A 55,543-nucleotide genomic window follows, 5' to 3' on the forward strand; every position below is an offset into this window, starting at 1 on the left:
CGGCAGCGGCGAGTTTCTGGTAGGCCTGGAGAGCGTCATCCTGGTTACCGGCCTTCGACTGCGCGTCAGCGTCGGCGAGCGCCTTATTGAATGCGTCAGGCGATGCAGAGAGAGTATTTGCCGGGGTGGTACAGCCTGCCATTACGCCGCAAGCGATCACAGCCCCCGTGAGCATCGAAAAGACCCGCTTTTTCATCGTTCTTTCACCGCCGTTTGATTTTTAATTCAAGGAGAGAAGCCAGAGTTTTACTTATCCCCCAGCGCGCGGGTATAGTACAGGCCAATTTTCTATAATTCAACTGGGTTTGAAAAGACAAAGAAAGAAAAAAGGCGGCTAAGTGGAAGTAGTTGAAGCATCAGGTAAGCGTTGGTGCGAAAAATAAGGAATTTTTTCCGGAATACCTGATTGAAGCTGCATTCAGAGAAGCAAAGTTTTCCGCATTTTATTAAAGCGAGCTTCACGGGGATAATGCTCACGCAATGCGCTTAGCATTTCCCGTGACCATGCGTATTTAACGAAGCTGGAGATTCGGGCTTGAGGCCCGCGATAAAAATGACCGCGCGCATTATTCAAATCGCATCGACCATAGCCATGCTTTGCGCCAGCGCCGCCTTGCTGGGCGGATGTGCTGCGGCTGTACCCGCACTCGGCAGCGCAGCGTCGGCTGCCATGCAGATCGTGGGCATCGGCAAACCCGACGTACCAGACGCGCAAAAGCCGCCGCGCAATCTGGGCGTCACGCTGTATGCCGCACGCAACCTCAATGCGGCCACGGACAACAAACCGCTCGCATTAGTGGTGCGCCTCTACGCGCTCAAGGATCCTACTTCGTTCCAGCAGGCGCCGTTCGATACCTTCACCGACCCGGCTAAAGAAAAAACCACACTCGGCGCAGATCTGTTGAGCGTGCGCGAAATTACGCTGATCCCGGGGCAACGCTATAACGCCACGGAAAAAGTCTCGCGTGAAGCGCAGGCTTTCGGTATCGTCGCGCTGTTTCGCGACCCCGCAATGCAACGCTGGAAATTCGCTTTCGATCCGGCGAAATCGGAAAAGTCCGGCATAATGGTTGGACTGCACAACTGCGCCATGACGGTGACAAGCGGCACGGTGATCCCGATCGACGCAGCACAAACGGCGCAGCCGCTCAATCTGCTTTCGTCGGTATCGTGCGGGTAATGACCGGGCCATGATCGCTTTCCAGACGCAATATAAAGCGGGCCAGAAGCAACACAATACAGATGCAATAAAAGCAGGCAGCAAAACCGGACCTCTTCAACCAACAATCCAGTCCGCCGGCAAGCATGGCGAGACCCGATCGACGCATAACGCTGAATCATCATGAGCTATTCCTCGAAAGTGCTTTGGGGGGAAGGTCTGTTTCTCAGGCCTCAGCACTTCCAGCGGCAGGACGCCTATCACGAAGCCCGGCTCTTCGAATCGATCCAGGCGATCCAGCCATATAACTGGGGCGTGCGTTCGATCCGCATCGATCACGACTCGCTCGGCAGCAATATCCTGCGCCTGAGCGAACTGTCGCTGGTGTTTCCCGACGGCACGCTCTATTCCGCTCCACAAGCGGACGATCTGCCGCCGCCGGTCGCGCTCGATGCGCTGCCCGAAGGCATCAACGAATTCACCTTCTATCTCGCGTTGCATCAGGTGCGCGAAAACGGCTCGAATTATGCGAGCGACCGCAATGAGGGTTTTGTCGCGCGCTACGTGAGCGAACAGGCAAACGTGCCCGATCACTATACGGATGCAGCGCTTGCCGACATCACGTTCCTCAAGAACAACGTGAAGCTGGTGGCGCACACCGAACCGCGCGACCAGTTGCTTTCGGTGCCGGTCGTGCGCGTGCGGCGCACGGCGTCCTCGGGTTTCGAGGCCGACGAAAGCTTCGTGCCGCCGAGCCTCGCAATCGAGGCCTCGCCGCTCCTGCATCAGCGCCTGCGCCGCCTGATCGACGCCTTGCAGGCCAAGGTCAACGCGCTCTACGGTTTCCATCGCGAGCCGACCAAGAACATCATCGAATTCCGTTCGGGCGACATCGCATCGTTCTGGCTGCTGCATACGGCCAGCGGCGCGTTCGCGACGCTCGCGCATCTGTATCAGCATTCGGCGCTGCATCCTGAACGGCTTTATCAGGAACTGCTGCGTCTGGCGGGGCAATTGCTGACGTTCTCGAAGAACCACACGCTCGCCGATCTGCCCGCCTATCGTCACGACGATCCGGGCCCGGGTTTCGCGCGTCTGGATGCGATTCTGCGCGACCTGCTGGAAACGGTGATCTCGACGCAGTACTTCGCGATCGCACTGGAAGAAGTGCGTGCCTCGTTCCATATCGGCCGGCTCGATTCCGGCAAGATCGACGACAAGACCACCTTCTATCTGGCCGTATCCGCCGACATGCAAGCCGTCGATCTGGTCGAAGCGGTGCCCGCGCGCTTTAAGGTCGGCGCGCCCGACGACGTGGACAAGCTGGTGCTTTCGGCCATGCCGGGCGTGCGGCTCGTCTACACGCCGCAGGTGCCGCCGGCCATTCCGGTGCGTCCCGGTGCGTGCTATTTCGCGCTGGAGTCGCGCAGCGCGCTCTATGAGCGCATGATCCAGGCGCAGTCGGCAATGGTGTACACGCCCTCGGGCATCAACGATCTCAAACTCGAACTGATTGCGGTGACGTCATGAGCAACGCGCCCTCCCTCTTCGGCGACACGCCGCCGCCGTCCCTCGCCCCGCAGATGCCCGCGAGCGATCCCGCCTATCAGGTGCGCTCGCTGCTCGATCTGCTGTACGACGGCTTCTTCATGCTGTTTCTGTTGAAGAACGGCCGCGAGCCCGGCGAAGCCGCTGAATTCAGCGCGCGCGTGCAGCAGTTCCTGGGCGACTTCGAACGCGGTGCGAAAAAACTCAACGCTTCCGCCGAAGACGTTTACGCCGCGAAGTTCGCGTTCTGCGCGGCCGTGGACGAATCGGTGCTGTCGTCGCAGTTCAAGATCCGCTCGGACTGGGAACGCCGGCCCTTGCAGCTCGCGCTGTTTGGCGAGCAACTGGCGGGCGAGAAGTTCTTCCAGTATCTGGAAGACTGCCGCGCGCGCGGACCGGCGAGGCTGCAGTCGCTCGAAGTGTTTCACATGTGTCTGCTGCTGGGTTTCCAGGGCAAATACATGCTTGAAGGACCGGAAAAGCTCGCCTATCTCACGGCGCGCGTGGGCGACGAAATCTCGCATATCAAGGGCAAACGCGCGCCGTTCGCGCCGCACTGGCCCCTGCCGGATCAGGTCGCGCACCGCCTCAAGCGCGAAGTGCCGCTGTGGAGCATCGGCGCGGTGTTCGCGCTCGTGGGCATACTCGCGTGGACTGGACTCAATACGTGGCTGCGTGACAGCACGCTGCGCTCGCTCGCGCCGTATACGAATATCGTGAAGCTCGGCCCGCAGTCGGCCAATCTCACGATTTCGCTGCCTTGATTGCGCAGTTAATTCACTCAGTTAGTTCGCGCAGTTAGTTCGGCTAGCTAAACGATTGGGTGTGCGTGCCTGCAATACTTCAAGCGCGCTCACCCAGTCACCACACGATCGCGTCCCGTCATCTTCGCGCGATACAGGCTCGCATCCGCCAGTTTGAGCCAGGACGCGTGATCCATCATCGACTCGTCGCATTGCGCAACGCCCACACTCACCGTACACGGGCATTGCCCGCCCGCCTCCTTGTTTTTCTCCCGCACCGTCGCGACGAAACGCTCGGCGACTGAACGCGCTTCGGCAAGCGTCGCGCCCGGCAGCACCACACCGAATTCCTCGCCGCCATAGCGCCCGATACTGTCGCTCACGCGGAAATGCTCGCGCAATAACATTGCGAACGCGCACAGCACGGCGTCGCCGGCCTGATGACCACGCGTATCGTTGACCACCTTGAAGTGATCGAGATCGAACAGCAGCAGCGACGACGCATAGCGCGTCGCGCGGCAACGCTCGAATTCGGCCGCCAGCAGGATTTCCCATTGACGGCGGTTGAGCAGACCGGTGAGACCGTCGGTGCGGCTGAGGCCTTCGAGCGTGCGCGTCTGTTCCGCGAGCTTCTTCGAGATGCGATACGTGCTCCAGCCCAGCGCAATCGGATAGACGATCAGAAACGGCAGACACGCGACGATGGTGGGCATGCGCGTGACAGGCTCGAATGCAAAACCGGGCGCGAGCAGCCCAGCCGCCAGCCCCAGCAGATGCGCGGCCACTCCGCGCAGGAATAGTTTCAGGCCGCCCGCTGCGATGTCGTTCATGCTGAGCATCACGAGGATCAGCACGCTCGGCAGCAGATTGAAGCGCATCGCGACGACCCAGAAGCCGCCCATTGCCGCGTCGATCATCAGATTAAAACGCTCGCCGCGATACGGCACGACGCAGGCATGCGCGGCGCGGCGCGCCACATGTGGCCAGATGAAACCGTGAAAGACCAGCAGCGACCAGAGCACCGCGCCGCGCTCCTGCTGCGCGAACACCGAGGCCACGCAGAAGAACCCAAGCGCGAGCCCCACCATGCGCAGGCGCCAGATGCGTTCGACAAAACGCCTGCCTTTGCCGGCCATGGGGTGCGTACTGGGTTTCATGCTGGGATCGAATCCTGCCGGGGTTGTTCTGGTGCGTCCTGACGCGTTCTGATGTTCAGTCCTGCTCATCTTGCCGCGCGGCCGGCGCATGATGAAGGCGGGAAAGCGGCCATTGTGCCATTGCATGCGCCATGCGTAGCGGCCTTTTCAAAAGGTGTGGCGCGACATATGACAACGCGATGAAACCCCCGCCAGCCGCACGCATTATCCCGTCTTCTTACCAACCGTTACAGAAGCGACGCCATCGTTGCACCTGTATACGCGCTCACTTCCTAGAATTCCTCAGACCGTTGCGCGACAAACCTGCCGAACGGTCGTGCCGGTCATAACGTTTTTCGGACATCGATACCAAACGCGTGGAATATCACGCTAAACAGGAGTTCCTATGATTCGCCTCTCGCTTGCAACGCTTGCCAGTGCCTCCGCGGTTGGTCTCTTCGCGCTCTCGATGAGCGCCCATGCGCAGACCGCTGCGCCGGCAGCCTCCGCACCGGAACTGCACGCCGCCGACAAAACCTTTATCTCGGACGGCACGCAGACCGTCGCGACCCAGCGCGACGCCGCCCGCATTGCCGACTCGCGCTCGACCGACCGCGAAGTGAAGGCCTTCGCGGAACAGCTCGTTGCCGACTATTCGAAGCTTTCGGATTCGATGCGCGCTGCCAGCCCGCGTGGCGTCGACGTGCCGAAGAACGATCCCGACACCGCCGTGATCGACGGCATCAAGAACCTGCGCGGCGCCGATTTCGACAAGGCGTATATCGAACAGGTCGCGCTGGGCGGTCAGCAAAAGACGCTTTCGGCATTTCAGGCGGAAATCGCCTCGGGCCGCGACGCGGACCTCAAGAAGGCCGCCAGCGCCGGTCTGCCTGTGATCCAGGCCGATATCGCCAAGGCAAAGGAACTGGCCCAGCGCAAGCATCTGGCTGGCTAAGCGGCATGAACTGACTGCGGGGCGCGGCGCCTGCAAGGCCCGCGCCCCTTCGCGCTCTACTCTTCGGCTTGTTCCTGCGCGGTGGTCGCCAGACGCTCCATGCGGCGGTCCGGAATCAACCACAGCAGCGCAACGGCGACGAAGAACAGCGCGCCGATATGCGGCCAGTCCAGCGCCGCCAGCACGATTCCCAGCAGATACCCCACCACGGAAGCCTTGCCCTTGAGGTCGCGCCCCAACGCGCGCGCCAGCGGGCTTTGCATGCCGTGATAGTGAACCAGCGTGGCCTGCAGCAAGACGTACGCGATCGCACAGAGCAGCAGATTGAAGCCGTACAGCATGGTAGGCCAGCGCCCGAAATGGTTCTCGCCCATCCAGCCGGTGGTGAACGGCAACAGCGACAGCCAGAACAGCAGATGCAGATTCGCCCACAGCACCGATCCATTCACGCTGCGCGCGGCATGCATCATGTGATGATGGTTGTTCCAGTAAATGCCCACGTACACGAAGCTGAGCACGTAGCTCAGATACGTCGGCCAGAGCGGCGCGAGCGCGGTGAGGTCCTCGCCGTGCGGCACCTTGAGTTCCAGCACCATGATGGTGATGATGATGGCGAGCACGCCATCGCTGAATGCTTCGAGTCGGTTTTTATTCATCGGCTTGGCTGGCTGGACGAGAAAGGCAGCCGAAAGTATGGCCGAAAGCGCGCGCCAATGTCACGTAGCGCCAGATGGCCAGATAGCCGGGCGCACCACAAGGATTGGCATGGAGATAGACCCCCCGCCGCGTCGCGTCAGAGTCTGGGATCTGCCCACACGGCTCTTTCACTGGCTCACCGTCGCGCTGGTCGCGATAGCGTGGCTCTCGCAGCGCATGAACTGGATGCAGTTGCACGTACGCGCGGGCGAGACGCTGCTCGCGCTCGTGCTGTTTCGCCTGCTCTGGGGCTGCTGGGGCAGCGAGACCGCGCGCTTTACGCGTTTTCTCGCCTCGCCGTTGGCGGCGTGGCGGCATTTGCGCCAACTGGCGCGCCGCGAGCCCGACGTCCAGGTCGGCCATAACGCGGCAGGCGGCTGGATGGTGCTGCTCCTGCTCGCACTGCTGCTGGTGGAAACGCTCAGCGGCCTCTACGTCAACAACGACATCGCCGACGAAGGCCCACTTTCTGAAATCGTGCCCGCCGCCCTCGCCAATGCGATCTCGGCCATCCACGCCTATGGCTGGGACGTGCTGGCCGCTGCCGTGGTGCTGCATCTCTGCGCGATCGCCGTGTATGCGCTCGTAAAAGGGCACAACCTCGTCGGGCCGATGGTGACGGGCACCAAGTCCTTGCCCGCCGCGTCGCGTGCGCCACGGCGCGCTTCGCTCTGGCTTGCGGCGCTGCTGATGGGCTGCGCGGCGCTGGCGACCGCCCTGCTCGCCGTGTATCTCTAGGGCTGGCCTAGCCCGCCGGCACCGTGAGGATCGGCGCCTTCGGGTCCTGGTTGGCCTGCGAAAGCGCGATCAGATTCTGCAGCACCGTGAGCGCGTATTTCGAATCGAAATCGTCGTTATCGATCCAGTAAGTCGCGCCGTGATACTCGATGCTTGCGTACGCATCGGCCGGGGCCTTCTTGCCCACGTGCACGACGATGGTAGGCCGCGTTTCGCCGCCCACGAGATGCACGGTCGGCATGGTCGCGCCGCGCGAAACATCGTCCTCGGGCACGGAAATCTGCGCGCCCAGATTGCTCAGAATGCCCATCAACGAGCGCGTCACCATATTGACGGTGTGGCCGTTGGCGCCCGCAGCAGGACCGTAGACCACCTGATATTCGCGCACCACGGGCGACAGATGCAGCAGGCGGCGCACCTCGGCGAGATCGGCGGCCGATTCTGGCGGCGCGCCGTCGGCGCCCAGACTCATCGTCACGTGGCCTTTGGGATCTTTTGGGTCCTGCTTATAGCTGACCGTTAGTTGCCCCGCCAGTTGCAGGCGGCGCAGCGCTCTCAGCAGTTCGAAGAAGCCCGGATTGCCGTCGCTGGTCGGCCCACCCAGCGGCGCGGCGTTCTGCAGGCCACCGATCGACTGCACCGAAAGCCGCAGCAGCAAATCGACGGGCACGCCGCTATCGGCGAGCGGCAGCACCAGTTCGGTCGGCAAGGGGCGGATATAGCCGGTCGCCAGCGCATCGCCCGTGGTCGGCGTGAACGTGAAGGTCGGGTGATTCGAGTACGACGCGCCCACGCTCGCCTGGCCGTAGCTCGTGCCCGCATTGCGCGAGCCGCCTTCGGCCAGCGCGCCGGCGTTGGCCTCGAAGGTGTACGACGCAATGATCTGGCTCACCGCCACGAACGAAGGCGAATCGCCGTAGCGCAGGCCCACGATGGTCGCGAGCATTTCGCGCTTCTTGGCGTCGCCCAGCGCCCGTTCGTAGTCGACCTGATCGGTGCGCAACATATGCGGACCGAACCAGGCGCAGCCGGACGTCATGAGAAGCGGAGAAACAGCAAAGGCGGCGGCGAGCAAACGTCGGCGGGACAGCAGGGGAAATGAAATCATGGCAGGCATGGAGGGAGAGTGCGCACAGCCGTCGGCTGTAGCAAACCCTATGCCCCGCGCGCTGAGCGTGCCCCGTATCGCCTGCCTGGCACAGCGTGCGGCGCATGGCGTAAAATCGGCGCTCCCCTACACTCGACCCGACACACGCGCAGATGGCTACCTACCTCGAATTGCTCGCCGAAAAACGCGCCCTCGACGCGCGCATCGAAGCGGCGCGCGCCGAGGCGGCTCAGGAAGCGCTTGCGACCGCCCGCGCCGCCATCGCCGAATTCGGCTTCACGCCGGAAGATCTGTTTGGCAAGGCCAAGGCAGCGAAAGCAGCCAAAACGGCAAAAGGCCCGCGGCGCAAGCGCGACACTGCAGACGCCGCCGCCAACGCCGCCAATGGCAATTTCGACCTGTTCGGACACTGAACCCGGCACACAAACGCGTCGGTGACGCGATTGACGCCAATAAACAACGGGCCCGCGAACAAATATTGCTCGCGGGCCCGTTGCATTGGAAACCCTGACTTACTGCGCGCCCAGCTTCTTGATGAGCACGTCGAGCTGCGCGAGTTCTTCTTCGTTCAGATCGGTCAGCGGCGCGCGCACCGGGCCCGCGTCGTGGCCCACCAGCTTCGCACCCGCCTTGACGATGCTCACCGCGTAACCCGAGCGGCGGTTGCGGATCTGCAGATACGGCAGGAAGAATTCGTCGATCAGCTTGCCGACCGTTGCGTGGTCATCGGCCGCGATTGCGCGGTAGAAGTCCATCGCCGTCTTCGGAATGAAGTTGAACACCGCCGACGAGTACACCGGCACGCCCAGCGCCTTGTAGGCGGCGGCGTAGACTTCCGCCGTAGGCAGGCCGCCCAGATACGAGAAGCGGTCGCCCAGACGGCGGCGAATCGTCACCATCGCCTCGATCTCGCCCACGCCGTCCTTGAAGCCGATGAGGTTCGGGCAACGGTCGGCGAGCTGTTCGAGCATGTCCGCGCCCAGCTTTGAATTAGCGCGGTTGTAAATAATCACACCCATCTTCGGCACCGCCTTGCAGACCTGCTCGGCGTGCGCGGCGATGCCTTCCTGCGATGCTTCCGTGAGGTAATGCGGCATCAGCAGGATGCCCTGAGCGCCGTTGCGTTCCGCTTCCTGCGCGTATTCGATGGCTACGCGCGTCGCGCCGCCCGCGCCCGCGAGAATCGGCACCTTGCCCTTGCAGGTTTCGGTCGCGGTCTTGATGACCTGCGAGTATTCGCTTTTCGTCAGAGAGAAGAACTCGCCCGTGCCGCCCGCCGCGAACAGCGCGCTCGCGCCATACGGAGCAAGCCATTCGAGGCGCTCGGCGTAGGTGTCGGCGCGGAAATTGCCCTGCGCGTCGAAGTCGGTGACGGGGAACGAAAGCAGTCCTTCGGAGACGATTTGCTTGAGTTCTTGCGGAGTGGTCATGGTGGTGATCCTTTGATCGTTTCGATTGATCGGTCGATGCGGTTGTTCAAATCTCAGCGCACGAGGCACGGACGCTTGTTGTCGAATTTCCAGTCGGGAATCAGGTATTGCATGGCGACGGCGTCGTCGCGCGCGCCCAGTCCATGCTGCTGATACAGCGCATGCGCCTTTTCCAGTTCGTCGAGGTCGATCTCGATGCCAAGGCCCGGCTTCTGCGGCACCTGCACCTTGCCGCCGACGATCTGCAGCGGCTCGCGCGTGAGGCGCTGGCCGTCCTGCCAGATCCAGTGCGTGTCGATCGCGGTGATCTTGCCGGGGGCGGCTGCGGCCACATGCGTGAACATCGCCAACGAAATGTCGAAGTGATTGTTCGAGTGCGAGCCCCACGTGAGGCCCCAGTCGTTGCACATCTGCGCGACGCGCACCGAACCCTGCATGGTCCAGAAATGCGGGTCCGCCAGCGGAATATCGACCGACTGCAGCTGGATCGCGTGGCCCATCTGACGCCAGTCGGTAGCGATCATGTTGGTGGCCGTAGGCAGGCCGGTCGCGCGGCGGAATTCGGCCATCACCTCGCGGCCCGAGTAACCGTTTTCCGCGCCGCACGGGTCTTCCGCGTAGGCCAGCACGTCATGTTTGTCGCGGCACAGGCGGATCGCCTCGGCGAGCGACCACGCGCCGTTCGGGTCCAGCGTCACGCGCGCATCGGGGAAGCGTTCGGCCAGCGCCGTGACTGCTTCCATTTCCGCGTCGCCCGCCAGCACGCCGCCCTTGAGCTTGAAATCGTTGAAGCCGTAACGCGCCTTCGCGGCTTCGGCCAGACGCACGACGGCTTCGGGCGTCATCGCCGCTTCGGTGCGCAGGCGCTCCCAGTCGTCGCGGCCATCGGCGCCGCTCGCGTACGGCAGATCCGTCCTGTTGCGATCGCCGATAAAGAACAGGTAACTCAGCATCTCCACTTCACTGCGCTGCTGCCCTTCGCCCAGCAATGCCGCGACCGGCACGCCCAGATGCTGGCCAAGCAGATCGAGCAACGCGGCTTCAAGCGCGGTGACGGCGTGAATCGTCGTGCGCAGGTCGAAGGTCTGCAGGCCGCGGCCGCCCGAGTCGCGGTCCGCGAACTGCTTGCGCACCGTGTTGAGCACGGCCTGGAGATTGCCGATCGACTGGCCGACCACGAAGGCGCGCGCATCGTCGAGCGTCTTGCGGATCGCCTCGCCGCCCGGCACTTCGCCGATGCCCGTATTGCCCGCGCTATCGCGCAGCAGCACGACATTGCGCGTGAAGAACGGGCCATGCGCGCCGGAGAGATTCATCAGCATGCTGTCGCGGCCCGCGACGGGCACGACGCGCAGTTCGGTCACAACCGGGGTTGTGTTCGGCTTGACGGTCTGTGTGGTCATGAATGCGTTACCTGTTAAAAAGCGGCGCGAGCGGAAAGAGCCGCGCCAGTCGATCAATCGAATCGGTTCAAAGGAGACTCAGGAGGAAGCGGCGACAATCTCCACCCAGTTCGCGCCGTGCCCGCCCGCGCAGCGCGCGGCAAGGGTGAGCGCCCCGCTCTGCGCATCGACGCGATACAGCGAGACATGCGGCGACTTTTCTCCGCACGCCACCGCGAAGCGGCCCGACGGATCGAGCCGGAATCCGCGCGGCTGGGTTTCGGTATCGACAAAGCCCGCGTAGTCGAGCGAGCCGTCGGGCTGCACGGCGTAGGTGAGCAGGCGGCTGGTCGTACGCTCCGACGCATAGACGAAGCGGCCATCGGGCGAGACGTGGATATCGGCGGCCCAGACGAGCTTCGCGAGCACGGCCGGATCGGGCTGCACCGGGTCCGACGAACTGGGCCGCGCAAAGCCGTCGTTCAGATGCGCCAGATCGGCGGCGCGCGGCGATACGTGGCGCAGCGTCAGTTCACCGCTTTGCGCGTCGCGTGCGAGCGCTGCAACGGTCGCGCGGAATTCGCTCAGCACGTAAAGCGTATTGCCGTCCGGCGCCAGGCACAGATGGCGCGGCCCGAAGCCCTGGCCGAGATCGACAGTGCCGATCTCGCGCAGACGCCCCTCGTCTTCCAGCGCGAAGCAGAACACGCGATCGCTGCCCAGCGACGAGGCATAGGCAAAGCGGCCATCGGCGGACACGATCACGGCATGCGCGTTCTGGATGCCTTCGACGGTCTGCAGCGGCGCGCCCAGGCCGTTTTCGATGTCCTGCGTGCGATACAGACACACGCGATGCTCGCCATACGACGCGCCCAGCAGAAAGCGGCCAAGCGGATCGGCGCACAGATACGCGAAGCTCGAATCGAGCGGCGCGCGCCCGAGCGTGGTCAGCGTGCCGTTGCGCGCGTCGATGGCGTAGCGATACAGGTGCAGATCGTTGCCGCGCGTGACTGCGTAGAGATGACGGCGATCCGGCGCAAGCGCCATCGGCATGACGGTCGGCGCGATGGTCGTGCGCGCATGCGGCGTGAGCGTGCCCGCATCGGCATCCAGGTGCAGCACGTCGATCTCGCCGTCATTGGCGTTCGAAACGTAGACGAAGTGGCGGTCTGGCATGAGTGGTGTCCTCGGTGGTCGTGGGCAAAAGCGTCAGTGTGCGCCACGATGGACAGATTCGGCTTCGTCGGTGAACGCGCGCCGCGACGGCTTGTTGCGTGCGAGGAACGACGCAGCGGCCGCAATCAGCGACGTCACACCCAGGCCATACAAGCCGCCCGCGATCGAACCGGTGTGCTGCTGCAGATAACCGAAGGTAGCGGGGGCAAAGAAGCCGCCCAGATTGCCGAGCGAATTGATCAGCGCGATCACGGCGGCCGCGACGCGGGCATCGAGATAGCCCTGCGGCAGCGGCCAGAACAGCGACGAAGCCGCCTTGAAGCCAATCGCCGAAAAACAGATCGCGACGAACGAGAACACCGGATTGGCCGAAGTCGAAGCGAACAGCCCGCACGCCGCAATCACCAGCGTGAGCGCGAGCCAGCGTTGCTGGTGGCGATACTTCGCGGACAGCAGCGCGAAGCAGTACATCGCGACAATGGCGATCATCCACGGAATCGCGTTGTAGAGACCCACCTGGAAGTCCGACAGCCCCCCCATCTTGCGGATGATGGTGGGCAGCCAGAAAGTGGCCGCGTAGATCGTCAGCTGGATCGCAAAGTAGAGGAAGCAGAACAGCACGATCTGCGGGTCGCGCAACAGACGCATGACCGGCACATGCGCGCCCGTGGCGGCTTCGCGCTCGGCCTGCTCGCGCGCCATGTAGCTTTCCAGCGCGCCCTGCTCTTCGTCGCTGAGCCAGTGCGCGTCGCGGATGCGCGACTTCAGCAGCAGCCAGCTTGCCGCACACAGCGCGATGGAGAAAGCGCCTTCGATCAGGAACATCCACTGCCAGCCGGCCAGACCCAGACCGCGCACCGACAGCAGCGCGCCCGTGACCGGCCCGGACAGCACCGAAGCAAACGCCGACCCCGCCAGAAAGATTGCCACGGCCTTGCCGCGTTCCTTCTGCGGCAGCCACTGCGCGAAGTAATAGACCACGCCCGGAAAGAACCCCGCTTCCGCGATGCCGAGCAGGAAGCGCAGCACGTAGAACGAAGTGTCGTTCTGCACAAAGGCCATCGCGCCCGCCACCACGCCCCACGTGCCCATGATGCGCGTCAGCCAGGCGCGCGCGCCGAACTTCTGCATCAGCATGTTCGACGGCACTTCGAACAGCGCATAGCCGATGAAGAACAGCCCGCTGCCCAGACCATACGCCGCCGCCGAGAGGCCAAGATCGGCTTCCATGTGGGTATTGGCGAAACCGACGTTCACACGGTCGATATAGTTCGCGATGAACATGATCAGAAACAGCGGCAAGACATGCCGCTTGACCTTGGCGCTGGCTGAATCCAGCAGCGAGTCGTAGCGGAAGGCGGAAGCGGACATCGAGGTTGTCTCCTGTCGGTGCATCGCACTGTAGTACGTTGTCTGATGACATCATAGCCAAGTCATCGGACAACTCCAATGTGGTGTTTACCCTTTATTTGCCTATTCCACATGGGATCTACCGCTTATTACTGCGGCGATTGTAGCGCAGCACGCTTATGTTGTACGATGACATAACTCATCTATCCGCGTCAGGAGACGACATGCAGATCACCGGCGACATGCTTATCGGAGGCCGCGCGGTGCGCGGCTCGAACGCGCCCCTGTTGGCCTTCAACCCCAGCACCGGCGAAGACATTCCCACGCCCGCCTTCGGCAGCGGCACTGCCGACGACGTCGCGCAGGCCTGCGAGCTGGCCCGCGCGGCCTTCGACACGTATCGCCAGTTGCCGCTCGCCACGCGCGCGGCCTTTCTCGAGCGCATTGCGGACGGCATCGCCGCGCTGGGCGACGCGCTCACCGAACGCGCCCATGCGGAAACCGGCCTCCCGAAGGCGCGCCTCGAAGGCGAGCGCGGCCGCACGGTCGGCCAGTTGAAGCTGTTCGCTCAGGAAGTCCGTCAGGGTTTGTGGCTCACGGCGACACTCGATTCCGCCCTGCCCGAGCGCAAGCCGCTGCCGCGCCCCGATCTACGGCTGCAGAAGATCGCGATCGGCCCTGTCGCGGTGTTCGGCGCGAGCAATTTCCCGCTCGCGTTTTCAGTGGCGGGCGGCGACACGGCGGCTGCGCTGGCCGCAGGCTGCCCGGTAGTCGTGAAGGCACACGGCGCGCACCTGGGCACGTCCGAAATGGTGGGCCGCGTGATCCAGCAGGCCGTCAAGGAGATGGGCTTGCCCGAAGGCGTGTTCTCGCTGATCGTTGGCGCGGGTCGCACCGTTGGCGAAGCGCTGGTCGCGCATCCAGCCATCAAGGCCGTGGGTTTCACCGGTTCGCGCGCAGGCGGGACGGCGCTCATGCGCATCGCCGCGCAGCGCCCGGAGCCGATTCCCGTCTATGCGGAGATGAGCAGCATCAACCCGGTTTTCCTGCTTCCGCAGGCGCTTGCTGCACGCGGCGCGGCTATCGCGCAGGGCTTTGTGGATTCGCTGGTGCTCGGCGCGGGCCAGTTCTGCACGAACCCGGGCCTGGCGATCGCCATCGACAGTCTGGCGCTGACGCAGTTCGTCGATACGGCTTCGAGCGCACTTGGCGGCAAGCCGGCCCAGACCATGCTCACGGCGGGCATCCACGCGGCGTATGAGCAAGGCACGCAGCGGCTGGCGCAAACGTCTGGCGTGAGCGCGCTCGCACACGGTCAGCCGGAAAGCGGCCCGAACCAGGCCTGCGCCGCGCTCTTCGTCACCGATGCGCAGACCTTTCTCGCGCAGCCCGCGCTCGAAGACGAAGTGTTCGGCCCGGCCTCGACGCTGGTGCGCTGCAAGGATGAAGCGCAGTTGCTGGCGGTGGCGGAACACTTCGCGGGTCAGTTGACCGCGACGATCCAGATGGACAACGACGACCTGGGCGCCGCGCAGCGCCTCGTGACGATTCTCGAGCGCAAGGCGGGACGCCTGCTCGTCAATGGTTTTCCGACCGGCGTGGAAGTCACGCATGCGATGGTGCACGGCGGCCCGTTCCCGGCGACCTCCGATAGCCGCGCGACTTCGGTGGGCACCAGTGCGATCGAGCGCTTCCTGCGCCCGGTGTGCTATCAGGATTTCCCGGCGGGTTTGCTGCCCGAGGCGCTCGCGGAGAACAATCCGCTTGAGCTGTGGCGACGCAGGAATGGCGAACTCGTGCGCGGATAAAACCTCACGCATATACGCAAAACAGCGCGCAAATCAGCGGCCGGAGATGGCCGCTGATTTTTTATGGGCTTGACGCCTCAAGCCGTTTCGCCGGCCGCCGTTGCCGCACGCCGCAGTCTTTCGCGGCTGCTCGACAGATGCATGCGCATCGCGGCGCGCGCGCCTTCGGGATCGTGACGTGCGATGGCTTCGAAGATGCTCTCGTGCTCGCGGTTCACGAGTTCGGCATAGGCTTTCGGGTCGCTGTGCGCGATGCCGGCCGAGTCGATGCGATGGCGCGGAATCAAGGCCGCGCCCATTTGCGTGAGGATATCGACGAAATAACGGTTGCCCGTGGCGCGCGCCACGGAGACGTGAAATTGCAGATCGGCGCCCGCGCTGTCACCGCCCGCGCGCGTGGCCGCCGAAATCGCATCGAGCGCCGTGCGGATCTGCGCAAGATCGCGCTCGCTCGCGCGCTGGGCGGCCAGGCCCGCGCATTCGGTTTCGAGGCTGATGCGCAGTTCGAGCACGGAAAGCAGATCGTTGAGCGTGCTCGCGGGCACGACGTCGAGATCGAGCGGCTCGCGGCGCGGCTCCAGCACGAAGCTGCCGATGCCATGACGCGTCTCGATCACGGACATCGCCTGCAGGCGCGAAATGGCTTCGCGCACGACGGTGCGGCTCACGCCCAGCAGGGTCATGAGACTGCTTTCGGTCGGCAGTTTGTCGCCGGGTTTGAGTGCGCGCGAGGCGATCTGCTCGTTGACGTAGTGGACAACGTGTTCGGCGAGATTGCGATTGCGGGGCGGACGGTTGAGCATGGGCGCGGCGAGCGGATCGGCCATCGTCCTCTCCTTGGTATGCGGGTTTCGCATCATTATACGTCGTCGGACAACTGTGTGAGCGAGCCGCAATCTTACGGCGCTTGCAGGGCCAAACGACATGAGGATCGCGTGGCGAAGTCATCGGACAACCCAGCTTCCGGCGAGTTCTGAATATCGCCTCACATGTTGGCGATGCGACCGAACATTACTTCGCACTCCGTGACAATCGATATCGATCGTTTAAACGCCGGATACCATTCGTGTTAGCAAACATCTATTTTTAAGGGATAAACGTAAAGAAACGGCCTTGCCGCGTTGCGCACATTCATCGCGACGACTTTTGTTTTTACTCATAATCTGCCGCAGAGGATGCGCGCCGGAACGCAGTCGCCCTGTCTGTCACCCCACAACCGCACGACACCTCAACTGATATCGAATCGCAACGCGCTTGTGTTAGCTGAAGTTAGCTGGACCACCATCCGCAACGAGGGAATCATTGAGCCATCGCATCGTCCGCCTGGTCATCAGCGCTCTCGCGCTCGCGTTGCCGGGCGCACTCCCGCATGCGGCGCCACCCGCCGAGCGCGCGCCCGACACCATGCAGGCCCGCGTAATGGGCTGCGCAGCGTGCCACGGCGCGCATGGCGAAGGCACCGACAACGATTATTTCCCGCGCCTGGCCGGCAAGCCCGCGGGCTATCTCTACAACCAGTTGATCGCGTTTCGTGACGGTGGCCGCAGCTATCCGCCGATGAACTATCTGCTGGCGTATCTGCCGGACGCCTACCTCAAGCAGATCGCCGACTTCTTCGCGCAGCAGCATCCGCCCTACCCGCCGCCCGCCACGCCCAAGGTGGACGCCGCCATGCTCGCGCTTGGCAAATCGCTCGTGACGAACAGCGCGCCCGAGCGCAATGTGCCCGCCTGCGCGGCCTGCCACGGCGCCTCGCTCACCGGCATGCAGCCCGCGATTCCCGGCCTGCTCGGTCTGCACGCGGAGTACGTCAGCGCGCAACTGGGCGCGTTCCGCTACGGCACGCGCCGCGCCGCCAGCCCGGATTGCATGCACGATATCGCCTCGCATTTGGCCGAGCGCGACATCACGGCCATCGCCGCGTGGCTGGCCGCGCAACCCGCGCCCGCCGATCCGACGCCGTCCGCGCCCACGCCGCTGCCGCTCGCATGCGGCAGCGTCCCCCACTAGCCGAGGCCTCGACGTGCGAAAACTTCGATCCCTCACCGCTCGCATCTTTGCGCCGCTGGCCTTGTGTTGCGCCATCGCGCTGGGCGCGCACGCGCAAAGCGCCGCACCCTCAGCCAACGCCGCCGATGCGGCCAGCGCCGTAGCCGCCGCAGCAAGCGCCAACGCAAAACCCATCGCAACCGGCGCGATGCAGATCGCGCGCGGCGAATACCTCGCGCGCGCGGGCGACTGCATCGCCTGCCATACGGTGCCTTCAAAGCAGATGTTCGGCGGCGGCCGGCCGATGGAAACGCCGTTCGGCACGCTCTATACGCCGAATATTTCTTCGGATAAAGAGTTTGGCATCGGCGCGTGGAGCGCGGACGAGTTCTACCGCATGCTGCACGAAGGCAAATCGCGCGACGGAACGCTGCTCTATCCCGCCATGCCGTTCGCCTCGTACACCAAGGTCACGCGCGCCGACTCCGATGCGATCTATGCCTACCTGATTTCCACCTCGCCCGTGCATCAGCCCAATCGCGCGCATACGCTGCGCTTTCCCTATAACCAGCGCTCGCTGTTGATCGGCTGGCGCGCGCTGTTCTTCCGCGCAGGCGAATTCAAGCCCGATCCGAAACAATCGGTCGAATGGAATCGCGGCGCGTATCTGGTCGAAGGGCTCGGCCACTGCACGATGTGCCACACGGAGATCAATGCGCTGGGCGGCAATTCGGCGTCGAAGGAATTCCAGGGCGGCCTGATTCCCCTGCAGAACTGGTACGCGCCCTCGCTCACGTCGAACAAGGAAGCGGGCCTTGGCGACTGGAGCATCGACGATATCGTCGATCTGCTACACGCGGGCGTGTCGAATCGCGGCGCGGTGTACGGACCGATGGCCGAAGTCGTCTACGACAGCTTCCAGTACTTGAGCGAAGACGACGTGCGTGCGGTGGCGGTCTATCTGAAGTCGCTGCCGGGGCATTCGAACGAAGTCGATAAATCGCCCAAGAGCCCGTTCGTGAATGAAGAGGCGAATCGTCTGGCGCCGCTCGGCAAGAAGATTTACGAAGCGCAATGCGCCGTCTGCCACGCGACGCAAGGCGAAGGCAAGCTGCCGCATTTCCCGCCGCTGGCGAACAATCAGTCGATCCAGATGAATTCGGCGGTCAATCCCATTCGCATGGTGCTCAACGGCGGCTATGCGCCGGGCACAAAGAAAAACCCGATGCCCTATGGCATGCCGCCGTTCGCGCAATCGCTCTCCGACGAGGAAGTGGCCGCCGTGGTCACCTATATCCGCACCGCGTGGGGCAATCATGGCGCACCGGTATCCGTGAAGGAAGTCAATGCGCTGCGCTCCGCGCCGCTGTTCTGAAGCGAACCGAAACGAGCTGAATTGAGGCCGCGATGATCGAAACACCCGTGCCCGAGCAACCGGGCGAGCGTCCGCAACACGAGCAGGTCGACGAGATCGTGCGCCAGGGCCCGAGCGGCGCGCTCGCGCTCGCCAGCATCGCTACGGCCATCGTGGCGGCGCTCTGGTTCGCGTTCTACTTTCTCGTGTTCCTGCCTCGCGGCGTGATCCACTAACCACGCAAACCGCCTACATGTCCACACATCCGACCGATCCTGGTGGCAGCCACGCCAGCGCCGAAGTCGCCGCGCGCGTGGAGCGGCGCTGGGCCATGCTCATGGTGGCGCTCGTCCTCGTGCTGGTGGCGATGGTGATTTTCACCGGCCTGCACTGGGCCATGATGCCGCCCTCGCGCGTCGAGACCATCAACCCGGAAACGCTGCACGTCTCCGGCGAATTCGTCGAAACGAACCTTGGCAGCGCGCTCGAACCCGACGGCTCCGTCACCGTGCGCGTGCTCGCGCAGCAGTACTCGTTCACGCCGCAATGCATCGTGGTGCCCGCGGGCGTGCCCATCACCTTTCGCGCCACCAGCGCCGACGTCGTGCACGGCTTTCTCGTCACCGACACCAACCTCAATTCGATGGTGGAACCGGGCTACGTCTCCACGTTTCGCACCACATTCACCCAGCCCGGCGATCATCTGATGCCTTGCCACGAGTATTGCGGCGCCGGTCACCAGGGCATGTGGGCGCATGTGAAGGTTATCGATCGCGACGCCTTCATGCAGATGGCCGCGTTGCCGGAGAACCATTCGGGGAGACTGAGCTGTGTTAAATAACAAGCGACTCGTGCTCGCCCATTTCTGGCTTGCGTTCGTGCTGTTTGGCGTGGCGCTCCTGCTTGGCGCGTGGCAGATGCTCGTGCGCAGCCCGCTGCATCCCTGGCTTAAGGACCCCGAACTTTATTATCGATCCGTCACCGAACACGGCACGGTGATGGGCTACGCGTTTCCCACGCTCATTGCCATGGGCTTTGGCTACGCGGTGAGCGAACTCGCGCTCAAGCGCCCGCTGGTGGGCGTGCGCTTCGCGTGGCTCGGCTTCATCCTGCTCGCGCTGGGCGCGGTGACGGCTTCGGTGCCGGTCGCGCTCGGTCGCGCATCGGTGCTCTATACCTTCTATCCGCCGATGATCGGCAACGTGTTCTATTACATCGGCGTGGTGCTCGTGGTGGTCGGCTCGTGGGTCTGGGTCGCGTTGATGAGCGTGAATCTCGCGGCGTGGAAGCGTGACAATCGCGGCAAGCCCGTGCCGCTGGCGATGTTCGCCACCACGGCGGGCGCCTATCTGTGGGGCTGGACCGCAGTGGGCGCGGCCATCGAAGTGCTGTTCCAGATCCTGCCGGTCGCGCTGGGCTGGCGCAACACCATCGACGCGGGCCTCGCGCGCGTGTTCTTCTCCTGGACGCTGCACGCCATTGTGTATTTCTGGCTGATGCCCGCGTATATCGCTTATTACACGATCATTCCGCGCGCGATCGGCGGACGGCTCTATAGCGATTCGATGGCGCGCATCTCGTTCATCCTGTTCCTCGTGGTGGCAATGCCGATCGGCCTGCATCACCTCTTCACCGATCCGCAGGTCGGTTCGGGCTTCAAGTTCCTGCAATCGGTCTTCACGGCGCTCGTGGCGGTGCCCACGTTGCTGACCGTGTTTACGATCTGCGCCTCGGTCGAAATCGCCGGACGGCTGCGCGGCGGCAAAGGTACGTTCGGCTGGATCGCGAAGCTGCCCTGGCACAATCCGCAGATGCTCGCACTGGCGTTCTCGTTCGTGATGCTGGGCTTTGGCGGCGCGGGCGGCCTCATCAACATGAGCTACCAGCTCGATCAGCCGATCCACAACACCCAATGGGTCACGGGTCATTTTCACCTGATCTATGGCGGTGCGATCGTCATCATGTATTTCGCCATTGCCTACGATCTGTGGCCGCAACTCACGGGCCGCGCGCTCAGCAACTGGCGGCTCATGCGCTGGCAGTTGTGGCTGTGGTTCATCGGCATGATCGTGACGACGTTTCCGTGGCACCTGGTTGGCATTCTCGGCATGCCGCGCCGCATGGCCTATTTCGATTACAGCGATCCCGCGCTCGCGGCGCAGGCCAGTCTCGTGACGATTTCGGCGATTGGCGGGTTGATACTCGTGATCTCGGTGGTGCTGTTTTTCATCGTGCTGCTGCAAGGCCATCGCAGCGCCGTGCAGCCCGCCGAGGACTACCGCTTCAGCACGCCGGTGCATGAATCGCCCACGCTGCCGGTGGCGCTCAACAGCTTCGCGTTATGGATCGTGCTGATGGTCGCGCTCACGGTCGCGAACTACGGCTATCCCATCGCGCAACTGCTCGCCACACCGGATACGGCCGTGCCCGCCATTCCGATCGGAGCACCGCGATGAGCGACGAACGCCTGTTCTCGTTAAGCAACGTCTGGTTTCGCGCGAGCGTCGGCGCGACGATTCTGGTGCTGGTGGTGTCGGCGTTGATCGGCTTCGTGTGGCTGCCTTCCGCGCAGACTGACCCGCAATTCCAGGGTATCTGGAATGCGATCTGCAGCGCAGCGGGCGTGCCGCGCCAGTGGTATCAGGCAAGCGCGACGGTGTCGCCCGGCTACAAAGTCAGCACGGTCGAACTCGCGCCGCACATGCTGGACGGCGCGACCAGCCTTTCGATTGGGCGCGGCGCGACGCTGTCGCTGCGCTGTACGATGTGTCACGGCCAGCGCGGCATGAGCGAAGCGAATTCGCCGAATCTCGCGGGGCAATATGCGAGCGTGGTCTATAAAGAGCTACTGGATTTCCAGAGCGGCGCGCGGCAAAGCGCCGTAATGTCGCCGATGGCGCAGAATCTTTCCGATCAGGACATGCGCGATCTGGCGGCGTATTACGCGTCGCTCGCGCCGTTCGCGCATCTGCGCGGCGATCCGCCCGCGATCGTCGCGCACGGCGCACCGCTGCGCAATATTCCCGTCTGCGCGGCATGCCACGGCGGCGTGGACAGCAAGGTCGGCAGCCCATGGCTCGACGGTCTGCCCGCGGCCTACACGAAGGCGCAACTCGCAGCGTTTGCAAATGGCACGCGCCACAACGATATTTCCGGGCAGATGCGCAATATCGCGCGCAATATGACTGCGGAAGAAATCGACGCGGCTGCCGCGTGGTACGCAGGCAGCGCCAATCCACAGTAAAGAGTCCCGCAGACGAAATCCCGTTCCCCTCGCGCGCGGCACGCCGCTTGCGCGCTTCATTCCCCCAACCCATCGCGGAGAGACATCATGCACAAGACGGCAAGCGCCAAATGGCACGGCGGCATCAAGGACGGTCAGGGCAGCATTTCGACCCAGACCGGCGTGCTGCGCGACGCACCGTATGGCTTCGCCTCGCGTTTCGAAGGCGGTCCGGGCACCAACCCGGAAGAACTGATCGGCGCGGCGCATGCGGGCTGCTTCACGATGGCGTTTTCGCTGTTCCTCACGGAAGCGGGCTTTAAAGCCGACAGCATCGAAACGAAATCGACGGTTACGCTGGAGAAAGTGGGCGAAGGCTTTTCGATCACGGCCTGCCAGCTCGACATGACCGCAAAGATCCCCGGCATCGATCAGGCGACCTTCGAAAAGCTCGCCACCGGCGCCAAGGAAAACTGCCCGGTTTCGAAGCTGTTTGCCAACAACGCAAAAATCACGTTGAACGCGAAGCTCGCAGACTAAACCCGCATTTGCAGTCACGCGGCGGACTGGCCACGCTCACCCGCGCCGGTCCGGCCGCTCTGGTGGAGAAACCGTCATGGCCATTCCTCATGCCGCACCGGGCGAGGTCTTCGACGTCCGCCCGCTTGGCGCCGCCCTCAAGAACGCGAAAACGATCACGCTGATTCGCGCGTCGCACCTCGAAGTCATCCGTATCGTGCTGCCCGCCGGCAAGCGCTTGCCGGAGCATCGCGCGCCCGGTGAAATCACCGTGTTGTGCGTGGAAGGCGTGATCCGCTTTTTCATCAACGGCGAAGCCCGCACGATGCACGCGGGCGACATGCTGTTGCTGAACACAGGCGAAGCGCACTCGCTCGAAGCGCTCGACGACGCCTCGATTATCGTGACGATTCATCTCGCGCACGCGAATCAGTCGCGCAGCGAGCCGGCAGGCCAATCATCGATTGGGCTGTAATTGCCCCCAGCTCACGAGAATCGCCTGAATACTGCGCGCGTAGGCGTCGCGCTCGCCGGGCGATTCCGAGTGATAAGCACCGATCGCGCGCCACGTGTTGCCGTAGCGCACCATCTTCTGCTTCAGAAGCCACGCGGCCACGAAGATATTCACGCACGGATCGGTCAGCGCGCGATGCGGAATGCCCTGACGCGCCAGCTCGGGAAAATGAATCGAATTGATCTGCGCCTGGCCGACATCGATCGAACCGTTGGTGTTGCGGTTCACCGCGGCCGCGTCGCCTTTCGATTCGCGCCACGCCACCGCGCGCAGCACGAGCGGATTCACGCCTTGATAGGCACCCGCTTTTTCGAAGCAGTCGTTTTCAGACGTTGCAGCTCTCGCCGACGAAACACCCAGCGCGGCAGCCGCAAGAAGCACAACGCCCAAGGCACGCATGCGCGCGCGAGACTTGTTTTCAGACATCGCCCGTTCCCCTGATTAATGCGCCAAGGCGACGTCGAGCTGGTGCTCGATGTCCTTGAGGTAGCTGCGCGACGCATCGGAGACCACGAGGCGCGCCGTCGGGCCGACGGGGCGCAAGTCGTGCTGGCGCAGTTTCTTTTTGTGCGAAGACGAACGCGGCGCAGGCACATCGCCGTCCTCGCTGTCCGAAGGCGGCAGCATGGCGAGCGTGGGCAGCGGCGGATAAACCTTGTCGTTGGCGGGCGCAGCGGAAAAGCCCGCCGAGGCCTGTAGACCCGCGCCTGCTGTGTCCTGCCCCGCCCAGGCGGTCGTAGCAGCGGTAGAGAGGAGCCACGCGGCTCCCGCGAAAGCGATCATGCGCATCCCGTCAGCCTCCCGATTGCGCAACTTGTGCGGCTTGCGCCGCCGGGCCCGACTGCAGCGGCTCGATCGACACGCTGTACGTCTGGTTCGCACCGGCCGTGAGGTTTTCCAGCACCGGCTTGTTAGCCTGATGCACCGGTACGCCCTTCCAGATGGCTTCGTTGATATAGCGAAGATCCTGGCCGAGCGCGGTCACGCGGATCAGCGCCGTGTGCTTCTGCGCGGCGGCCAATGCACCCGCCTTGGCAAGCACGGCGCTCAATTGCGGATCGCGCGCGCCGAGCGCATCGGCGGGAATATCGAAGCGCAGGATCGCGTTCGAAACAGCGGCCTTGCCAGCCTGCGCCGAATCGGCCGGATGCAATTGCGCGCAGCCTGTCACGGCAAGTACGGCGAGTAAGAAGACAACGCGCTTCACGTCCCAATCTCCAGAGTTGCATGGCTACATGCGCGTTTTCGGCCATTTTTCGTCCGACTTGATAGCCAGCCTGCAAACGTTTGCCAAAAAGGAAAAACTCGCTCGCGATACGCGGGCTAGGGGAACGTTGCTGCGTGAGAAATAGCCGTGCGTGCAGAGAATTGCTTCGCGTATTCCATCGCATTTGTCTAATGAAAACACAGCGGCCCGCACCGTGATGGCGCGGGCCGCTGACTAAAGGACCTGCAGATAACGCTTAATTCGACGCGGGCGGATCGTCGTTAAGCGTCTTCAGGAAAGCCTCGATATCGCGGATATCGTCGGCGCTCATGGCGGGCTTGTCGCCGAACTTGCGATCGAACGGCGCATCGGTCACATCCACGTTCTTCTGGAATTGCGGCGGAATATCGTCGTATTTATCGATCTTGCCGTCGGCGCCATGCGGATAGAACTTGCCCGGATCGGTATTGCGCTCGTTGTAGAACGCCATCACCTGATCGAGGTTGTGATAAATGCCGTTGTGGAAGAACACCGTACGCGTACTTGTGTTGCGCAGCGTCGGCGTGAGGAACATGCCGCAGTATTGCGTCTGGTCCTTGAAGTCCGCGCGGAACGGCCCGCATACGCCCAGATCAAAAAACTTCGCATCCTGGTTCTGTGCGAGCTTGCGATTGCGCGGTACGCCCAGCGCCTCGTACTGGTAATCGGTGAACATCGGCGGCAGGCCGTCTTTGCCAGGCTTCGACAAGTGGCAGCCGGCGCAATTCGCCTTGTCCGGATCGTTGAACAGACGCAGCCCATGCAACTCGGCCTGGCTTAGATGCGCACGGCCTTCGAGCCAGCGATCGTACTTGCTGTTATACGGATGGAACGACGGATCTTCCACCTGATAGCGCGAGATCGCGAACATCGCTTCGGCCACCGTCAGTTTGCGATCGTCAAAGATTCGTGCTCCGAACAATTCGTTGAAACGCTTTGCGTAGGGCGCTTTTTGCAGCTTGTCGGCAACCGCATCGACGCTGGTGTTGGCCATTTCCACCGGATTGAGCAGCGGGCCATAGGCCTGTTGCTGCAGCGTGTCGGCGCGACCGTCCCAGAACAGCCCGCCCTGCGGCACCATTTCCACCGAGGTCGAGGCGCCACCTGCCGTCTTCTGCGATTTCACGACATTGGCTGCGGCGGTAGCCTGCTGCGCGACCGTCGGGGCGTCGTCGTTTTCGCCTGCATCGGGGCCGATGCTGAAATTCGGCTGGCGATACAGGTACATCAGCGAAGGCGGCGGACGATAGCCCTGCTGCGCCATAGCGAGACCGCCCTTCTGCACGTCGAGTCCGTTGGGCGGCCCATAAGCGTGATCGGGGCTATGACACGACGCGCACGACTGCTTGCCCGAAGCGGAGAGCGTCGGGTCGAAAAAGAGCTGCTTGCCGAGTTGCGCCATCGCCGACAGCGGCGCGACCGGCGGGCGCTGCAGCACGACCGGATGCGGATTCGCGCCGGTCAGATTCTCGACGATCTCGCCCACCGGCTCGGGCACGCTGGCGGGAAACGCCGCGGCGTAGGCACAGAAACCCAGCGCGGCGATCACGACAGCGGCAGCGGCGCGCAGCACGAGGCGCGCGGGCTTCGCCGTCGCGCGAGGCTTGGGAGAAGACGGAGTGGGCGATGCGGAAAGCTCGGACATGAAGCGTTCTTCCTGGCGGGACAAAAATGCCGAAAGCCGTGGGCGCTCCGGTGATGACCGGTGGCGCGCGACACGGCGTCGGGCTCTACCTGCGCCGGTTCTCGTTAGCGGAACCGGCCTGAAAAACGGCGAAAACCCGGCGCGGGAGCCGGGTTCGCGCACGCTTCGAATCACGTCGATCGAAGCGCGCGGAACCGGGTCTCGCGCCGGGCAGCGATTACATCGCCGGTGCGGAGCTCAACTGCGTGCCGAGCGTGCCGTCGAGGTACAGCGGCGTCGTGTTGGCCGTGCCCGTCAGGTTCAGCATGCCGCGCATGTCGCCCGCCGTGGCGTCGAACGAACCGCCGCCCAGACGTGCACCGCCAAGCCAGTTGTCTTCGATGAAGCGCACCACCGAAGCCTGGTCGATGAAGGTGTGGTCGACGTAATTCGCCTTCGCATACGGCGAGATCACCACGAACGGGATACGCGTGCCCGGACCGCAGCGGCCGTTGACCGGCGCGCCCGTCACACCCGTGGGCTGCGTGCCCGAACCGCACACGCCGCTGCCGTTGAGCTGGTCGGCTGCCGCCATCGACGAGCGAACCGGCGCCATGTACTGATGGTCGTACCAGCCGTCCGAATCGTCATAGGTCACGACGACGAGCGTGTTCTTCCAGTCCGGCTGCTGCATCAGGAAGTTCACGACCTTCGTGACGAATGCCTGCTCGTCGAGCGGGTCCGAGTAGCCAGCGTGCGCGTCCTGTGCGGCCGGAGCCTTCAGGAAGTTCACCGACGGATAGTTGCCGGCCTTCACAGCGGCAAAGAAGTCATCCGTGTCGTACTGGTGGTTCGCCGGCTCAGCCGTCTTGCCGTCGGTTTCGAGGCTCGAACCGATCGCGGCCGTCGAGCTCGGACGCGTGTGCTGCGGGTTCGACGTCGACTTGAAGTACTGGAACCAGTTGTGGTGCGGGATGTAGTCGGCCGTTGCCGCGTTCACGGCGGTGGCGATCGTGCTGCGCTTGCAACCCGTGGTGCCGTTCGAGTTCACGGTCTGCAGGTTGAAGCCGCCCATGAAGCCGCCCCAGCTGATCTTCTGCGCGTTCAGCAGGTCGCCGATGTTGAGCGCGTTGATCATGCCCGAATCGGTCGTGCTCGAGCAGGTGTCATAGCCCGGGTCGACGTCGTTGATCATCGTGAGGCCGCCTGCGCCGTCCTGGATGTAATAGGACGAGGTCGTGGCCGTGGCCGGCTGCTTCGACGTGTTGACGAGTTCGAGACCGTTGGTCTGGCCCGACACCACTTCGAGCGCGCCCGGCGTCGACGGACCGTAGGTCGAGGTCCACGCGTTGTCGCTCATCGCGTACTTCTGCGCGTAGTTCCACAGCGCCGTGACGGTGTTGCCGTCGTAGTAGCCCATCACCTGGCCCTTCGTGCCGAAGGCGCCTGCGCCGCCGCTCGTGCCGCTACCCGTGTACTTCGGGAACAGGTCGAGCGCGCCGTTGTCGCCGGCTTGCTGCTCGGCCGTGTAGGCGTGGTTCTGGTCGGCGGTGGCGGCCTGCGAACGGTCCAGACGGAAAGGGTTGGCAGCGCCCGTACCGTTGTTCGTGTTCGTGAAGTTGGGGTTCGACGTGAGCAGCGAGCCCGACAGACCATTGACGCCCGGCGTACCCGAAGCGGCCGAGAAAGCCGGCTCGCCCGACGGATTCGTCGAGTTCGGATAGGTGGCGAAGTAGTGGTCGAACGAGACGTTTTCGCCGTAGATCACCACAAGGTGCTTGATCGGCGTGTTGGTCGCAAGCGCGTCTTGCGCGGACACGGTCGCAGCAGCCGACGACCCATTGTTCGAGTTGCTGCTGCCGCACGCGAACAGTGCGGCAGCAAGGCCAGCGCACGGCACGGCGAGTAATGCTCGGCGGTACATGTTGTTGGGCTCCATCGATTCTTCGAGTTGGTTTTAGAGTCCTGGACGCGTCAAAAAGACGTGTGGGCTTGCCTTTCGTATTGAGCGCGTTTCAGGTGATGCGCCAGACATCAGGGCGAGCGAATTACAACATCCGAACATGACTACACAGCGACCATTACATTTCCTTATCCTTTCGATATATTTCAATTCAGAAAGAAATGGGTGAAAAAAGCAACATGTGGGAAGGCGCGTTTTGTGTTCTTTCAGGCGCGAGCTATAACTGGAATTGCAGCGTGGACGTTCTCTGCGCGCCCGCTCTATCCCTTCTTCTTGCGCCGCGCCTCGCTGCGCCGTCTCCCGAACCGGCGGAGGCGAGTCCAACTCCGTAAGGCCTCTGGTAAGGCCTTAGCTAACACGTTCGGCAGCCTGGCGTCCGCGCCGGCATTCCGGCCTTCCTCTCGAGTGCGCACGGCGCGCAAGCGTCGCATGCGCGCGTCGGGGCATCGTGTCTCGTGGCCCCGGCGTTTCAAGAAGGAGTGTGGAAATGAAGATCCGATTGGCGTTTCTCGCCGCCATCGTGACGGTGGCGACCGCAACCGCGCCCGGGACGGCGCAAGCGAAGGACGAGCCCATTTCGCAGGACCGCGCGCATCAGACGATGACCGATGACGCGAACGCAAGCGCGCAGGCCGGCACCGATATGTCGTATGGCGGCATGCCCGATACGCGTGGCGCCTCGGGGCATCGCATCGGCAAGCCCTGCTGGCCTCGTTCGGACTGCGATATTTATTTCGGGCAGTGATTTTATGAAAATGAAGGCATTGACGCGACAGCGCGAAATGCCTTCATAGAAGGTGTTTTGTCGCTATATGGACTGACCGCCCGCCTTACATAAATCGGGCGCGGGTTCACTGCGCGCGAAAGAATAAGCGCGCAGCACGCCTCAATGATTTAACTGCCTGATTACGTGCGCGACAAACTCATTGCACCGTGTTCTGCAACATCCCGGCGATGCGTTGCAGCGGCGCGAGCAATTCGGGCGCGATAGCGTAGAGCGGCCCGAGCGTCTGCGCCACGTCGCGGTAGTCCACATGAGTGTGGCCCGTGTCGTCTTCCCAGACCACGAGGCGCAGCGGCAATTCGAGCGCCGAATGCGGATTGGCCGCCATGATCGGCGTGCCCGCCTTCGGATTGCCAAACAGGATCAGGCGCGTGCGACGCAGATCGAGGCCCGCGAGTTCTGCGGCCTCGCGCTGGTCCACGTCGGCGAATACGACGGCGCCCACGCCGTCGAGCGCGGTTTTGATACGGGCGATTGTCGCGTCGAAGTCGTGTGCGCTCTTGAGCGTCACGACGGATGAGGGGTGTTGCCCGTGCCCGGTCGTCATGGCTAGTGCTCCTTGGTGGAGGGTCACGCGTACCTGCGTGCTCTCGCACTGTAGTCCATAACGCTGACGCCCTGAAGACGAAAACCGCGCACGGCGGCGCGACTTAGAGCATCGGCGCGAGCTTCTGGACCTGCTGCGCGAACTGCGTCCTGTCGGTGCCGTCCAGCGCCGTGCGCACGGGCAGATCGACCGTGAGCGGGTCCTGCGGCACATTGTCGACGTGGACTTCGTAGTGCAGATGCGGGCCGGTCGCCCAGCCGGTCTTGCCGACGTAGCCGATCACCTGGCCCTGCTGCACCTTCGCCCCGGCGCGCAGCGACTTCGCGAAACGCGAGAGATGCGCGAAGGTCGTCGAATAGTCGCCGAAGTTCTGGATCTTGATGACGCGACCATAGCCAATCTCCCAACCCGCGAACGTCACCGTGCCTTGCGCCGTCGCGCGCACGGGCGTGCCGATGGGCGCGGCGAGATCGACGCCTTCGTGCGCCGCCCAGCGATGCGTGACGGGGTCCAGGCGCAGCGGCGAAAACTCCGACGACACGCGCGTGAAATTCACGGGATAGCGCAGGAAGGTCGGCGCGGCCGGCTGACCGTCGGCGGAGTAATAGAACGCCTTGCCGTCGAGCTTGCGAAAGAGGAACAGGTCGTGCGATTCCTTACCCGTCGAGATACGCATGGCGACGGGCGTGGCGCTGGCGTCCGACGCACCCGATGCCGCGGACGCAGCGGTTGCCGTGGCGGCAGTCGCGTCGTTACGGAACACGAAGCGCACTTCGCTGCCGGGGCGCAGATCGCGGCGGAAATCGACACGCCCTTCCAGCGCATGGGCGAGCTTCGCGACGGTTGCGGCGTCGATGCCCAACTGGTCAGCGGCTTCGGAAAAGCTATGCGTGACCTTGACGGTTTCCACATGGAAAGCGGGCGCGGCGGGAGGCGCGAGGACAGGAGCAGGAACAGAAGCGGCAACGGGTGCGGATGCACGACGCGCCAGCTGCTCAGGCATGTCGTCGGACGCGTGCAGCGAGACATCGACGGACTGGCTCGGCATCTGGTGCGAAAGCCATGCTGTGCAGGCCGTGCTGAGAGCGGCCACGATGAACGCTTTGCCCGCGACTCCCGAAGATGTCGTCGATACGAGCTTGGGCATCTACTGAATACGGATTGCTTTGACAGAAAGCCGCGCGCGAAGCGCCACTTTCGATGAGACACCGGCACCGTTGCAGCGCCGATGAGCGAAGGTACCGAGACTAAAGGACGTTTCTTAAGCGAATCTTAAAAAATGTCAAAAATGGTGTAACCCTGTTTTTAACAGGTTGATCGACGAAGTTTACAGATCGTTGATGAATGTTGTTGCAACCCCGTCGATCTACGGAATTTCGCGCGTATGCCACATGGCTGACGGTGACAGACAATCTGCCGAAATCGTCCCCCACTCCGTACCGGCGTCCGACTGACAATCTGTACCGGTACTGTACCGAAACCTCTCGCTACACTGGCTCGACACGATCGTCAGGATCGCCATCCTTTCCCTGGAGCCTTTAGCCCATGCTGCCCGAAATGCTCAGCGCCCTGCCCGCAGGCATGCTGTTCGTGGTCGTCACGTCCATCACGCCCGGCCCCAACAACACGATGCTGCTCACCTCCGGCGTCAACTTCGGCTTCCGGCGCACGGTGCCGCATATGCTGGGCATCAGCGCAGGCGTCGTGGTGCTCATGCTGTCGGTGGGCTTTGGGCTGGGCGAAGTGTTCCGGCGCATTCCGGTGCTCTATACGGTGCTGGAAACCGCGAGCGTGGCCTATCTGCTGTGGCTGGCCTGGAAGATCGGCACCTCGGGCGACATCAAGATCAAGACCGGCGAGCGCCGCCCCATGCGCTTTCATGAGGCCATTGCGTTCCAGTGGATCAATCCGAAGGCCTGGATGATGGTGCTCACGGCCGCCACCACGATCCGTCTGTCGACCGACTTCGGGCTGAACACCGTGGCGATGTCCGTGGTGTTCTATGTGGTCGGCCTGCCCTGCATCTGCGTGTGGGCCGCGTTCGGCACCGGCATGCGCCGTTTTCTCGCCGACCCGCGCCGCCTGCGCGCCTTCAACATCGTCATGGCGCTGTCGCTGGTCGCGTCGATGTATCCGTTGCTCGCGCATCTGCTGCAGCGTTAAACGGTTTCATGAGGATTACCGATCAACCCGCCTTGCTGACACGCTCGATAAAACGCCAGAGCGCGTCGTCGAGCGAATACGGCGCATTGAGGCGGAACCAGGCGCTGGCTTCGTCGTCAGGCCGGAAATAAGAACCGGGCGCGAGCCAGATGCCGTCGCGCAGCGCCGCCGTCGCGATCGCGCTGGCCCGCGAGGCCTCCACCGGCAAACGCACCAGCATGAAGAGGCCCGCGCGCGGCCGGCAGAACGGTTCGAGCCCGAGCGCATCGATACGGTCTTCCAGCGTCGCGTGCGCGGCCTTCAACTGCTCGTTGACGATTTCGACATGGCGCGTATAGCGCCCTTCCACCAGCACCTTGTCGACGATGCGCTCGATCGTCTCCGACGAAGTCAGCCCCACCGCCATCTTCGCGCGCGCGAGTTCGCGCAGCACATCGCGCTCGGCGACCACGTAGCCGCAGCGCAGCGACGGCGTGACCGTCTTCGAGAAGCCGCTCACGTACAGCACGCGGCGCAGTCCTTCCATTGCCGCCAGCAGCGGCGCCCCCGGCGGCGCGAGTTCGCGGCTCACATCGTCTTCCACCACCCACATGCGCTCGCGCTCGGCGATCTGCAGCAGGCGGAAAGCGTTGGCCATCGTGTAGGTCGCGCCGGTTGGGTTCTGCAACGTCGTGTTGACGAAGATCGCCTTCGGGCGGTGCGCAGCGACCTGCTGTTCGAGCGCGTCGATGTCGAGGCCCGCGGCTGTGCGCGGCACACCATGCACCGTGACACCGGCCAGCTTGAGGATCTGCAGCAAGTTGCAGTAGCCGGGATCTTCGACGAGCACCGCATCGCCCGGACGCAGCAGCGTACGGACGATCAGGTCGAGGCCTTGAGTCGCGCCCTGGGTGAGCAGCACGTTCGTAACGTCGATCGGCAAGCCCTGGCGGTCCAGTTGCGCGGCGATGCGTTCGCGCAGCGGCGCAAAGCCATAGGGATGCCCGTAGTCGCCCAGCCGCGCGGCGGGCACGCGGCTCGTCGCGCGCAAGGCATGGTGCAGGCCGGTTTCGTTGATCCACTCGGTGGGCATCCAGCCGCAGCCGGCCTTGATCGGCACCGAATGATCCGTGTATACGTCCGAAAGCAGCCAGGTGGCCGTGAGCGCGGGCGGCTGCCAGCCGGTGTCGGCGGCGCGCGGCGCGCTCTGGCGCGGCGCCACACGGTAGCCCGAGCCGCGCCGCGCCACCACCAGCCCCATCGAGACCAGGCGGTTATACGCGTCCGTCACCGTATAGGTGGACAGTTCGTGCGATTGCGCCAGTTGACGCACAGACGGCAGCAGCGCGCCGGAGCGCAGCGAGTTGGTCTCGATGGCCTGCGCAAAGGCCCGCACCAGTTGCTCGACGAGCGTCGCGCCCGCTGCGCGCCCGCGTTCCAGTTCAAATTCGATCATAGGGAGCTAAAGAGGTCGACCAATACAGTTGCGGCAGATTGTCCAGCACGGTTATCAGCGCAGTATAGAGACTGTATATGCCGCCCTTCAAGCGCGGACGCTACATTCTGTCCAACCACTTTGGAGGAGAAACCCATGACTTCGCGCCCCGTCATCGACGATCTTTCGTCGTTCTGGATGCCTTTTACGGCCAACCGTCAGTTCAAGGCCGCGCCGCGCCTGCTGGAATCGGCCAAGGGCATGTACTACCGCACTACCGACGGCCGTGAGGTGATGGACGGCAGCGCGGGGCTCTGGTGCGTGAACGCCGGTCACGGCCGCGACGAAATCGTCGCCGCGATCGCCCAGCAGGCAGGTAAGCTCGACTTCGCGCCCACCTTCCAGATGGGCCACCCGCTCGCTTTCGAGGCCGCCAGCAAGATCGCGGAAATCATGCCCGAAGGCCTGGATCGCGTGTTCTTCACGAACTCGGGTTCGGAGTCGGTCGATACGGCGCTGAAGATCGCTCTCGCCTACCATCGTTCGCGCGGCGAAGGCCAGCGCACCAAGCTGATCGGCCGCGAGCGCGGCTATCACGGCGTGGGCTTCGGCGGGATTTCGGTTGGCGGCATCGGCGCGAATCGCAAGACGTTTTCGGGTCAGCTGCTGCCGGCCGTCGATCATCTGCCGCACACGCATAACCTCGAACACAACGCCTTCACCAAGGGCCAGCCGGCCTGGGGCGCGCATCTTGCGGAAGACCTCGAACGCATCGTCGCGCTGCACGACGCGTCGACCATCGCCGCCGTGATCGTCGAGCCGGTGGCCGGTTCGACCGGCGTGCTGATTCCGCCGCAAGGCTATCTGCAACGTCTGCGCGAGATCTGCACAAAGCACGGCATCGTGCTGATTTTCGACGAAGTCATCACGGGCTTCGGCCGTCTGGGCAAGGCCACGGCGAGCGAGTACTTCGGCGTCACGCCCGACATCATCACGATGGCCAAGGCGATCAACAACGCGGCCGTGCCGATGGGCGGCGTCGCGGTGAGCCGCACGATTCACGACACGGTGGTCAACAGCGGCGCGCCGGGCGCGATCGAACTGTTCCACGGCTACACGTATTCGGCGCATCCGCTGGCTGCTGCTGCCGCCATCGCGACGCAGGATCTGTATCGCCGCGAAGGCCTGTTCGAGCGCGCACACAGCCTCGCGCCGAAGTTCGAAGCCGCCGCACACGCGCTGTGCGACGCACCTCATGTGAAGGACGTGCGTAACCTGGGTCTCGTTGCGGGTATCGAACTGGATTCGCGCGACGGCGCTCCGGGCGCGCGCGCCTATGAGGTGTTCGTGAAGTGCTTCGAAGCGGGCGTGCTGATCCGCTTCACGGGCGACATTCTGGCGTTCTCGCCGCCGCTCATCATCACCGAAGAAGAGATCGAGCGCCTGTTCGGCACGGTGCGCGAGGTGCTGGCGAAGGTGCAGTAACGCGTCCTGCGCTTCAGGCTGATCCAGTCCGACGCAACGGCCCGCTCGCTTCGAGCGGGCCGTTCTGCTTTCTGCGCGCAACCAGCCGTCCGATCACGGATCGCGCACGGCGCGCGGCATCGGCGTATGGTTTTGGATTAGGGCAACCGCAAAGCGGGAGGAATGGCGATGAGGACACCGATCCGCGTGGGCGCGCATATCGAAGGCGTCCATTGGGTGGCCGAATATACGGCGGCGACACACGCGATCCGCGTGTTCCGCGAAGGCCACGAGCTTGAAACGATCGCGGCGCCGCCAGCATTGCTGGGCGAAGAGGAGGAAGCAGGTTCGGCCAGCGACGAGGCCAGCCGCGCCGAAGACGCCGCGGTGCTTGCCGTGCTGCGCCAGTTCGTGGCGGAGCGTGAAGCCGAAGAGTAAGCAGCTACTGAGGCGCGTGGCGCTAGTGCAACTTGTGCAACCCGCGCGCCTCGTCACCCACTATCAGGCCGGCTTGTCAGCGGCCGGAGCGTCTTCCGCGCGGAAGATCGTATCGGCGAGATGGAACGCCGAGTTGGCCGCCGGCACGCCGCAATAAATCGCGGTCTGCAGCAGCACTTCCTTGATTTCGTCGCGCGTCACGCCGTTGTTTTTCGCCGAGCGCAGATGGAGCGCCAGCTCCTCGTTGCGGTTGAGCGCGACCATCATCGCGATCGTCAGCAGGCTGCGCGTGTGGCGCGGCAAGCCCTCGCGGGTCCAGATCTCGCCCCACGCATAGCGCGAAATGAGCGTCTGGAATTCTTCGGTCAGCTCGGTGCGATTGGCGATCGAGCGATCGACGTGCGCGTCGCCCAGCACGGCGCGACGCACTTTCAGTCCGGCTTCGTAGCGATCGTCTTCGTTCATTTCGACTCCAGCAGGAAATTCAGCACCACCTTGTTGAACTCGTCGGTCAGCTCGACGTTCGAGATGTGCGAGGCGTTCAGTTCGACATAACGGCCACCCTGCACCGCTTCGGCCAGCTCGCGGCCCTGCGCGGGCGTCGCGGCCAGGTCGTGTGTGCCCGAGATCACAAGCGTCGGCGCCTGGATCGACGGCGCTTCGCCACGCAGATCGGCGGCGTTCAATGCTTCGCAGTTCGAAGCATAGCCATCCTTGTCCGTGTGCACGAACACGTCGCGCGCCTGCGCGATCACGAGCGGATTACGCTCCATGAATTCCGCCGTGAACCAGCGCGGCAGCACCGCGTCCGCCAGCGCCAGCATGCCTTCGTTGCGGGCCTTCGCCGCGCGCGGCTCCCACACTTGCGGCGAGCCGATCTTCGCGGCCGTGTTGCAAAGCACCAGCCGATCGATGCGGCTCGCGAAACGCGCGCCAAGACCCACGCCCGTGAGGCCGCCCATCGACACGCCGCAGAAATGCGCGCGTGCAATACCAAGGTGATCGAGCAGGCCGATCACGTCGCCGGTCAGTTGCTCGATCGTGTACAGACCCTGCGGCGCGGCCGAGTGGCCATGACCCCGCGTGTCGTAGCGCAGCACGCGGAAGTGCTTCGAGAATTCGACCAGCTGCGGCGTCCACATCGACACGTCGCTACCGAGCGAATTCGACAGAACCAGCCACGGCGCCGAGGTGTTTTCGGCACCATCGATGCGGTAGAACAGCTGCGTGTCGTTGACGGCTGCATAAGGCATGCAATTACTCCTGATGAGTCTGCGATGAAGATGCGGGCGAGCGCTGCGCGGCCGTTGCATAAGCCGCGAGCACTGCGTCGACAAAGGCGTGCGCCTCGCCCACGTAATTGGCGGGATCGAGCAGCGCCTTCAGGCGCGCGTCGTCCAGGTGTTGCGTGACGGCGGGTTCTTCCGCCAGCACGTCGTAAAGCGTACGGCCCGACTGCACCGCCGATTTCGATGCGCGCTCAACGAGATGATGCGCGTCGAGCCGGCCGATGCGGTCGCCCAGCGCCAGCATCACCGCCTCGCCGAGAATCAGGCCGTGCGTGACGTCGAGATTGGCCGCGAGACGCTCTGGCCGCACTTCCAGGCCGCCCGCGATCTGTTCGATCTGCGCGAGCGCGCCGCCCGCGAGGCGCGCGAGTTCGGGCAGTGCGTCCCATTCGGCCTGCCAGCCGCCCAGCGCCCGTTCATGCTCCTGCACCATGCCCGCGAACACCGTGGCGACGAGTCCCGGCGCGCGCGTGGCGGCGGTCAGCACCGCCGCGCAACCAACCGGATTACGCTTGTGCGGCATGGTCGACGAACCGCCCTTGCCCGCTGCCGCCGGCTCGCCCAGTTCGCCGATTTCGGTCTGCATCTGCAGCGAAATATCGCGCGCGATCTTGCCGAGCGTACCGATCAGCATGCCGAAGAACGACGCCGCTTCCGCGATACGGTCGCGCTGCGTGTGCCACGGTAGTGCGGGCTGCGTGAGCCCAAGGTCCTTCGCGAGTTCGGCGCTCACCTTGGCGGCTGAAGCGCGCAGGCTCGCGAGCGTGCCCGCCGCGCCGCCGAATTGCAGCACCAGCGCGCGTTCGCGCAGCGCCGCCAGACGTTCGCGATGACGCAGCAGCGTGTCGAGCCACTGCGCGAATTTCAGACCGAGCGTGATCGGCAAGGCTTGCTGGAGCCAGGTGCGGCCAACAGCCGGCGTCGCACGATGTGCGCGGGCGAGATCGGCGAGCTTTTCGCAGGTGGCGTCAAGACCGCCTTCGATCAGCGCGAGCGCATCGCGCAATTGCAGCACCGTGGCCGTATCGATGATGTCCTGGCTCGTCGCGCCCCAGTGCACGTATTTAGCGGCTTCGGGATCGGCGTCCTTCACGCGCGCCGTCAATTGCTTGACGAGCGGAATCGCCAGATTGCCGCCCAGCGCGGCATCGCGCGCGAGCGCTGGCGCGTCGAGCTTGTCGGCCTTGCAGGTCGCAACGATGGCGGCCACGGCGCTCTGCGGAATCACGCCATGAACCGCCGAGGCACGCGCGAGCGCCGCTTCCACGTCGAGCATGCGCTGCAGCGTGGCGTCGGGCGACCAGACGGCGTTCATCGGCTCGGTGCCGCAGATCAGGCTCGTGAGGCGTTCAATCATGGATCGATATGAAAAAAGTCTGGATGCGCGCTACGGCAATGTTCGTACGCACATACAAAAGCAGATGGCGCGACGCCCGGCGACGATTGCCGCCAGACGCCGCGCCACGCTGATTCACATACAGTCGAGTGCGTTACGGCAGTTTAAGCCGCGCGGCGGTTCTGCGTCGCGTCGATCAGCGGCACGCCGGCAAGCTTCTGCAGCGCGTCGAAGTCGATATCCGAATAGATCTCGCGCACGGCAAGACCTTCCGGCGTCACGTCGAAAGCGGCGAGGTCGGTGTAGATACGGCCCACGCAGCCCACGCCCGTCACCGGGTACGAGCACTCGCTCACGAGCTTGCTTTCGCCCTGCTTCGTCAGCAGTTCCATCATGACGAACACCTGCTTCGCGCCGAGCGCCAGATCCATTGCGCCGCCCACTGCGGGAATCGCATCGGGCGCGCCGGTGTGCCAGTTCGCCAGATCGCCCTTCACCGACACCTGGAACGCGCCGAGCACGCAGTAGTCGAGGTGGCCGCCGCGCATCATCGCGAACGAATCCGCGTGATGGAAGAACGCGCCGCCCGTGAGCAGCGTGACGTGCTGTTTGCCTGCGTTGATGAGTTCGTCGTCTTCTTCGCCGGCTGCGGGCGCCGGGCCCATGCCGAGCAGACCGTTCTCGCTGTGCAGGAAGATTTCCTTGCTCGGATCGAGGTGGTTGGCCACCAGCGTCGGCACGCCAATGCCGAGATTCACATAAGCGCCCTCAGGAATGTCCTGAGCCACGCGTTGAGCCATTTCGTCGCGATTCAACCGTTTCATTGCTTAACTCCGTTGCGTCAGGCGGCCTGGCCGGCTTGCTGCGCTTGGTGCGCGGCCTGCGGCACTTCAACGACGCGCTGCACGAAAATGCCCGGCGTCACGATGTTTTCGGGGTCCAGCGCGCCCAGTTCGACGATTTCCGACACCTGGGCGATCGCGACCTTCGCGGCGCTCGCCATGATCGGGCCGAAGTTGCGCGCCGTTTTACGATAGACCAGATTGCCCCAGCGGTCGCCCTTGTACGCCTTGATCAGCGCGAAGTCGGCGTGCAGCGGCGCTTCCAGCACATAGTGGCGGCCGTCGATCAGGCGCGTTTCCTTGCCTTCGGCCAGTTTCGTGCCGTAGCCCGTGGGCGTGAAGAAGCCGCCGATACCGGCGCCCGCTGCGCGAATGCGCTCGGCGAGGTTGCCTTGCGGCACCAGTTCGAGCTCGACTTCGCCGGCGCGATAGAGGCCGTCGAACACATACGAGTCGGTCTGGCGCGGAAACGAGCAGATGATCTTGCGCACCCGTTTGGCCTTGAGCAGCGCGGCCAGGCCCGTATCGCCATTACCGGCGTTGTTGTTCACGATCGTCAGCTCTTTCGAGCCTTGCGCGATCAGCGCGTCGATCAGTTCCGCCGGCATGCCGGCCGTGCCAAAGCCGCCGATCATCACCGTGGCGCCGTCCTGAATGCCGGCAACGGCGGCTTGAAGCGAATCAAAAATCTTGTTGATCATGCCTGTTCCTGAAAGCGATGCGCCTCGCGGAAAGCCCGCGCCACCCGATCGCGAAAAGTTCTATATACGAACACTGATTCGTTTAGCGAACGTCCAGCGCATTATCGGAGTGTGAATGTGCGCTTGTCAAGGCGGGGTCTACCCGATGCCGATGCGACGGACGAGTGGCCGAAGTGAAAGGGCCTGGTTACGCGGCCATTCGGGAATCGTGGAACAATGCGCCTTCGTGGCGCGCGTCGCAGCGGCGTGGCCACCTGATAGGAGCCGACGCATGAGCGACGAAAAAAACGCAGAAAAGACGAAAAAACGTAAGTCGAAGGGCAATACGGCGAGCAGCGTCGCCACGACGTCAACGAACGTCACGCGCCCCTCGCGCGAAGAAGCGGAAGACGCGGTGCGCGTGTTGTTGCGCTGGGCCGGCGACGATCCCTCGCGCGAAGGTCTGCTCGATACACCCGCGCGCGTCGTGCGCGCCTATGAAGAATTTTTCGCGGGCTACGAGCACGATCCGCGCGAAATCCTGTCGCGCACTTTCTCGGAAGTGGATGGTTACGACGAGATGATCGTGCTGAAGGACATCCGCTTCGAGAGCTATTGCGAACACCATATGGTGCCGATCATCGGGCGCGCGCACGTGGCCTATCTGCCCGAACATCGCGTGGTGGGGATTTCGAAGCTCGCGCGCCTGGTCGACGCCTTCGCCAAGCGCCTGCAGATCCAGGAGAAGATGACCGCGCAGATCGCCGACACGCTCAATGAAGTGCTCCAGCCCAAGGGCGTGGGCGTGATTCTCGAAGCCGCGCACCAGTGCATGTCCACGCGCGGCGTGCACAAGGCAGGCGTGACGATGGTGACTTCGCGCATGCTCGGCACCTTCCGCAGCGACCCGTCCACGCGGCGCGAATTTCTCGCGATCGTCGGCAGTCCTGGCGTGATGAGCGTGCCGAATACCTGATCGCTCAGGCGCGCGCGGGACGCTGCTTCGACAACGTCCCGCGCGACTCCGCAAAACAAGGGGTTTTCTTCAGGGCGCTTCGTTGCCGCGCTCGATCTCGCGGATCTTGCCCTGGCGCACGCTGCTGCCCGGCGGCACGCTGTGCGTGAGCCACACATTCCCGCCGATCACCGACCCGCGCCCGATCGTCACGCGGCCCAGGATGGTCGCACCCGCATAGATCACCACGTCGTCTTCGACGATCGGATGGCGCGCATTGCCCTTCACGAGCGTGCCGTCCAGATCGGCCGCAAAGCTCTTCGCACCCAGCGTCACCGCCTGATAGACGCGCACGCGCTCGCCGATGATCGCCGTTTCGCCGATCACGACGCCGGTGCCGTGGTCGATAAAGAAACTCGACGCGATCTGCGCGCCCGGGTGAATATCGATGCCCGTCGCCGAATGCGCAATCTCGTTGATGAAGCGCGCGAGCAAAGGCACGCCCAGCCGATGCAATGCATGCGCGAGCCGGTGGTGCGTCATCGCCCAGACGCCCGGATAGCAGAGCAGGATTTCGGTGATGTGCTGCGCGGCCGGGTCGCCCGTGAAGGCGGCCTGAATATCGCTCACCAGCAGCGCGCGGATATCTGGCAGTTGATGGCCGAATTCGCGCGCCACTTCGAAGGCGCGCGCGCGCAGGACTTCGTCACTGGCATCGGCATTCTCGGGCAGAAAACGCAGGGCGCGGCGGATCTGCTCGGCGAGCAGGCGCAGCGTGCTTTCGAGCGTATGGCCGACGTAGTAATCGACGCTCTCGTCAGTAAGATCGGGCGCGCCGTAGTGCGTGGGGAAAAGCGCGGCGCGCAGGCCCGCCACGATGTTGACGACGGCCTCGCGCGAAGGCAGTTCGCGAATGCCGAGCGGATGGCGCGTACGGTGACGTTCTTCGCGCGAGGCGCGCAGATCGGCGACGATCTGTTCGAGGCCCCAGTCGGGGAAAGCGGAATTGGACATGGTGATGCAGCGACGGCAACGACGCGCCGCCCGGGAGTGTATCGACCCCAGAGGTTACCGCTTTTTTTGAGAGTTCGCCGGAGTCGCCTTTGCGGCAGTCAGAGCGTCACGCTGCTCGCGTCGATCCAGCGCACGGCCCAGTCGCGCGCATGGGCGATGGCGGCGGCCTCGTCGGGAAAGCGCAGTTCGGCGGGAAAGAAACGGTTGGCAACCAGCTCGCCATCGCTCGATCGCGAGATCACCACATAGGGTTGATACGTGCCGTCGCCGGCTCGTGCCGGCGCGCAATTGAGCAAATAGCCGCGATGCGTGAATGCAGCGTCGAAGTGCATGTGTCTCGTCCGCCCCTGACTGCCTTTGTCCGTTTTTCGTAGGCGCGTCCAGGACCGTGCGGCAAAGCCACAGCGCGGCCATCGTGCGGGCCGTCTATCTAAAGCGCGCCAACTCGTTGAAAGAGGATCATACTCCCAGGAAATACGGCGATCCAAAGAAAAAAATGCGCGGCGGCTGGAAGCGTTTTCCTGGCGGCCGGGCTTGCTTTTCAGCCGGTTTCCGGGTTCGCAGCAGGCGCGCTGGAACGCCTCTTGCGCTGCGTCGGGAAGCAGGTTCCAGCTGACACCACTCGTCTTCATGGAGGACACCATGGCTCCTTCCGATGGCACTCGTCGACCGGCGGCCATGCCGGCCCCGACCGAGCCCCCGCGCAGCTCAGCGTCGCACAACGACCGCACCCACGACAGCACTGTCGATACCGACGGCAAGAACCGCGAAGCCGCACGTCTGGCCGGCGCCAGCCCGATCGGCCCCGACGAAGAGACCACGAGCAACGCCTCGCTCGACAACAGCGTGCCCGAGAGCAATGACGGACTGGCGGGTTTTGATAGCCGAGGCCTGGCCCACCGCATGCCGTTTGCGACCCAGACGAACTTCGAGGCCGTCGATCTGGGGATGACCGCGCCGGAAATACCCTATGAACTCGAAGGTCAATCATCAGAGTCTGGCGTGCCCGTGCAGCGCCGCAGTCCTGGCCGGCTGCATTACGCAATGAACCACCTGCGCCCGACCCGCGTGTTCGAGTTGCACCGCAAGAATTGATGCGCTGCCGCACGACGGCGCGCGAATACCCGCATGACGAACATATATCGTCGTGCGGGTGTGTTGCATTTACCGCAAAGAGATACGCAAGTTCGAAACTTTATGCGTTTTGAATAAGAAAATTGCGGCGTGCAAAAAAATGCACCCGGCGATTTAACGTGAATGCCGGAATAGGCCGTTTCATGGCTTAACAATTATTGCCAATTACGATTTAGCGATTTGCGAAATCGGTAATGAAAGCGGAAATGCATTTCCGCAAGCCGCCCGTATCGCCACGCGCAGGCGGGTCGGAAACGGCACTTTTGTTCAGAAACGACCGGTTTCCTTCCAGGGACTTCCCCGAAGCCCGGGCAAATCCCTGGCGCAAAGCCCGCGTCTCTGGGGGATAAAGGCGATCATTGCGGAATTTAGTGATAAATTGTTACATCATAAGAAGCGAGGCTAGCAAGGGCAGCAGCATATCGCCCGAGTGACGCCTGCGGTCTGGCCCACCGCCGATGGAGAGTCTTGACGTGCCTCTACATTTCATTGAGCAGATGTCGTCCGTGCTCGACGCCCCCGAAGATTCGGCGTGGTTCGACGCGGTGTCTCAGCTCGCCAGCTCGTGGGGTTTCGGCCAGGTCATGCTGGCGATCCTGCCTCGTCCCGGTATGCGGCTAGAGGACGCGTTCATCCGCACGAACTATTCGTCCGCCTGGCGGCAGTCCTATAACGACCACAATATGGCGTATTTCGACCCGACCGTTGCGCACTGCACAACGCGGTCCTCGCCGCTCATCTGGTCGCCGGAACTGTTTGCCACCGAGCAGCAGCAAACGATGTACGAAGAAGCACGCGCTCATGGTCTGCGTGCCGGCGTTACCCTGCCGATCCATGGCCCGCGCCAGGAGGCGGGCATGCTGTGCTTCGTCAATGATGCGAATCCGACGGATTCGTTCTGGCAGGACGTCAACCGTGCGCTGCCGAATCTGGTGCTGCTGCGGGATCTGGTGCTCGACACCAGTCAGCGGCATCTGGGCGACCATGCCCAGTCCCTGATCCCCAAACTCACGCCGCGCGAGAAGGAATGTCTCAAGTGGACTGCCCTTGGCAAGTCCACCTGGGAAATTTCGCACATTCTCAACTGCTCGGAAGCCGTTGTGAACTTCCACATGAAGAACATTCGCGGGAAGTTCGGCGTGAACTCACGGCGGGCGGCCGCCGTGATTGCCACCCAGATGGGTCTTATTGACCCGGGCTGAGCATCATCATCGACGACGACGGCATGTCCGGGCGGCGTAGCACGCGCTCGGCACGGCCCAGATCGCCGTCAGAAATCGTCTTGTTGAAGTAAAGCCCCAGCAGAATCGACACCGGCGGCGGAATTTCCGCGCCCGATTCAAACCGGCTGCCACGCGACTGCGTGACACCAAACCGCGCCCAGAAGCGGCGCTGGCTCTCCTTCTTCTTTTTCCGATACGCGATGATCAGGACACGGTCGATTACCGACGACAGGTCCCCTGCATTGTGAAGGGAGTTCGTGCCCGCCTGCCATTGATTGTCCAGAAGTTCCATTTTGTATCTCGCTGTCAGTTATGCCTGTTGAGTGACTGCCGCCCAGCCATTCTCCAGAACTGCCCCTCCCTGCGCACCTACCTATCTGGATAGGTGTTTTTTTATATTCATAACGCATAGCTTTCGATCCATACCGCTGCCCCTCCACACGAAAAAGGGAGAGTTGTCATGCAAGCTGCGATTCGGATCGGACTGCGTCAGGAATTCGACAACGAGGACATCAACGAAATGTACCGGCTACGTGCGCGGGTTTTTCGTGACCGCATGGGCTGGGATATTCCCACCATCGCCGGCATGGAAATCGACGGCTACGACGCACTCGGGCCCCATTACATGCTGATCCAGGATGGAGGCGGTAAAGTGCGCGGTTGCTGGCGCCTCATGCCCACCGAAGGCCCCAACATGCTGCGCGACACCTTTCCGCAGCTTCTCCACGGCAACGATGCGCCAACGGGGCGCAACATCTGGGAACTTAGCCGCTTCGCCATCGAATCCAGTAACGAGCAGGCTTTCGGCTTCGCTGAAGTGACGATGCGCGCAATCCACTCGCTGGTCTGGTTTGCCGACCGCATGGGCATTTCGCGCTACGTAACCGTCACGACAACGCCGATCGAGCGCATGCTGCGCCGCACGGGCATCGAGGTGGGCCGCCTGGGCGCGCCCGTGCGCATCGGCGTGGAAAACGCTGTCGCGCTGGAGATTGCCGTGAGCGCCCAGACGCGCAATGCGCTCTTCGGCCAGATGGCCGACGCCGCATGACGGAGCCGGCATCGAGCTTGTTTTCCGTGTCGCGGTCCGTGGCACCGTCAGCTAGCTTACGCTTTTGTCTGACGAATTGTGCCGAAGGTGGCCGAAACCACCGCAGCGGGCGGATCGTTCACACGGAGTTCGAGTGAGATAAAAACGACAGTCAGTCGGATTGAGCCGGCGCAGTGGCCGGTGCGGGCGTGGCGGCGCGGCTGAAACGGATATGCGAAATGCGGCGCACGCACAGCGCCGCAACCAGCGCAGCCAGGCCGGTCAGGCCGATGCCCAGATGAATGGCGTCGACCAGCACATGCCGCACCGCCTCGATCAGCGCCGCGCCGTCGAGCCCCGCGCTCTTCATATGGAGCGTCAGCCCGTCGCGCAGCGCAGGGTCGATCAACACGCGCGGGTCCGACAGCTGCGGCTGCCAGCGCGCCGCCCCCGGTGCGCCCAGCACGGCAAGCGCGTCGCCAATGCCGGCCGCATAGCGATGGTTCACGATCGTCGCCACGATGCTCGTGCCGAGCATGCCACCCACCATGCGCGTCGATTGCAGCAGCGCCGTGGTAATGCCAAAGCGCTCGCGCCCGGCGATTTCCTGCCCGAAGATATTGAGATTATTGAGAATGAAGCCGAGCCCGATGCCCACCGCGGCCATCGAAAGTTCGAGCCACAGATAAGAAGTCGTGCGCGTCGTGAACGCCAGCCCGACCGAAGCCACCACCAGCAGACCGAACCCCACGCTCAGGATGGCGGTTGGCTTTTTCAGGTGGATCACGATGCGCGTGTTGACGAGGCTGCCAAGCGCGATACACGCCGCAATCGGCGTCGCCAGCAGACCGGCTTGCTGCGGCGAAAGCCCAAAGCCGCCTTGCAGCAGCAACGGCGCGAAGAAAATCAGCGAGAACATCACGAAGCCGGACAGCGTCGACAAGGTGAACAGCGTGACGAGCTGCGGATCGCGAAAGAGATCGAGCGGGATGATCGGGTGCGTGGCGCGCCGCTCGCAGACGAGCAACGCGGCCGCGCCGATCAGCACCAGCACGATCAGCACCAGATTGCCGGGCGTGAGCCCGTCTTTGGGCACCGCCTCGATGACGGTCTGAAATCCGCCCAGCACCAGCGCGACCAGCACCGCGCCGGTCCAGTCGATGCGCACTTCGCCCGTGCGCGCGGGACGATACGCCGGCAAGTGTGCCCAGATGAAATACAGCGCTAGCGCGCCCACCGGCAGATTCACCATGAAGGTCGAGCGCCAGCCGAAATGCTCGGAGAGCCAGCCGCCCAACGACGGCCCCGCCGCCGTGCCGATGCCGTAGGCCGCCGCCATCACCACCTGCCAGCGCACACGTGCGCGCGGATCAGGAAAGAGATCGGGAATCGAGGCGAACGCGGTGCCCACCATCATTCCGCCACCGATGCCCTGCAACGCCCGCGCCGCCGCCAGAAAACGCATATCGGTCGCGAGGCCGCACAGCACCGAAGCCACCGTGAACACGATCACGGCCGCCAGCACGAAACGCTTGCGCCCAAAATAATCGCCGAGCCGGCCGAACACCGGCACGGTCACAACCGATGCCAGCAGATAGGCGCTTGCGATCCACGCGTAATACTGGAAGCCGTGCAGTTCGGCGACGATCGACGGCAAAGCGGTACTGACGACGGTCTGATCGAGCGCGACCAGCATATTGACGAGGCCAATGCCGAGCATGGCCAGCAGCGCGTCGCGAAACGGCAAGGGGGAATGGGTAGAAGTCACGGGTAGGGAATGCTGCGGCGCGGGAATGCGAAAGAGACGCAACGATAACGGCCTGGCGTTGCGGGCGCAACCGGACGAAATCGTTTAGCCCGGCTGCTGCGCCCTAACCGTCCAGTCTATTCCGACAGAATTCCCCCGTCGTCTTCCGACACGCCCCCAGTTGATCTCCTTCATCCGTCTTCCATATTTCATACAGCGGCACTGCATCTTTTGGGCCGATCCATTAAGCTGAAGAGAGATCGCAACAAGCCCTGCAGCCCGCCAGCGCACCCTTTGCGCGGTCGGCGCGCATCGCCGTTCAACACCAACGGAGGTTCCATGTATAAACGCATTCTGGTCGCGGTCGACGGCAGCGAAACGTCGCGCCGCGCATTCGAAGCCGCGCTCGATCTGGCGAAAGCGATGGGCTCGACCCTGCAGCCGTTCTATGTGATCGAAAACACGCCGATGTATTTCGACGCACCCGGCTACGATCCGTCGATCCTGCGCAACCAGATGATTGCCCAGGGGAAGGAGCTCGCCGAGGACATGGACAAGGCGATGAGCGCGCGCGGCGTGCAAGGCGCCATGGTGACGGGCGAAGCCTCCTCGCTCGACGACGTCCCCACGCTGGTGCTGGACGCCGCAAAGGCTCAAGGCGCCGACCTCATCGTGATGGGCACGCACGGACGGCGCGGTTTCCAGCGTCTGATCCTTGGTAGCGTGGCCGAGCGCTGCGTGCGCCAATCGACGCTGCCCGTGTTGCTGATCCCGACCGCCGCCGGCGCCCCCGAATCGGACGCCGAATAAAAAGATAAGCCCCCGATCGATGCCTTTTGCCACCTGCTTGCGCCTGATCATTTTCCGCGAAACCAGTATCTGACAAGGCGCAAGCGCCGGCATCTCAAAAGCGTGGCGTTTTGTCGCCTTTTTAAGATTTGAACGAGGTCAAGATTGCTCCAGAACCGATCACAGGAGCGATTCAATGCCGACCTCAAACGCCGTTACACACACCACCGCGCGCCGTGGCGTCCGCACGCCCGCGGCCAGCCCGCGCACCACCGCGCGTTGCTCGAGCTGCGCGATGCGGCATCTGTGCATGCCTCAAGGTCTGGCGCTCGACGATCTGCCCAAACTGGAAGCGCTCATCTGCAACGCGCGCAGCGTGCGCCGCGGCGAATCGCTCTATCGCGCCGGCGACCAGTTCGACACGCTTTACGCCGTGCGTTCCGGTTCGCTCAAGACCGTCATGGCACATCGTGACGGCCGCGAACAGGTCACGGGCCTGCGTCTCGCCGGCGACCCGCTAGGCATTGACGGGATCAGCACGGAATTCCACTCCTGGAGCGCCACCGCGCTCGAAGATAGCTCCGTGTGCATCATCCCCTACTCGGCGCTCAAGCATATGTGCCGCGAGACCAGCGCGATGCAGGACCGGCTGCACCGCCTCATGAGCGAGCAGTTGATCCGCGAGTCGTCGCAGATGATGGTGCTAGGCTCGCTTTCCGCCGACGAACGCGTGGCCGCCTTCCTGCTCGACGTATCGGAGCGCAACGGCCAGCGCGGCTACTCGTATGCGGAATTCAACCTGCGTATGACGCGTGAAGACATGGGCAGCTATCTGGGCATGACGCTCGAAACGGTCAGCCGTACCTTGTCAAGATTTCAAAAGCGCGGCCTGATCGACGCTCAGGGCAAGCTCATCCGCATCATCGACCTTGAAGGCTTGCGCCACCTCTGAAGCGTCCGCCAGACGCCCGGATGGGGTTTTGGCAGCGCGCCGCCCCCTTCGGGCGGCGCGTTCGTTATGACAGATGAAGGCGCGTTGGCACAACTCCTGCGCAGCGGGTTACATTCTCAAACACACCGCTCACGTCTGGAGACTCGCCGCAATGCAGCTCCCGCTCACCCCCACGCTCGCCGCCCGGCTCGCCGAAGCCCGCGCCGCCAGCGACGCCCTCTTCGACATCGTCAAGCCCGAATTCCTGTACGAGCGCCCGATCCGCGAGCGCCACCGCATCGTGTTCTATATCGGCCATCTGGAAGCGTTCGATCGCAATCTGTTCGATCAACGCCTGTTCCACCTGCCGTCGGCCGACGCGCGCCTCGACCAGTTGTTCGCGTTCGGTATCGATCCCGTCGATGGCGCCCTCCCCACCGATACGCCCGCCGACTGGCCGCGCATGACCGAAGTGCGCGCCTACGCCCGCGACGCCCGCACACGCATCGACGAGCAACTCGCCGCGCTCGATCTGCCCCATGACGCGCCGCAGCACGATACGCCGGCAAAGCTGCTCAATGTGGCGATCGAACACCGTCTGATGCATGTGGAGACGTTGGCGTACATGCTCCACCAGTTGCCGTTTGCGCAAAAAGAGGCGCCTGCGGGCGCGCGGGCGATCGCGGACCATCTTTATGCAGCGAAGCCCGCGATGGTCGCGGTGCCGGCGGGTCGCACCGAGCTCGGCATGACACAGGAACGCGGCGTCTTCGGCTGGGACAACGAGTTTGGCGAAAAGCAGGAGGAAGTTCCGGCGTTCGAAATCGATCGCTATATGGTGTCCAACGGCGCGTACCTCGATTTTGTCGCCGATGGCGGATACCAACGCAAAGATTTGTGGGACGACGCCAACTGGGCATGGAAAGAAGCGGAAGGTATCGAGCATCCGGTGTTCTGGGTGCGCGATGCAAATGACGCGAATGGCGCAATTGGCGCAAACGGCGGCTGGCGTCTGCGCACGATGTTCGAGGATATTCCGCTACCGCTGGCCTGGCCGGTCTATGTTAGTCACGCCGAGGCTAGCGCGTTCGCGCGCTGGCGCGGCGCGTGCCTGCCGGGCGAGGCGCAGTGGCAGCGTGCGGCGCATGGCGCGCTGCCCGGCGCGACCGATAACTTCGATTTCCGCAACTGGAACCCGGTGGCAGTGGACGCGTCACCGGATAGCGCGAGCACCTGGGGCGTTGAAGGGCTCTATGGCAACGGCTGGGAATGGACCTCGACGGTGTTCGGGCCACTGCCGGGATTCGAGGCGTTCCCGTTCTACGAAGGGTATTCGGCAAACTTCTTCGATGGTCAGCACTACGCAATGAAAGGCGGCTCTCCCCGCACCGCCGCCTGCATGTTGCGCCCGACATTCCGCAACTGGTTCCAACCTAGATATCAGTATGTTTATGCGGGATTCCGGTGCGTCAAGTGCTGAGGAATAAAGCATCGGCGCGTATGACGTGCCGATGCGATCCCTAGCCCTGCGTCTCGCTGTACTCAGCGCGATAAATCTGCCGCTTCGGCTCTCGCGTGCGCTGCCGCGTCTCCCAGCCTTCCGCCAGCCCGACCGCTGCATCCGATGGCGGCAGCATCGATTTGCCGCGCACGAGATCGGACGCCCGTTCCGCGAGCATGATGGTCGGCGCGTTCAGATTGCCGTTCGGCTCGGTCGGGAAGACCGAAGAATCGATCACCCGCAAGCCAGACATGCCGCGCACACGCAGTTCGGAGTCCACCACGGCCTGGTCATCCTCGCCCATGCGGCACGAACCGCACGGATGCATGGTGCTTTCCAGATTGGCCCGCACGAATGCGTCGATTTCGTCGTCGGTCTGCACGTCGGGGCCGGGCGCAAGTTCGACATCGCGGAAACGATCCATCGCAGGCTGCCCGATGATCTCGCGCGTGAGTCGCACACAGCGCCGGAAGCCTTCGCGGTCCTCTTCGCGATCGAGGTAATTGAAGCGAATCTCGGGATGCGCATAAGGATCGGCTGACACAAGCCGCACATGCCCGCGACTCTTAGGCTTGTTCGGCCCGGTCAGCACCATGAAGCCATGTCCCTTGAACGGTTTGTCGCCGTCATAACGCATGGCGGCCGGCAGAAAATGGAACTGGATGTCGGGCCATCGCAGCCCCGCTTCTGAACGGATAAAGCCGCCCGCCTCGAAATGATTGCTGGCGCCCAGGCCATCCTTGAACAGCAGCCAGCGCAATCCGATCAGCAATTTGTGCCAGGGATCCATGTGGCCGTTGAGCGTCACCGGCTCCTTGCACGCGTATTGGATGTAGATCTCGGCGTGATCCTGCAGATTCATGCCGACACCCGGCAACGCGTGCTTGACCTGCACGCCGGCCTTGCGCAATACGTCGGCGGGTCCGATGCCGGAGCGCTGCAGCAGATGAGGCGAACCGATCGGCCCCGAAGAGATCAGGACCTCGGCGCGGCAGTGCGCCGTGTGGGTCACGCCGCCCCGTTCATAGACCACGCCGACAGCACGTTTGCCCTCGACGATCACTTGCCGCGTCATCGCATTCGTCACCACATGCAGATTGGGCCGGCTCATCGCCGGGCGCAGATAGGCGTTTGCCGTGGACCAGCGCACGCCGTCCTTCACGGTCATGTGCATCGCGCCAAACCCTTCCTGCGTCTGCCCGTTGCAGTCGTCAGTATGGATGTAGCCGGCCTGCACGCCCGCTTCCACCCATGCGCCGTACAGCGGGTTCTTCATGTTGTTGCCGTTGTTCGTGGAGAGCGGCCCGTTATCTCCGCGATACTGATCCCCGCCGAACTTGTAGCTCTCGGCGCGACGAAAATACGGCAGGCAATTGCGATAGCCCCAGCCGCGCGCGCCCAACGCTTCCCATTCGTCGAAGTCGTAAGCATGGCCGCGAATGTAGACCAGTCCGTTGATCGACGATGAGCCCCCCAGTACCTTGCCGCGCGGACAATGCAACTGGCGTCCGTTCAGATGCGGCTCCGGCGCGGTCTGATATTTCCAGTTGTATTTGCGCGTATTCATCGGCAAGGAAAACGCGCTTGGCATCTGAATGATGATGCTGCGGTCGCTGCCGCCGTACTCCAGGACCAGCACGCTGACCGAAGGGTCCTCAGTGAGCCGGTTGGCCAGAACGCAGCCTGCCGACCCGGCCCCCACGATGATGTAGTCGTATTGCTCGCTTGCCATGATGATTTCCTGATTCGTTGTCCTGATTACCAAGGCGTTTTTTAAAAACGCTGTTCGCCCGTTGTGTATTGAGGCATGGTCTTTTCAATGTGCGCGATGATGGCGTCCTCGCGGCGAAGATCGAGGGAGCGGCTCAGCAGGTAATACGCGATGCCCGACACGAACAACCCGACCAGCCATGCCAGGTCCACGCTGCCCATCGCCCGCGCAAACGGGCCGACATAGACTTCATTGGCGCCATCGAAGATGCAGAAGAACGGGACCATCGCGGCGAACCCGATCGCGTATGACATCAGCCCTCGCACTCCCCATGTGCCGTAAATGTTGTTATGTGGCAGGAAGAAGTGCGGAATCGCATAGCGGCCACGGCGCACGAAGAAGTAGTCCGTGAGGTTCACGGCGGTCCACGGAACGAGGAAGTAAAGCATTACAACCAGATAGATGTTCAGCACCGATAGCCCCTTGCCTGACGTATAGATGCTGAGTGCGACGCCCAGCTGGAGCAGCACGACGAAGAAAATAGCCAGCACACGCACTCTGGCCGTGGGCTCGATCTTCCGGAACGAATCGACGCCGGTGATTGCCGTGAGCTTGGCGCTGTAGATGTTCATCGCGATCACAGGCAAAAACGCCACGATCGTCACCGCCACCACCACACTGCCCAGGCGCGGCGACAGATCGCTGCCCACCTGGTTGAGCGCGACGAGCACGTCCGTGGCGTGCAGATGGTCGCCCAGCCAGCCACCCACCGCGATCATCCACGCCCCCGAAAGCGACGCCCCAAGGAACACGGCGGCGATCAGCCTGCCGCTTGGCGTGTTTTTCGGCAGATAACGCGAATAGTCGGATACATAAGGCGCGTAAGCAATGTTATAGCTGGCCGCAGCGGCGAACTGCGTGATGAAGCCGGTCCAGACGAAACCGAGCGGCGCAGGCGCGGGCGTGCCGGGCGCGACTGCCGGCAGCGGCGCATCGGGGACCCAGTGCAGGAGGATCGCGAGCGTGACAAAGCCATATAGCGGCAGCGAAAGATACAGCGCCCACTTGAAGCTGCGATGCATCCAGTCGTGGCCGAGAATGGCCAGCACCGTCGCCGGCACCGTAACAACCAGGGCAACCTTGAGCGGGTCCCAGCCGAACAGCGCCTTGAGGCCCTGCATCATCAACACGAGATTGACGATATTGAAACCGGCAAACACGAACAGCGTGGCGAGCAGTACGAGCACCACGCCGCGATAGCCGAACTGCGCGCGCGACTGGATCATCTGCGGCAGCCCCAGATGCGGGCCCTGCGAACCGTGGAACGCCATGAACAAGGTGCCGAACATGATGCCGAGCGTGCCCGCCACCGTCGTCCACAGCGCGCTCAAGCCTACGCTGGGTCCGACAAAGCCGATGGTCATGGTGAAGAACGTGAAATTGCCGAGAAACCAGAACGGTCCCTGCCGCGATAGCCGGTCGGTCCGCTCGCTTTCCGGAACGAAGTCGATCGAGCGTCCCTCGATCGCGCCGTGCTCGCTATCGGCGGCAATCGATGCCGCGACTCTGTCATTTGCTGCCATCGTGTGCCCCATGTCGTAATGGAGGATGCTGCGATAAGGCGAAGCGGCCCGCGTGCCGGGTTCATGCGCGCAGGGCCGCTCGCCGCGTGTTGACGAAGCGGGAGCGACGCGGCGTTACGCCTCGTTCAGCGTGATCCAGACGGCCTTCGTCTCCATCAGGGAATCGAGCTGCTCCGCGCCGAGATCCTTGCCGAAACCCGATTCCTTGAAGCCGCCAAACGGCATCGCAGGATCGATCGTGCTGTGCGCGTTCACGTACACGTTGCCCGCGCGCAGCTTCGGCACGAGGCCGTGCACGCGGTTCAGGTCGCGCGAATAGATCGCCGCAGCAAGGCCATAAGGCGACGCATTCGCCAGCGCAACAGCCTCATCGACATCGTCGAACGGTGCGCTCACCAGCACCGGGCCGAAGATTTCCTCCTGCACGATGCGCATATCCGCGCGGCAATGGGCGAAGATCGTGGGCGCCACGAAGTAGCCCGCGCCGTCCAGCCGGTTGCCGCCGCATACCAGTTCCGCACCCTCCTTGCGGCCCACATCGACATAGGACATCACACGCGCCTTCTGCTGTGCCGATACGAGCGGGCTGATAAAGCAGTCGCGATCTAGCCCGGGAGCGATTGTCAGCGTGCGCGTATAGTCGATCAGTTCGGCGAGGAAGCGGTCGTGAATGCCGCGCTGCACATAGAGCCGGCTGCCCGCGTCGCACACCTGCCCTGCATTGAAGAACATGCCGTTCGCCACGCCGCGCACAGCGGCCGCAATGTCCGCATCGTCGAGCACCAGCACCGGCGATTTGCCGCCCAGCTCAAGCGTGACGCGCTTGATGCCCGCTACCGCCGCGCCGCCGACGTCGCGGCCCACCGCCGTCGAGCCGGTGAAGGTCAATTTGTCGATGCCGGGGTGACGCGCCATCGCCGCGCCGATCACGTTGCCGCGTCCGGTCACGACATTCACGACGCCCTCCGGAAAGCCCGCTTCCTGCACAAGCTGGGCAAAACGCAGCGTCGAAAGCGACGTCAATTCCGCGGGCTTGATCACGGCCGTGCACCCCACCGCAAGTGCAGCGGCAAGTTTCCAGGCCAGCGTTTGCAGCGGGAAATTCCACGGCACGATGATGCCGACCACACCCACGGGTTCCTTGCGCGTGTACGCAAGGTAGTGGCCCGGCAGCGAAGGCTCGACGGTGCGTCCGTGCAGTTTGGAGGCCCAGCCTGCGAAATAACGAAACGTATCGATAGTGCCCTGCACATCCACGTCGCGTGCGTGGCTCACCGACTTGCCGACATCGATCGATTCGATCTCGGCGAGTTCGTCGGCGTGCGCTTCGATCAGATCGGCAAGCCGGTGCAGCAACCGTTCGCGTTCAAGCGGCTTGAGGCGTCGCCATGCACCGTTATCGAACTGCGCGCGCGCCGCCGCTACCGCGCGCTCGAGATCCGCCGTCGTGGCAAGCGGTATCTGCGTGATGACGCCTTCTGTGGAGGGCTCGACGACGTCGAGCGTCTCGCCTTCGCCGCCGCTCACGAATGCGCCGCCGATATACATGCGCTGCGCTTGATCGAGAAAGCGCTTCGTGTCCTCGCGCACGCCAAACCGCTCCAGATAATGTCGTACCGTCGCTTCCAATGTCGTCTCCTGATTGTGCTGGCGTCCGTCTCAACGACGGCGCTTGCTGCGTTCGTGAAAGATGAAGCCAATCGAATTCATCAGAAGCTGCGCCGCGAGAATCGGCGTGACGCCTGCGGGATCGTACGCAGGCGCGACCTCCACGAGATCCATGCCGACCACGTTGCCGCCGCTGCGGCGCACGATGGCCTGGATGATTTCCAGAACTTCGTAGTACGTAAAACCGCCGTGGCTCGGCGTGCCGGTGCCAGGCGCAATCGATGGATCGAATCCGTCGATGTCGATCGTGATGTAGTACGCGGCGCAGTCAGGAATGCGCTCCAGCACGCCCTGCGTGCCGAGCCGGCGCACGTCGCGCACCGAGAGAATGTCGGAACCCGCCGCGCGCGCCGCATCGTAGTCGCTACGGTTAGACGAGGACACGTTGCGAATACCCAGTTGCGTCATGCCGACGATGTGCTCCATTTCCGAAGCGCGCCGCAACGGGTTGCCATGCCCATAGCGCACACCGTGCCGTTCGTCGACGAAATCCAGATGCGCGTCGAAGTGAATAATGTGAATCGGGCCGCGTCCCTCGAATGCCTTCATCACGGGCGCGTGAATGGAATGATCGCCGCCGAGCGTCACGGGCATGGCGCCGCACGCAAGAATCTTGCGAACTGCAGCTTCGATATTGGCATTGCTCGACGCCATATCGGTATGAACAATGTCGGCGTCGCCCACGTCCACCATGCGCAACTGCTCGCGCGTCAGGTAGAGCGCGTCGTCTTCGTGGTCGTAGGCGCCAGAGTGCCCGAACGAAAACAGCGTCGAGGCTTCCCGGATGCTGCGCGGGCCGAAGCGCGCGCCGGAGCGCCATTGCGTGCCCATGTCGTTGGGCGCGCCAAGGATCGCGACATCGGCGTCGATACGGTCCCAGTCGAGACAGACCGGCGACTTCGCGAACGTGCAATGTCCGACGAAAGGCAGGTCGAGCCGCCCGGTTTCGTAGGTGTTGGCCTGCATGAGTGTCTCCAGTTTGGATGCGTCGAGAGATCGATGACCGCCAGGGATTTTTTCGGGCAGTCATTCTGGGAGACACTATGGGCGGATTATTTTTGGTCGAAAATCCCGGCTAACAGATGTATATATCGGAATTTCCGAAGCAAGCGATGGCGGGAGAACAAGAACGATGGTTCAGCTTCAGGACGTGGATCTCAAGCTACTCAGGGTTTTCATGCATGTCGTGCGATGCGGCGGCTTTTCCGCTGCCCAGGCAAGCCTGAACGTCAGCCAGTCGACGATCAGCGAGCAGATGACCACGCTCGAAACGCGGCTCGGCCTCAAGCTGTGCGAGCGGGGCCGCAGCGGCTTCCGTCTCACGGAACATGGCATCGCGACCTATGAGGCGGCCCAGCGCCTGCAGGTGGCGGTCGAGGCGTTCTGCATGGACACCGACGCGTTGAAGCAGCATATTGCCGGGCGGCTGTATCTGGGCATCATCGACAACACCGTGACGGACTCCACCGCGTTATTGCCGCAAACCCTCAAGAAGTTCGTGTCGAGGGGTCACGACGTTCATGTCGACGTTTATATCGGCACGCCTGCCGAGCTGGAGGAACGCGTGCTGGACGGGCGGTTGCATGTCGCGATCGGCCATTTCCCGATTCATGTGCCGGGCCTGAACTACTTCGATCTC

56 protein-coding genes and 1 pseudogene (1 of these 57 cut by a window edge) are annotated in these 55,543 nt (G+C 63.4%); 27 read left to right on the forward strand and 30 right to left on the reverse strand.

The features are described from left to right. A pseudogene (locus VG320_RS26035) lies at positions 1-196 on the reverse strand (hypothetical protein); the annotation flags it as partial. Between the two features lie 396 nt (positions 197-592). Between VG320_RS26035 and tssJ the strand changes: the two are divergent. The 3 genes from tssJ (at position 593) to icmH (ending at position 3,471) form a co-directional block, all read left to right on the forward strand. Beyond that, positions 593-1,180 carry a type VI secretion system lipoprotein TssJ gene (tssJ, locus tag VG320_RS26040; RefSeq protein WP_414696123.1) on the forward strand — a complete coding sequence of 196 codons (588 nt, stop codon included), beginning with the start codon at positions 593-595 and terminating at the stop codon, positions 1,178-1,180. Between the two features lie 162 nt (positions 1,181-1,342). Next, positions 1,343-2,689 (forward strand): type VI secretion system baseplate subunit TssK, encoded by a 1,347-nt coding sequence (tssK, locus tag VG320_RS26045; protein WP_327202949.1) that lies wholly within the window; start codon positions 1,343-1,345, stop codon positions 2,687-2,689. After that, positions 2,686-3,471: a type IVB secretion system protein IcmH/DotU gene (gene icmH / locus VG320_RS26050; protein ID WP_327202950.1), complete on the forward strand. Its 786-nt coding sequence runs from the start codon at positions 2,686-2,688 to the stop codon at positions 3,469-3,471. Before tssK ends, icmH begins: the two co-directional genes overlap by 4 nt. Before the next feature lie 89 nt (positions 3,472-3,560). Here icmH and VG320_RS26055 read toward each other — a convergent pair whose 3' ends face one another. Beyond that, positions 3,561-4,607, reverse strand: coding sequence for a diguanylate cyclase (locus VG320_RS26055; RefSeq protein WP_327202951.1), 1,047 nt, complete (start codon positions 4,605-4,607; stop codon positions 3,561-3,563). Between the two features lie 385 nt (positions 4,608-4,992). Here VG320_RS26055 and VG320_RS26060 point away from each other — a divergent pair, with 385 nt between their 5' ends. Then, positions 4,993-5,541 carry a DUF4142 domain-containing protein gene (locus VG320_RS26060; protein ID WP_327202952.1) on the forward strand — a complete coding sequence of 183 codons (549 nt, stop codon included), beginning with the start codon at positions 4,993-4,995 and terminating at the stop codon, positions 5,539-5,541. Positions 5,542-5,597: 56 nt separating this feature from the next. On the opposite strand, the gene VG320_RS26065 is transcribed toward VG320_RS26060, so the two are convergent. Further along, a complete protein-coding gene (locus tag VG320_RS26065; protein WP_327202953.1) occupies positions 5,598-6,197 on the reverse strand; it encodes a TMEM175 family protein in 600 nt (199 codons plus the stop codon). Positions 6,198-6,306: 109 nt separating this feature from the next. On the opposite strand from VG320_RS26065, the gene VG320_RS26070 reads away from it, so the two are divergent. Next, a complete protein-coding gene (locus tag VG320_RS26070; protein ID WP_327202954.1) occupies positions 6,307-6,975 on the forward strand; it encodes a cytochrome b/b6 domain-containing protein in 669 nt (222 codons plus the stop codon). Positions 6,976-6,982: 7 nt separating this feature from the next. Here the strand turns inward: VG320_RS26070 and VG320_RS26075 are convergent, their stop codons facing one another. Beyond that, the gene (locus VG320_RS26075) at positions 6,983-8,014 is read right to left on the reverse strand and encodes a hypothetical protein (protein ID WP_327202955.1); all 1,032 of its coding nucleotides are present in this window, start codon (positions 8,012-8,014) and stop codon (positions 6,983-6,985) included. Positions 8,015-8,235: 221 nt separating this feature from the next. Between VG320_RS26075 and VG320_RS26080 the strand changes: the two genes are divergently transcribed. Further along, positions 8,236-8,496, forward strand: coding sequence for an H-NS family nucleoid-associated regulatory protein (locus VG320_RS26080; protein ID WP_327202956.1), 261 nt, complete (start codon positions 8,236-8,238; stop codon positions 8,494-8,496). A 99-nt stretch (positions 8,497-8,595) separates the two neighbouring features. On the opposite strand, the gene kdgD is transcribed toward VG320_RS26080, so the two are convergent. The 4 genes from kdgD to VG320_RS26100 form a co-directional block, all read right to left on the reverse strand. Next, positions 8,596-9,513: a 5-dehydro-4-deoxyglucarate dehydratase gene (gene kdgD / locus VG320_RS26085; protein WP_327202957.1), complete on the reverse strand. Its 918-nt coding sequence runs from the start codon at positions 9,511-9,513 to the stop codon at positions 8,596-8,598. 53 nt (positions 9,514-9,566) lie between these two features. Then, entirely contained in the window at positions 9,567-10,916 is a 1,350-nt protein-coding gene (gudD, locus tag VG320_RS26090) for a glucarate dehydratase (protein ID WP_327202958.1), read from the reverse strand. 78 nt (positions 10,917-10,994) lie between these two features. Next, positions 10,995-12,071, reverse strand: coding sequence for a lactonase family protein (locus VG320_RS26095; RefSeq protein WP_327202959.1), 1,077 nt, complete (start codon positions 12,069-12,071; stop codon positions 10,995-10,997). Positions 12,072-12,104: 33 nt separating this feature from the next. Then, complete coding sequence (locus tag VG320_RS26100; protein WP_327202960.1) at positions 12,105-13,442, reverse strand: MFS transporter; 1,338 nt, start codon at positions 13,440-13,442, stop codon at positions 12,105-12,107. A 203-nt stretch (positions 13,443-13,645) separates the two neighbouring features. Between VG320_RS26100 and VG320_RS26105 the strand changes: the two genes are divergently transcribed. Further along, on the forward strand, positions 13,646-15,229 hold the full coding sequence (locus VG320_RS26105) for an aldehyde dehydrogenase (NADP(+)) (protein WP_327202961.1): 1,584 nt from the start codon (positions 13,646-13,648) through the stop codon (positions 15,227-15,229). A gap of 77 nt (positions 15,230-15,306) precedes the next feature. Here the strand turns inward: VG320_RS26105 and VG320_RS26110 are convergent, their stop codons facing one another. Continuing rightward, on the reverse strand, positions 15,307-16,056 hold the full coding sequence (locus VG320_RS26110) for a FadR/GntR family transcriptional regulator (RefSeq protein WP_327202962.1): 750 nt from the start codon (positions 16,054-16,056) through the stop codon (positions 15,307-15,309). 577 nt (positions 16,057-16,633) lie between these two features. On the opposite strand from VG320_RS26110, the gene VG320_RS26115 reads away from it, so the two are divergent. The 8 genes from VG320_RS26115 to VG320_RS26150 all read left to right on the forward strand — a co-directional run bounded on the left by VG320_RS26115 (position 16,634) and on the right by VG320_RS26150 (position 22,789). After that, positions 16,634-17,239, forward strand: coding sequence for a c-type cytochrome (locus VG320_RS26115; protein WP_327203010.1), 606 nt, complete (start codon positions 16,634-16,636; stop codon positions 17,237-17,239). Between the two features lie 79 nt (positions 17,240-17,318). After that, complete coding sequence (locus VG320_RS26120) at positions 17,319-18,593, forward strand: c-type cytochrome (RefSeq protein ID WP_414696124.1); 1,275 nt, start codon at positions 17,319-17,321, stop codon at positions 18,591-18,593. A 32-nt stretch (positions 18,594-18,625) separates the two neighbouring features. Then, positions 18,626-18,808: a hypothetical protein gene (locus VG320_RS26125; protein WP_327202963.1), complete on the forward strand. Its 183-nt coding sequence runs from the start codon at positions 18,626-18,628 to the stop codon at positions 18,806-18,808. A gap of 17 nt (positions 18,809-18,825) precedes the next feature. Next, positions 18,826-19,413, forward strand: coding sequence for a cytochrome C oxidase subunit II (locus tag VG320_RS26130; protein ID WP_327202964.1), 588 nt, complete (start codon positions 18,826-18,828; stop codon positions 19,411-19,413). After that, entirely contained in the window at positions 19,403-21,028 is a 1,626-nt protein-coding gene (locus tag VG320_RS26135; RefSeq protein ID WP_327202965.1) for a b(o/a)3-type cytochrome-c oxidase subunit 1, read from the forward strand. The genes VG320_RS26130 and VG320_RS26135 overlap by 11 nt, the downstream gene beginning before the upstream one ends. Next, positions 21,025-21,816, forward strand: a complete 792-nt coding sequence (locus VG320_RS26140; protein WP_327202966.1) for a c-type cytochrome — start codon at positions 21,025-21,027, stop codon at positions 21,814-21,816. Before VG320_RS26135 ends, VG320_RS26140 begins: the two co-directional genes overlap by 4 nt. Before the next feature lie 87 nt (positions 21,817-21,903). Then, entirely contained in the window at positions 21,904-22,335 is a 432-nt protein-coding gene (locus tag VG320_RS26145; RefSeq protein ID WP_327202967.1) for an OsmC family protein, read from the forward strand. A gap of 76 nt (positions 22,336-22,411) precedes the next feature. Further along, positions 22,412-22,789 carry a cupin domain-containing protein gene (locus VG320_RS26150; protein WP_327202968.1) on the forward strand — a complete coding sequence of 126 codons (378 nt, stop codon included), beginning with the start codon at positions 22,412-22,414 and terminating at the stop codon, positions 22,787-22,789. Here VG320_RS26150 and VG320_RS26155 read toward each other — a convergent pair. The 5 genes from VG320_RS26155 to VG320_RS26175 form a co-directional block, all read right to left on the reverse strand. Further along, positions 22,772-23,254 carry a lytic transglycosylase domain-containing protein gene (locus tag VG320_RS26155; protein ID WP_327202969.1) on the reverse strand — a complete coding sequence of 161 codons (483 nt, stop codon included), beginning with the start codon at positions 23,252-23,254 and terminating at the stop codon, positions 22,772-22,774. The genes VG320_RS26150 and VG320_RS26155 overlap by 18 nt on opposite strands. Before the next feature lie 15 nt (positions 23,255-23,269). Then, positions 23,270-23,617 carry a hypothetical protein gene (locus VG320_RS26160; protein WP_327202970.1) on the reverse strand — a complete coding sequence of 116 codons (348 nt, stop codon included), beginning with the start codon at positions 23,615-23,617 and terminating at the stop codon, positions 23,270-23,272. Between the two features lie 4 nt (positions 23,618-23,621). Continuing rightward, complete coding sequence (locus tag VG320_RS26165) at positions 23,622-24,035, reverse strand: hypothetical protein (RefSeq protein ID WP_327202971.1); 414 nt, start codon at positions 24,033-24,035, stop codon at positions 23,622-23,624. Positions 24,036-24,291: 256 nt separating this feature from the next. Continuing rightward, the gene (locus tag VG320_RS26170; protein WP_327202972.1) at positions 24,292-25,719 is read right to left on the reverse strand and encodes a cytochrome-c peroxidase; all 1,428 of its coding nucleotides are present in this window, start codon (positions 25,717-25,719) and stop codon (positions 24,292-24,294) included. 217 nt (positions 25,720-25,936) lie between these two features. After that, complete coding sequence (locus tag VG320_RS26175) at positions 25,937-27,622, reverse strand: alkaline phosphatase family protein (RefSeq protein ID WP_327202973.1); 1,686 nt, start codon at positions 27,620-27,622, stop codon at positions 25,937-25,939. A gap of 526 nt (positions 27,623-28,148) precedes the next feature. Here VG320_RS26175 and VG320_RS26180 point away from each other — a divergent pair. Further along, entirely contained in the window at positions 28,149-28,406 is a 258-nt protein-coding gene (locus VG320_RS26180; protein ID WP_327202974.1) for a hypothetical protein, read from the forward strand. A gap of 178 nt (positions 28,407-28,584) precedes the next feature. Here VG320_RS26180 and VG320_RS26185 read toward each other — a convergent pair whose 3' ends face one another. Together VG320_RS26185 and VG320_RS26190 are read right to left on the reverse strand one after the other, a co-directional pair. Further along, positions 28,585-28,992: a DUF302 domain-containing protein gene (locus tag VG320_RS26185; protein ID WP_327202975.1), complete on the reverse strand. Its 408-nt coding sequence runs from the start codon at positions 28,990-28,992 to the stop codon at positions 28,585-28,587. A 103-nt stretch (positions 28,993-29,095) separates the two neighbouring features. Next, positions 29,096-30,040, reverse strand: a complete 945-nt coding sequence (locus tag VG320_RS26190) for a peptidoglycan DD-metalloendopeptidase family protein (protein WP_327202976.1) — start codon at positions 30,038-30,040, stop codon at positions 29,096-29,098. 497 nt (positions 30,041-30,537) lie between these two features. On the opposite strand from VG320_RS26190, the gene VG320_RS26195 reads away from it, so the two are divergent. Next, on the forward strand, positions 30,538-31,155 hold the full coding sequence (locus VG320_RS26195; RefSeq protein WP_327202977.1) for a LysE family translocator: 618 nt from the start codon (positions 30,538-30,540) through the stop codon (positions 31,153-31,155). A 22-nt stretch (positions 31,156-31,177) separates the two neighbouring features. Here VG320_RS26195 and VG320_RS26200 read toward each other — a convergent pair whose 3' ends face one another. Beyond that, positions 31,178-32,590, reverse strand: a complete 1,413-nt coding sequence (locus VG320_RS26200) for a PLP-dependent aminotransferase family protein (RefSeq protein WP_327202978.1) — start codon at positions 32,588-32,590, stop codon at positions 31,178-31,180. 135 nt (positions 32,591-32,725) lie between these two features. Between VG320_RS26200 and VG320_RS26205 the strand changes: the two genes are divergently transcribed. Together VG320_RS26205 and VG320_RS26210 are read left to right on the forward strand one after the other, a co-directional pair. Beyond that, complete coding sequence (locus VG320_RS26205) at positions 32,726-34,054, forward strand: aspartate aminotransferase family protein (RefSeq protein ID WP_327202979.1); 1,329 nt, start codon at positions 32,726-32,728, stop codon at positions 34,052-34,054. A 168-nt stretch (positions 34,055-34,222) separates the two neighbouring features. Further along, positions 34,223-34,471, forward strand: a complete 249-nt coding sequence (locus VG320_RS26210) for a hypothetical protein (protein ID WP_327202980.1) — start codon at positions 34,223-34,225, stop codon at positions 34,469-34,471. 63 nt (positions 34,472-34,534) lie between these two features. On the opposite strand, the gene pcaC is transcribed toward VG320_RS26210, so the two are convergent. The 5 genes from pcaC to VG320_RS26235 form a co-directional block, all read right to left on the reverse strand. After that, a complete protein-coding gene (gene pcaC / locus VG320_RS26215; protein ID WP_327202981.1) occupies positions 34,535-34,936 on the reverse strand; it encodes a 4-carboxymuconolactone decarboxylase in 402 nt (133 codons plus the stop codon). Next, positions 34,933-35,724 carry a 3-oxoadipate enol-lactonase gene (gene pcaD, locus VG320_RS26220; protein WP_327202982.1) on the reverse strand — a complete coding sequence of 264 codons (792 nt, stop codon included), beginning with the start codon at positions 35,722-35,724 and terminating at the stop codon, positions 34,933-34,935. Before pcaD ends, pcaC begins: the two co-directional genes overlap by 4 nt. Before the next feature lie 4 nt (positions 35,725-35,728). Continuing rightward, a complete protein-coding gene (locus VG320_RS26225; RefSeq protein ID WP_327202983.1) occupies positions 35,729-37,117 on the reverse strand; it encodes a 3-carboxy-cis,cis-muconate cycloisomerase in 1,389 nt (462 codons plus the stop codon). A gap of 143 nt (positions 37,118-37,260) precedes the next feature. Further along, complete coding sequence (locus VG320_RS26230; protein ID WP_327202984.1) at positions 37,261-37,920, reverse strand: 3-oxoacid CoA-transferase subunit B; 660 nt, start codon at positions 37,918-37,920, stop codon at positions 37,261-37,263. Between the two features lie 17 nt (positions 37,921-37,937). Next, the gene (locus VG320_RS26235; protein ID WP_327202985.1) at positions 37,938-38,639 is read right to left on the reverse strand and encodes a 3-oxoacid CoA-transferase subunit A; all 702 of its coding nucleotides are present in this window, start codon (positions 38,637-38,639) and stop codon (positions 37,938-37,940) included. 271 nt (positions 38,640-38,910) lie between these two features. Here VG320_RS26235 and folE point away from each other — a divergent pair, with 271 nt between their 5' ends. Beyond that, positions 38,911-39,594 (forward strand): GTP cyclohydrolase I FolE, encoded by a 684-nt coding sequence (gene folE / locus VG320_RS26240; RefSeq protein WP_327202986.1) that lies wholly within the window; start codon positions 38,911-38,913, stop codon positions 39,592-39,594. 69 nt (positions 39,595-39,663) lie between these two features. Here folE and epsC read toward each other — a convergent pair whose 3' ends face one another. Both epsC and VG320_RS26250 read right to left on the reverse strand, forming a co-directional pair. Further along, positions 39,664-40,587 (reverse strand): serine O-acetyltransferase EpsC, encoded by a 924-nt coding sequence (gene epsC / locus VG320_RS26245; protein WP_327202987.1) that lies wholly within the window; start codon positions 40,585-40,587, stop codon positions 39,664-39,666. A 98-nt stretch (positions 40,588-40,685) separates the two neighbouring features. Continuing rightward, on the reverse strand, positions 40,686-40,919 hold the full coding sequence (locus VG320_RS26250; RefSeq protein WP_027815329.1) for a hypothetical protein: 234 nt from the start codon (positions 40,917-40,919) through the stop codon (positions 40,686-40,688). Positions 40,920-41,265: 346 nt separating this feature from the next. On the opposite strand from VG320_RS26250, the gene VG320_RS26255 reads away from it, so the two are divergent. Together VG320_RS26255 and VG320_RS26260 are read left to right on the forward strand one after the other, a co-directional pair. Further along, positions 41,266-41,682, forward strand: coding sequence for a DUF3005 domain-containing protein (locus tag VG320_RS26255; protein WP_327202988.1), 417 nt, complete (start codon positions 41,266-41,268; stop codon positions 41,680-41,682). A 536-nt stretch (positions 41,683-42,218) separates the two neighbouring features. Then, complete coding sequence (locus VG320_RS26260) at positions 42,219-42,923, forward strand: LuxR family transcriptional regulator (protein WP_327203012.1); 705 nt, start codon at positions 42,219-42,221, stop codon at positions 42,921-42,923. On the opposite strand, the gene VG320_RS26265 is transcribed toward VG320_RS26260, so the two are convergent. After that, entirely contained in the window at positions 42,907-43,236 is a 330-nt protein-coding gene (locus tag VG320_RS26265; protein WP_327202989.1) for an XRE family transcriptional regulator, read from the reverse strand. The genes VG320_RS26260 and VG320_RS26265 overlap by 17 nt on opposite strands. Before the next feature lie 168 nt (positions 43,237-43,404). Here VG320_RS26265 and VG320_RS26270 point away from each other — a divergent pair, with 168 nt between their 5' ends. Next, complete coding sequence (locus VG320_RS26270) at positions 43,405-43,995, forward strand: acyl-homoserine-lactone synthase (protein WP_167058691.1); 591 nt, start codon at positions 43,405-43,407, stop codon at positions 43,993-43,995. Positions 43,996-44,146: 151 nt separating this feature from the next. Here VG320_RS26270 and VG320_RS26275 read toward each other — a convergent pair whose 3' ends face one another. Beyond that, positions 44,147-45,694, reverse strand: a complete 1,548-nt coding sequence (locus tag VG320_RS26275) for an MFS transporter (protein ID WP_327203013.1) — start codon at positions 45,692-45,694, stop codon at positions 44,147-44,149. A 366-nt stretch (positions 45,695-46,060) separates the two neighbouring features. On the opposite strand from VG320_RS26275, the gene VG320_RS26280 reads away from it, so the two are divergent. From VG320_RS26280 to VG320_RS26290, 3 genes are all read left to right on the forward strand, one after another. Continuing rightward, on the forward strand, positions 46,061-46,531 hold the full coding sequence (locus tag VG320_RS26280) for a universal stress protein (protein WP_327202990.1): 471 nt from the start codon (positions 46,061-46,063) through the stop codon (positions 46,529-46,531). Positions 46,532-46,706: 175 nt separating this feature from the next. After that, on the forward strand, positions 46,707-47,462 hold the full coding sequence (locus VG320_RS26285; RefSeq protein ID WP_327202991.1) for a helix-turn-helix domain-containing protein: 756 nt from the start codon (positions 46,707-46,709) through the stop codon (positions 47,460-47,462). A gap of 151 nt (positions 47,463-47,613) precedes the next feature. Then, on the forward strand, positions 47,614-48,921 hold the full coding sequence (locus VG320_RS26290; RefSeq protein ID WP_327202992.1) for an SUMF1/EgtB/PvdO family nonheme iron enzyme: 1,308 nt from the start codon (positions 47,614-47,616) through the stop codon (positions 48,919-48,921). A gap of 40 nt (positions 48,922-48,961) precedes the next feature. Here VG320_RS26290 and betA read toward each other — a convergent pair whose 3' ends face one another. From betA to speB, 4 genes are all read right to left on the reverse strand, one after another. Beyond that, positions 48,962-50,674 carry a choline dehydrogenase gene (betA, locus tag VG320_RS26295; RefSeq protein ID WP_327202993.1) on the reverse strand — a complete coding sequence of 571 codons (1,713 nt, stop codon included), beginning with the start codon at positions 50,672-50,674 and terminating at the stop codon, positions 48,962-48,964. A 41-nt stretch (positions 50,675-50,715) separates the two neighbouring features. After that, positions 50,716-52,236, reverse strand: a complete 1,521-nt coding sequence (locus VG320_RS26300; RefSeq protein ID WP_327202994.1) for a purine-cytosine permease family protein — start codon at positions 52,234-52,236, stop codon at positions 50,716-50,718. Positions 52,237-52,350: 114 nt separating this feature from the next. Beyond that, entirely contained in the window at positions 52,351-53,865 is a 1,515-nt protein-coding gene (locus VG320_RS26305) for an aldehyde dehydrogenase family protein (protein WP_327202995.1), read from the reverse strand. 30 nt (positions 53,866-53,895) lie between these two features. After that, positions 53,896-54,870 (reverse strand): agmatinase, encoded by a 975-nt coding sequence (gene speB, locus VG320_RS26310; protein ID WP_327202997.1) that lies wholly within the window; start codon positions 54,868-54,870, stop codon positions 53,896-53,898. A 166-nt stretch (positions 54,871-55,036) separates the two neighbouring features. On the opposite strand from speB, the gene VG320_RS26315 reads away from it, so the two are divergent. Continuing rightward, positions 55,037-55,543, forward strand: partial view of a LysR family transcriptional regulator gene (locus VG320_RS26315; RefSeq protein ID WP_327202998.1) — the 5' portion only. 456 nt of this gene lie beyond the right edge of the window; 507 of the gene's 963 nt are visible here — the first part of the coding sequence; the start codon lies at positions 55,037-55,039; the stop codon falls past the right edge of the window.

Source organism: Paraburkholderia sp., assembly GCF_035948235.1.
In the GTDB taxonomy this organism is placed as follows: Bacteria; Pseudomonadota; Gammaproteobacteria; order Burkholderiales; family Burkholderiaceae; genus Paraburkholderia.

Bases quoted from the DNA above. Each gene is read 5' to 3' on its own strand.
- tssJ (WP_414696123.1), top strand. From the start codon at position 593: ATGCTTTGCGCCAGCGCCGCCTTGCTGGGCGGATGTGCTGCGGCTGTA.
- tssK (WP_327202949.1), top strand. From the start codon at position 1,343: ATGAGCTATTCCTCGAAAGTGCTTTGGGGGGAAGGTCTGTTTCTCAGG.
- icmH (WP_327202950.1), top strand. From the start codon at position 2,686: ATGAGCAACGCGCCCTCCCTCTTCGGCGACACGCCGCCGCCGTCCCTC.
- VG320_RS26055 (WP_327202951.1), bottom strand. From the start codon at position 4,607: ATGAAACCCAGTACGCACCCCATGGCCGGCAAAGGCAGGCGTTTTGTC.
- VG320_RS26060 (WP_327202952.1), top strand. From the start codon at position 4,993: ATGATTCGCCTCTCGCTTGCAACGCTTGCCAGTGCCTCCGCGGTTGGT.
- VG320_RS26065 (WP_327202953.1), bottom strand. From the start codon at position 6,197: ATGAATAAAAACCGACTCGAAGCATTCAGCGATGGCGTGCTCGCCATC.
- VG320_RS26070 (WP_327202954.1), top strand. From the start codon at position 6,307: ATGGAGATAGACCCCCCGCCGCGTCGCGTCAGAGTCTGGGATCTGCCC.
- VG320_RS26075 (WP_327202955.1), bottom strand. From the start codon at position 8,014: ATGACGTCCGGCTGCGCCTGGTTCGGTCCGCATATGTTGCGCACCGAT.
- VG320_RS26080 (WP_327202956.1), top strand. From the start codon at position 8,236: ATGGCTACCTACCTCGAATTGCTCGCCGAAAAACGCGCCCTCGACGCG.
- kdgD (WP_327202957.1), bottom strand. From the start codon at position 9,513: ATGACCACTCCGCAAGAACTCAAGCAAATCGTCTCCGAAGGACTGCTT.
- gudD (WP_327202958.1), bottom strand. From the start codon at position 10,916: ATGACCACACAGACCGTCAAGCCGAACACAACCCCGGTTGTGACCGAA.
- VG320_RS26095 (WP_327202959.1), bottom strand. From the start codon at position 12,071: ATGCCAGACCGCCACTTCGTCTACGTTTCGAACGCCAATGACGGCGAG.
- VG320_RS26100 (WP_327202960.1), bottom strand. From the start codon at position 13,442: ATGTCCGCTTCCGCCTTCCGCTACGACTCGCTGCTGGATTCAGCCAGC.
- VG320_RS26105 (WP_327202961.1), top strand. From the start codon at position 13,646: ATGCAGATCACCGGCGACATGCTTATCGGAGGCCGCGCGGTGCGCGGC.
- VG320_RS26110 (WP_327202962.1), bottom strand. From the start codon at position 16,056: ATGGCCGATCCGCTCGCCGCGCCCATGCTCAACCGTCCGCCCCGCAAT.
- VG320_RS26115 (WP_327203010.1), top strand. From the start codon at position 16,634: ATGCAGGCCCGCGTAATGGGCTGCGCAGCGTGCCACGGCGCGCATGGC.
- VG320_RS26125 (WP_327202963.1), top strand. From the start codon at position 18,626: ATGATCGAAACACCCGTGCCCGAGCAACCGGGCGAGCGTCCGCAACAC.
- VG320_RS26130 (WP_327202964.1), top strand. From the start codon at position 18,826: ATGTCCACACATCCGACCGATCCTGGTGGCAGCCACGCCAGCGCCGAA.
- VG320_RS26140 (WP_327202966.1), top strand. From the start codon at position 21,025: ATGAGCGACGAACGCCTGTTCTCGTTAAGCAACGTCTGGTTTCGCGCG.
- VG320_RS26145 (WP_327202967.1), top strand. From the start codon at position 21,904: ATGCACAAGACGGCAAGCGCCAAATGGCACGGCGGCATCAAGGACGGT.
- VG320_RS26150 (WP_327202968.1), top strand. From the start codon at position 22,412: ATGGCCATTCCTCATGCCGCACCGGGCGAGGTCTTCGACGTCCGCCCG.
- VG320_RS26155 (WP_327202969.1), bottom strand. From the start codon at position 23,254: ATGTCTGAAAACAAGTCTCGCGCGCGCATGCGTGCCTTGGGCGTTGTG.
- VG320_RS26160 (WP_327202970.1), bottom strand. From the start codon at position 23,617: ATGCGCATGATCGCTTTCGCGGGAGCCGCGTGGCTCCTCTCTACCGCT.
- VG320_RS26170 (WP_327202972.1), bottom strand. From the start codon at position 25,719: ATGTCCGAGCTTTCCGCATCGCCCACTCCGTCTTCTCCCAAGCCTCGC.
- VG320_RS26175 (WP_327202973.1), bottom strand. From the start codon at position 27,622: ATGTACCGCCGAGCATTACTCGCCGTGCCGTGCGCTGGCCTTGCTGCC.
- VG320_RS26180 (WP_327202974.1), top strand. From the start codon at position 28,149: ATGAAGATCCGATTGGCGTTTCTCGCCGCCATCGTGACGGTGGCGACC.
- VG320_RS26185 (WP_327202975.1), bottom strand. From the start codon at position 28,992: ATGACGACCGGGCACGGGCAACACCCCTCATCCGTCGTGACGCTCAAG.
- VG320_RS26190 (WP_327202976.1), bottom strand. From the start codon at position 30,040: ATGCCGAGCCAGTCCGTCGATGTCTCGCTGCACGCGTCCGACGACATG.
- VG320_RS26195 (WP_327202977.1), top strand. From the start codon at position 30,538: ATGCTGCCCGAAATGCTCAGCGCCCTGCCCGCAGGCATGCTGTTCGTG.
- VG320_RS26200 (WP_327202978.1), bottom strand. From the start codon at position 32,590: ATGATCGAATTTGAACTGGAACGCGGGCGCGCAGCGGGCGCGACGCTC.
- VG320_RS26205 (WP_327202979.1), top strand. From the start codon at position 32,726: ATGACTTCGCGCCCCGTCATCGACGATCTTTCGTCGTTCTGGATGCCT.
- VG320_RS26210 (WP_327202980.1), top strand. From the start codon at position 34,223: ATGAGGACACCGATCCGCGTGGGCGCGCATATCGAAGGCGTCCATTGG.
- pcaC (WP_327202981.1), bottom strand. From the start codon at position 34,936: ATGAACGAAGACGATCGCTACGAAGCCGGACTGAAAGTGCGTCGCGCC.
- pcaD (WP_327202982.1), bottom strand. From the start codon at position 35,724: ATGCCTTATGCAGCCGTCAACGACACGCAGCTGTTCTACCGCATCGAT.
- VG320_RS26225 (WP_327202983.1), bottom strand. From the start codon at position 37,117: ATGATTGAACGCCTCACGAGCCTGATCTGCGGCACCGAGCCGATGAAC.
- VG320_RS26230 (WP_327202984.1), bottom strand. From the start codon at position 37,920: ATGAAACGGTTGAATCGCGACGAAATGGCTCAACGCGTGGCTCAGGAC.
- VG320_RS26235 (WP_327202985.1), bottom strand. From the start codon at position 38,639: ATGATCAACAAGATTTTTGATTCGCTTCAAGCCGCCGTTGCCGGCATT.
- folE (WP_327202986.1), top strand. From the start codon at position 38,911: ATGAGCGACGAAAAAAACGCAGAAAAGACGAAAAAACGTAAGTCGAAG.
- epsC (WP_327202987.1), bottom strand. From the start codon at position 40,587: ATGTCCAATTCCGCTTTCCCCGACTGGGGCCTCGAACAGATCGTCGCC.
- VG320_RS26250 (WP_027815329.1), bottom strand. From the start codon at position 40,919: ATGCACTTCGACGCTGCATTCACGCATCGCGGCTATTTGCTCAATTGC.
- VG320_RS26255 (WP_327202988.1), top strand. From the start codon at position 41,266: ATGCCGGCCCCGACCGAGCCCCCGCGCAGCTCAGCGTCGCACAACGAC.
- VG320_RS26260 (WP_327203012.1), top strand. From the start codon at position 42,219: ATGTCGTCCGTGCTCGACGCCCCCGAAGATTCGGCGTGGTTCGACGCG.
- VG320_RS26265 (WP_327202989.1), bottom strand. From the start codon at position 43,236: ATGGAACTTCTGGACAATCAATGGCAGGCGGGCACGAACTCCCTTCAC.
- VG320_RS26270 (WP_167058691.1), top strand. From the start codon at position 43,405: ATGCAAGCTGCGATTCGGATCGGACTGCGTCAGGAATTCGACAACGAG.
- VG320_RS26275 (WP_327203013.1), bottom strand. From the start codon at position 45,694: ATGCTCGGCATTGGCCTCGTCAATATGCTGGTCGCGCTCGATCAGACC.
- VG320_RS26280 (WP_327202990.1), top strand. From the start codon at position 46,061: ATGTATAAACGCATTCTGGTCGCGGTCGACGGCAGCGAAACGTCGCGC.
- VG320_RS26285 (WP_327202991.1), top strand. From the start codon at position 46,707: ATGCCGACCTCAAACGCCGTTACACACACCACCGCGCGCCGTGGCGTC.
- VG320_RS26290 (WP_327202992.1), top strand. From the start codon at position 47,614: ATGCAGCTCCCGCTCACCCCCACGCTCGCCGCCCGGCTCGCCGAAGCC.
- betA (WP_327202993.1), bottom strand. From the start codon at position 50,674: ATGGCAAGCGAGCAATACGACTACATCATCGTGGGGGCCGGGTCGGCA.
- VG320_RS26300 (WP_327202994.1), bottom strand. From the start codon at position 52,236: ATGGCAGCAAATGACAGAGTCGCGGCATCGATTGCCGCCGATAGCGAG.
- speB (WP_327202997.1), bottom strand. From the start codon at position 54,870: ATGCAGGCCAACACCTACGAAACCGGGCGGCTCGACCTGCCTTTCGTC.